Origin of the sequence: Prodigiosinella aquatilis, assembly GCA_030388725.1 — a bacterium.
GTDB classification, from domain to species: domain Bacteria; phylum Pseudomonadota; class Gammaproteobacteria; order Enterobacterales; family Enterobacteriaceae; genus Prodigiosinella; species Prodigiosinella aquatilis.
This window is the reverse complement of sequence record CP128857.1, coordinates 2,361,794-2,419,464: the sequence shown is the minus strand read 5'-3', so window position 1 is coordinate 2,419,464 and position 57,671 is coordinate 2,361,794. Positions and strand designations below refer to the sequence as shown.

Here is a 57,671-nt window from a genome sequence, read left to right as displayed (position 1 = left end):
AGAAGCCAATTAGACGTTGAACAGGAAGTTCATAACATCGCCATCTTTAACGACATATTCCTTGCCTTCGGCGCGCATTTTGCCGGCTTCTTTCGCGCCTTGTTCACCCTTATAAGTAATGAAATCCTCATAAGAAATCGTCTGGGCGCGGATAAAGCCTTTTTCGAAATCAGTATGAATTTTACCGGCTGCCTGCGGAGCCGTCGCACCGACAGGAATGGTCCAGGCGCGAACTTCCTTTACACCAGCCGTGAAATAGGTCTGTAGTTCGAGGAGTTCGTAACCAGCGCGGATAACGCGGTTGAGTCCCGGTTCTTCCAGACCCAGTTCGGCCATAAATTCATCGCGTTCGTCATCATCAAGTTCAGCAATATCAGATTCCACTGCCGCACAGACAGGCACCACGACAGAACCCTCTTTTTCCGCGATCTCACGAACTTGATCAAGATACGGGTTGTTTTCAAACCCATCTTCGTTGACGTTAGCGATGTACATGGTGGGTTTCAGCGTCAGGAAACTCAGATAGCGGATAGCCGCTTTCTCTTCCGTGCTCAGATCCAGCGCTCGTAACATTTTTGCGTTTTCCAGCTGTGGTAAGCATTTTTCCAGTGCTGACAGCTCGACTTTTGCGTCTTTATCGCCACCTTTGGCTTTTTTCTGTACGCGGTGAATCGCACGTTCACACGTATCCAGATCTGACAGCGCCAGCTCGGTGTTAATTGTGTCAATGTCGTCAGCGGGATTCACTTTTCCTGAAACGTGAATGATATTGTCATTTTCGAAGCAGCGGACTACGTGACCAATGGCTTCGGTTTCACGGATATTCGTCAGGAACTGGTTTCCCAGGCCTTCACCTTTTGATGCGCCTTTTACCAACCCGGCGATATCAACGAATTCCATCGTTGTTGGAAGTATTCGTTGAGGCTTTACGATCTCTGCCAGTTTCTCCAGACGCGGATCCGGCATTGGCACTACGCCGGTATTTGGCTCGATGGTACAAAACGGGAAGTTGGCCGCTTCGATACCGGCTTTGGTCAGCGCATTGAACAGTGTGGATTTACCGACGTTAGGCAGCCCAACAATACCGCATTTGAATCCCATGTTTATATCACCTTAAATAACTTATTAATCAGGCCATTAGATTCATTGGCCTGTCAAAATGAAAATATTCCGGCCAATTATACACATAATGATGCTTTAACTCGATCTGCCGTCATCATGCCGTATGACTATAATGACGCTTTAAAGGCGTGCAGACGGTTCATTGCTTTGGTCATGTTTTCTTTCAACAGAATATCCGTGCAGTAGATAGCTTCGTCAATCGCCTGATCAATCAGCGACTGTTCACTGACAGGCGGCTTACCAAGAACAAAACCAACCACTTTATTTTTATCACCCGGATGGCCAATACCGATCCGTAAACGGTGGAAATTGGGATTGTTTCCCAACTTATTGATAATGTCTTTCAAACCGTTATGACCACCATGGCCGCCACCTAGTTTCAGTTTGGCAATCCCTGGCAATAAATCCAGTTCGTCATGGGCGACCAGAATTTCATCTGGTTGAATGCGATAAAACGTTGCCATCGCTGTAACCGCTTTGCCACTCAAGTTCATGAAAGTGGTAGGTACCAATAAGCGGATGTCGTGCCCGGCAAGTGTCAGACGTGAGGTGTAACCGAAGAACTTGCTTTCTTCTTTGAGCGGCTGACGGTGGGATTCTGCCAGACGGTCAACGTACCAGGCGCCAGCGTTATGACGGGTCGCGGCATATTCAGCGCCCGGATTTGCCAGCCCCACAATGAGTTTGATGCTGCTCACAATACAGTTCCAGATTACGCGTTACATGCCGTAACGCAGAGTAAAGTCACTAAAACGGGTGCGTTAGTTTACACGGACAACCTGGCAATCACCAAGTATCGGCGATGTTTGCAAGAGAAAGAAGCGAAGCGCAGGGATAAGCGAGTAACTGAGCATAACCTGCGTGCCTGCAACTTGATAGATGGCAGGTATCGCTTGGTTATTATTGACTTGTGTTTATTGTTTAACATGCGTACGGAATTTGTTTTTTATCTGTGACCTTTCACTCAATGTCAATAGGGATTATGTCTATAATTACAAAGAATAGTAATGGAATGCAGCGACATCCTCATTATTTCCACAGATATTTCTGGAGGTGAAATATGAAACATAAACATTCTGTAGCTGTAGGTAACATATTTATGGGGTTGGGTATGCTACTGATGATCCTGGGGATCGCTTATTCTATCATTGGCCAGTTGCCTAAGTTGGATTTGCCCGGCGCCTCAAATTACGTTGAACTGATAGCTATTTTCGTCGGAGCCATTTTATGGTTGGTGGGGGCTCGTGTCAGTGGCAGGGAGCATGTAGCTGACCGCTATTGGTGGGTAAAGCATTTTGATAAACGTTGCCGCCGGCAAAATCATTAATTATGGTAATAAAATCATGTCGGCTGTGAGGTAATAAAAATCCACAAGACTATAACGGTTTTTTATTATCTCTTTATTTTTAGTCTGTTGGGTTGTTGCTTTTTTCTATTTACAACCTTACAGCCAATTACATCGTTTAATAATTTATTGAAAATAATTATAAAAACAAAAACGCCACCGATAAACTGGTAGCGTTTTTTTCTGCTTATCGTGTTGACTTAATGTTCAAACATGGCAGAAATAGATTCTTCATTACTGATGCGGCGAATCGCTTCCGCCAGCATGCCAGACAACGTCAACATGCGTACATTCGGTAAAGATTTGATTTTGTCAGTCAACGGGATGGTATCGCAGACAATAACTTCATCAATAACCGAACTCTTGATGTTGTCATAGGCATTGCCGGAGAAAATTGGGTGCGTGGCGTAAGCAAATACACGCTTGGCACCGCGTTCTTTCAGAGCTTCGGCTGCTTTGCACAGTGTTCCGCCAGTGTCGATCATGTCGTCAACCAGGATGCAGTCACGACCGGCGACGTCACCGATGATGTGCATTACCTGGGAAACATTAGCGCGGGGACGACGCTTGTCGATGATAGCCATGTCGGTATCGTTCAGCAGTTTGGCGATAGCGCGGGCACGTACCACACCACCAATATCCGGAGAAACCACAATAGGATTATTCAGATCCTGTTGCAGCATATCTTCAAGAAGGATCGGGCTACCGAAAACATTATCCACAGGGACATCAAAGAAACCTTGGATCTGTTCAGCGTGAAGATCAACCGTAAGTACCCGGTCAACACCTACGCTAGAGAGAAAGTCGGCAACCACTTTGGCTGTAATCGGCACACGGGCAGAACGTACACGACGGTCCTGGCGTGCATATCCGAAGTAGGGAATAACCGCAGTGATACGTCCCGCAGAAGCGCGGCGCAGGGCATCGACCATGACAACCAGTTCCATCAGGTTATCATTGGTGGGTGCACAGGTGGACTGGATGATGAATATATCACCACCGCGTACATTTTCGTTAATTTGCACGCTGACTTCACCGTCACTAAAACGACCAACAGCGGCGTCGCCAAGGCTAGTGTACAAACGGTTGGCAATACGTTGTGCTAGTTCCGGGATGGCGTTACCAGCAAAAAGCTTCATATCAGGCACGAGAAGAACCTCAGGCTTGCGTCCAGAGAAATACCATATCGGCGTGAAACCGGGGTGCATGTCACGCAGATACAATATGCATACGGGTGTAGGAATAAAGGCGTTAAAAGACCACTGATGCCGGTGGTTTTTTAGCGACCCTCGAGTTGCCCGGAAAGCGTGCGTTGCAAAGGTGAAATGTTAACACCTTGTGCGACAAAGCCATTCAGCCATCCCGGGGCCCGGTCAAGCACCTGACGAGCAGCAGACTCAGTGTCGAATTCAGCAAACACACAAGCACCAGTGCCAGTCAGGCGCGCCGGGGCGTATTCTAACAGCCATGAAAGTAGCTGTTCAACCTCACGAAAACGTTTTCTTGCAATAGGTTCACAATCATTGACGAAAGTCTGCTTTAACCGTGCCTCCAGCGGACAAACGGGAGAGTCACGTTTTAGGTCAGGATCGTTGAAAATGAGTGGTGTAGGAATATTAATGCCCGGGTGGGCGACCAAATACCATTTTTCCGGTGGTGACGCGGGGGTGAGTTTCTCTCCCACACCTTCAGCAAAAGCGGCATAACCGTGAACAAAGACTGGCACATCTGCTCCCAGCGTCAAGCCAATCTCTGCCAGCGTGGTGCGATTTAATCCACATTGCCATAGATGGTTTAGTGCCACCAGGATAGTGGCGGCATTGGATGAACCGCCACCCAGTCCGCCACCCATAGGCAGCCGTTTTTCAATGGCGATATCGGCTCCCCCCACGGGCAGTCCATGTCGTTGACCGTAACGTTGTAACAGGGTTGCCGCACGGATTATCAGATTTTGCTCGTCCGGTACCCCGATAATTGGGGTGAGGAGTTTAATAATGCTATCCTGACGTGGCGTAATGGTGACAGTGTCACCACAATTCAAAAATTGAAACAACGTTTGTAGATTATGATAGCCATCGGCACGCCGTCCGGTGATGTACAGAAACAAATTTAGCTTGGCAGGGGAAGGCCATTGATTATCCAGTGAATATGTCACTTACTGAACCGTCCAGTTATCCATCTTGAGTTTGATGCGTTGTTCACCCTGTGTCAGTTCCAGACTTTGTGGCAACGGCGGAATGCTGTCTTGCATATACCCCAGATAAGTGACATTCCAGCGTTGATTCCCCTGATGATACGTGAGGTTACGCAGCAGGTAATGATCATCCAGTGAATAATCCTGGGCGTCTCCCGGGATACCGAGCATCCATTGACGCAGGCTGTCGAGTGGAATCGCCATGCCAGTCAGTTGCTGTACCATATATTCCGCATCTTTCCCCACATAGCGCTTACCTTGACTGTCGATAATCTGCACATTTTCAGGTTGAGCTCTCAGTTCCAGCTCGGTGCTACCTAACGGGCTGGTCAGCAGCAGGCGATAGCGTTGGGGTGAGAATTGCTGTAGGAAGAATCGGGCATAAAGTTTCTTCCTATTAGAGATATAGGCAAAGGATCCGCGTGTTTGATATTGGGTCAAATGCTGTACCTTGCTCAGGTGATCCTGCCACTGAGGTGAGGTCGGGCTTTTACCCGGAACGTTGGGTTGAGTAAGGCTACAGGCTGTCAGTAACAGACAGGCCAATGGCAGTAACCGCAGGCAACGGACGGGTTTTATGGTCATATTACTATTGTCCTATAAAGCATGATGGGGTCATAACAATACGTCACGCTAACGGGCTTGGTCCTTAGCGTCAATCATTGTTATTTTACCCGTCAGATATAATTTCGAATAACGAGAGGCATGTAGTGTCGCTTTTCTTGCTTGTCTGCATCAAGTAGAATGCTTAACAGATGAAACCCATACTAACATCGGTATTACTCAGAACTATCCATGACCCTGCTTGCGCTTGGTATTAATCATAAAACTGCACCTGTTTCTCTGCGAGAACGTGTAGCCTTCTCGCCAGATACTCTGGGGCAGGCGTTACATAGCCTGTTACAGCAACCGCTGGTGCAGGGGGGGCGTGCTGCTGTCTACATGTAACCGTACCGAGTTATATCTCAGTGTTGAGGATCGGGAAAACCAGCGTGAACAGTTAATCAACTGGCTATGTGAATACCACAAGCTAGACCGGGATGACGTGCAAGAAAGTGTCTACTGGCATGAAAACAATGCTGCAGTCAGTCATCTGATGCGCGTCGCCAGCGGATTGGACTCCCTGGTGTTGGGTGAGCCACAAATTCTGGGCCAGGTGAAAAAGGCGTTTGCAGAATCACAGCGTGAACACTCTCTTTCTGGTGAACTTGAACGGTTATTTCAAAAATCCTTTACCGTAGCAAAACGAGTACGTACCGAAACGGATATCGGTAGCAGTGCTGTGTCTGTTGCGTTTGCTGCCTGTACACTTGCCCGTCAGATTTTCGAATCACTGGCTGAGGTCAATGTTCTGCTGGTGGGGGCGGGCGAAACTATTGAGCTGGTTGCCCGTCATCTGCGAGAGCATCGGGTAAAACGCATGGTTATTGCCAATCGTACTCGTGAGCGGGCCCAGGCATTGGCTAATGAAGTGGGGGCGGAAGTTATTACACTGGCGGAATTGGGTGAACAGTTGGCGTATGCCAATATCGTAATCACTTCCACGGCCAGTACGCTGCCCATCATTGGCAAAGGTATGATGGAAAGGACATTAAAGGCGCGACGTAACCAACCCATGTTGATGGTGGATATTGCTGTTCCGCGGGATATCGAACCGGAAGTAGGGAAACTGCCTAATATCTATCTTTACAGTGTGGACGACCTGCAAGCGATCATTCAGCATAACCTGGCGCAGCGTAAGGCTGCCGCCGTCCAGGCTGAGTCTATTGTCCAACAGGAAAGTTCAGAGTTTATGGCCTGGCTGCGGGCGCAGTCGGCTGTTGAAACCATTCGTGATTATCGAGCTCAGGCAGATAGCTTACGTGCAGAAATGACAATGAAAGCCATGGTGGCAATCCAACAAGGCGGCGATGTTGAATCCATTGTGCAGGAATTGACATACCGCCTGACAAATCGCCTGATTCATGCTCCTACCAAATCTCTCCAGCAGGCTGCCCGCAATGGCGATCTTGATCGTTTGCAGATTTTGCGTGACAGCCTCGGACTGGATTAGCATTCTTTTCTCTTTATATTCAAACAGGATTTAACATCACGCATGAAGCCTTCTATTGTTGCCAAACTGGAAGCGTTACAAGAGCGCCATGAAGAACTCCAGGCGTTGCTTGGTGAACCTACTGTTACTGCCGATATGGACCGTTTCCGGACGTTATCCCGTGAGTATTCACAACTTACTGATATTACTCGTTGTTTTCAGCGTTGGCAGCAAGCGCAGGACGATGTCGCCACAGCGGAGATGATGCTAGACGATCCGGAAATGCGAGAGATGGCACAGGAAGAACTTAAAGACGCAAAAGTTTCAGGTGAAGTAATGGAGCAAGAGTTGCAAGTTCTGCTCCTGCCCAAGGATCCTGATGATGAACGTGGCTGCTTTCTGGAAATTCGAGCGGGTACTGGTGGTGACGAAGCCGCTCTTTTTGCTGGTGATTTATTCCGCATGTATAGCCGCTACGCTGAGTCATGCCGTTGGAAAGTGGAAATCATGAGCGCCAGTGACGGCGAGCATGGCGGTTATAAAGAAGTAATTGCCAAAGTTATTGGTGAGGGAGCATACGGACAACTGAAGTTTGAGTCCGGTGGACATCGTGTGCAACGGGTCCCGGCCACAGAATCTCAGGGCCGTATTCATACGTCGGCCTGCACTGTGGCGGTCATGCCGGAAGTTCCAGAGGCTGAGTTGCCGGAAATCAGCCCGGCGGATTTACGCATCGATACTTTCCGTTCTTCAGGGGCGGGGGGGGCAGCACGTCAACACGACAGACTCTGCTATCCGTATTACGCATATTCCGACCGGTATCGTGGTGGAATGTCAGGATGAACGTTCACAACATAAAAATAAAGCCAAGGCGTTGTCAGTGTTGGGTGCCCGTATTCGTGCGGCTGAAATGCAAAAACGCCATCAGGAAGAGGCTTCCACACGACGTAATCTGCTGGGGAGCGGCGATCGTTCAGATCGAATTCGGACATATAACTTCCCACAGGGAAGGGTGACCGATCATCGCATCAACTTGACGTTATATCGGTTGGATGAAGCGATGGAAGGCAAGCTGGAAATGCTGATCCAGCCGATTGTGCAGGAATATCAGGCTGACCAGTTGGCTGCGCTTTCAGAGCAAGAGTAATGGATTATCAATGCTGGCTGGCTCAGGCCATCGCACAACTCTCTGGCAGTGAAAGTCCGAAGCGGGATGCAGAGATTTTACTTGGTTTCGTTACTGGCAAACGGCAGACATTTTTACTGGCTTTTGGTGAAACCCAATTGACGGTAGAACAGCACCAGCGGTTGGATATGCTACTGGCGCGGCGGGTAAAAGGTGAACCGATTGCTTATCTGACCGGTGAGAAGGAGTTTTGGTCATTGCCGCTGTCTGTTTCACCAGCCACGCTGATTCCTCGGCCAGATACAGAATGTCTGGTGGAGCAGGCTTTGCGATATCTGCCTGTTACACCGTCATCCATTCTGGATCTTGGTACTGGTACGGGTGCCATTGCGCTGGCTATAGCCAGTGAGCGTCCAGATTGCGATATTATCGGTATTGATATTCAACCAGAAGCTGTTGTGTTAGCCCAACATAATGCTGTGCGTCTGGGGCTGACGAATTGTCGGTTTTTAACCGGGAACTGGTTTTCCCCTCTTACGTCTCAACAATTCACGTTGATTGCCAGCAACCCACCTTATATCGATGCATCGGATCACCATCTCGCTGAGGGTGATGTCCGATTTGAACCTGCCAGTGCATTGGTGGCAACCGAATCGGGCATGGCTGATTTACGTATCATCATCAAGCATTCGGTAAATTTTCTGCAGGAAGATGGATGGTTACTACTGGAGCATGGTTGGCAACAGGGTGAAGCAGTGCGTCAACTTTTACAACAACAAGGTTTTTGTCAGATCGTTACCTGTCGGGATTATGGAGGTAATGAACGGGTTTCGCTTGGTCAATGGACAAAGCCGGGTACCAACGCATTATCATCTGCCATTGTGTAGCGGCATTATTTGCTGGTGGTTACGCATTTTATCTGCTTTCCGTTGGCGAAAGCTGGCTGACGAAAAAACGGTTTGGCATTATTATTGAGATTCCTTTGGCGCTATGGCGCGGAAGGTTACGCCTATACGGATCAACATCCGCTGCTGGCGTTCGTAACTCACCTTGGTGACCTGTTCCCGATTATTCGGGTGCCGCTTATCAAGTTACCTGTGCTGATGGAATACCTATGAGTTCTATTGCTGATTTTGAATTCAACCGTTCACAGTTAAGTGAAGGCATTATTTTAGTTTCTCAGACTATACGTCGTGATTTCCCCACACAGCGTGTGCGACACGATCTACAACAGTTGGTTGATGAAGCCAGGAAAGTCATTCCTGAAAACCTGGATCATGAGCAGCGGCTTGAAAAGCTCATCGTGCTTTTCTTCAAAACCTGGGGCTTTGGTGGCGCTGGTGGAGTGTACTGCCTGTCTGATGTCTTGTGGTTGGATAAAGTGCTTGAGTCTCGCCAGGGGATGCCTGTCTCGTTGGGGGTTGTTTTCCTGCATATTGCTCACCAGTTGGCGCTTCCATTGATGCCGGTCGTTTTTCCCACCCAGTTGATTCTGCGCGCTGATTGGCTGGATGAGGAAATGTGGCTGATCAATCCGTTGAATGGTGACACGCTCAATGAACATGTGCTGGAAGTATGGCTAAAAGGCAACATCGGACCTTCTGCCAAGTTGATAGATGAAGATCTCGACGAAGCAGAAAATATCATGATTGTCAGAAAAATGCTGGATACGCTGAAAGCGGCTCTGATGGAAGAGAAACAAATGGAACTGGCGTTACGCGCCAGCGAAGCTGCATTGCAGTTTGACCCGGAAGACCCTTACGAAATTCGTGATCGCGGATTGATTTATGCTCAGTTGGATTGTGATCACATCGCGATTTCCGATCTGAACTATTTTGTCGAGCAATGCCCGGAAGATCCGGTGAGTGAGATGATCAAGATTCAGATTCATTCTATTGAGCAAAAGCAGATAGTGTTGCATTAATCGCTGTTTTTTGATTTATCCGACATAAAGGTAAGAATATGAATAACAAAGTGGTCAAAATCGGGGATATCCCGGTTGCCAATCATCTCCCCTTTGTCCTGTTTGGTGGCATGAATGTGCTTGAGTCGCGTGACTTGGCAATGCGTATTTGTGAGCATTATGTCACGGTCACACAAAAACTCGGTATTCCCTATGTTTTCAAAGCCTCTTTCGACAAGGCCAATCGTTCATCCATCCATTCTTATCGTGGTCCGGGCCTGGAAGAAGGGATGCGCATTTTTCAGGAACTGAAACAGACTTTTGGTGTGAAAATTATCACCGATATTCATGAGCCACAACAGGCGCAACCCGTTGCTGATGTGGTCGATGTGATTCAATTACCGGCGTTTTTGGCCCGACAAACTGATTTAGTTGAAGCGATGGCGAAAACAGGTGCGGTTATTAATGTGAAAAAACCACAATTTATCAGCCCGGGGCAAATAGGCAATATTGTTGATAAATTCAAAGAAGGGGGTAACGATCAGGTTATTTTGTGTGATCGTGGCACAAATTTCGGCTATGACAATCTGGTCGTCGATATGCTCGGTTTCAACGTGATGAAACAAGTGTCTGATGGTGCGCCAGTTATCTTTGACGTCACTCATGCGCTGCAATGCCGTGATCCGTTTGGTGCAGCGTCGGGTGGACGGCGTGCTCAGGTCGCAGAATTGGCGCGGGCAGGAATGGCGGTGGGGCTGGCAGGCTTGTTTATTGAAGCACATCCTGAACCCAACAGTGCCAAGTGCGACGGTCCCTCAGCATTACCATTGGATAAGCTTGAACCTTTCCTGTATCAGATCAAAGCTATTGATGATCTGGTGAAAAATTTTCCGGAACTGGACACCAGCCATTAATTGAGCACGGATGCGTTCCATAAAAAACCCGCTTCCGGCGGGTTTTTTATGGGGTAAAAATTTATTTATACAGGTCGGCACTGATCGTGTAGCGATTGCCTCTTTCCTGCCACTCTCTGGTGATGTGATAGTACTTAGCCCCTTTCTTTCCCGCTTCCTTAGCAACAGCTTCAGAGATATCAGTCGGAGAAGTAAAATTGTCCCGCAGGGTAATAGAATCAAACGGTGCCATCTGGGCGGCGGTGGCATTGTTCAGCTCCTGAACCTTTTTGCCATTATCCAGGGTGACAGTGTAACGGTTATTGGGTGAGCTTTGCGTCTGAAAGAAATTACCTACTTTATTACTTAAACTGGAGGAAAACGCTACACCAGGAATTTCCACTTTAGAAGCTGCCGCACCGCCTTCCGCTAAAGCAGCTTTGCCAGCATCAGAATCTGCCGGGATAACATCGGGACTCTGAACCCGACGCTTAGGTGCATCTTTTTTATAAATAAACGCCGTAATACTCTGACTATTGCCATCGGAGTTGATATCGACTTGTCGCACAATAAAGAATGAGTATGCGCCTTTTGCTTTTGCCGCGTTGGCTATGCTTTCCTCGATGTCTGGCTGATTAGAAAAAGAGCCATTAACGGTTACGGTATCATAAGGTTCCAGCTTGACGGCTTCATTTTTTGGTAACTCTTTAACACCGTTAAATTCCCGATAAACGACATCGTGGGTGGCCGGAGGCGCATCTTTATGGTACAGATCTACCGTAACAGCCCATCGCCCACCGTTAACTTCCGAAGTGCCCTGAATATAAAACGCGTCAGCCCCATGTTTGTCAGCCTGTTTGGCAGCATCTGCTGCGGCTTGATAGATGGCGTCATAGCGTCCCATGAACGTGATACGCTCAAAGGGTTTTATTGATTGTGCTTTTTCTGGAGTAAGTTCCTGCGCAGCCTGCGCCGAAAACGTTAATATTGAAAAGAGGGTGGATGCAATAACGCTGGTTTTCAGCTTCATAAAAAATCCTTTCTTCTGACGTAATACGGTTAATTCGTACTGGCCACTCTAGGTTCTATGTTGTAGCGGATGATTATGACACGGAACAATCTCCATTGCTTCAGCATTTTAAGCAATATCCTAGAGGGAGTGGCTACGAATAATGGCGATAAATTGGCTGCAATGAAAACGATTAATAATAGTAGTGAATGGTATTTTTTGCATCATAAAGCATATTTATAGACATTAGCATTATTTAACAAGCATGTAACACGTGGTTTTTGTGAATTGGTGCAGAATATTTTTATGTTATTAATGCTAAAAAAGCGTGTAATAAGTGTTATATCTGACCGAAAATTGGGGTTGTCACCCGCCATAACTCCGCTTTTAGCACAAAATGGCTTTACATGTGGATTATTAATCATATTTTCAGTAGGTTATAACTGATTTTGTCGTTATGGCAATGGGGTTGAACAGTGGCGGTAAACTGTTTTTCACGTGGGTGACAATAATCGATAGTCTTCGTTAAAAAATAAGCGAAAGGGATTCAGTATGCGTATTGGTGTACCAAAAGAACGGTTGACCAATGAAGCCCGGGTCGCAGCTACACCGAAAACGGTGGAGCAGCTGCTGAAGTTGGGTTTTGAGGTCGCAATAGAAAGTGGAGCAGGGAAACTTGCCAGTTTTGACGATTCTACTTATGAACAGGCTGGTGCGACCATTCTGGGAAAAGAGGATGTTTGGCAAAGCGATATTATCCTGAAAGTCAATGCGCCGCAGGATGATGAAGTTGAGATAGTCCGTGCAGGCAGCACGATAATCAGCTTTGTCTGGCCGGCTCAGAACCCTGAATTACTGCAAAAGCTGACTGAGCGACAGGTAACGGTATTAGCCATGGATTCAGTGCCGCGTATTTCCCGTGCGCAATCCATGGATGCGCTCAGTTCAATGGCCAATATCGCGGGTTACCGTGCCATTGTGGAAGCTGCACACGAATTTGGCCGCTTCTTTACTGGGCAGATTACCGCGGCCGGTAAAGTGCCTCCGGCAAAAGTCATGATTATTGGTGCCGGTGTGGCGGGTCTGGCGGCAATTGGTGCGGCGGGCAGTCTGGGGGCTATTGTCCGTGCGTTTGATACTCGACCTGAAGTGAAAGAGCAGGTCAAAAGTATGGGGGCCGAGTTCCTTGAGTTGGATTTTGAAGAAGAGGCAGGCAGTGGTGATGGCTATGCCAAAGTCATGTCTGAGGCTTTTATCAATGCCGAGATGGCCCTGTTTGCGGCGCAAGCCAAAGACGTGGATATCATTGTCACCACTGCATTGATCCCCGGGAAGCCAGCACCACGTCTGATCACCAAAGAGATGGTACTGAGCATGAAGCCCGGAAGCGTGGTCGTCGATTTGGCGGCGCAAACAGGTGGTAACTGTGAGCTTACGGTCGCCGATCAGGTTACGCTTACGGAAAATGGCGTCAAAATCATTGGTTACACCGATCTGCCGAGCCGTCTACCAACCCAATCTTCACAGCTCTATGGCACCAATCTGGTGAACCTGCTCAAGTTGTTGTGTAAAGAGAAAAACGGTGAAATAGATATTGATTTTGAAGACACCGTTATCCGCGGTGTTACCGTGGTTAAAAATGGCGAAATTACCTGGCCAGCGCCACCAATTCAAGTCTCAGTCCAACCGCAGCAAGCGAAACCCGATGTGATAACGGAGAAAAAGGAAGTCAAAAAGTCTTCACCGTGGAATAAATTCATTTTCATGGCAGTGGCTATTGCGTTGTTTGGCTGGTTGGCTAATGTGGCTCCCAAAGAATTTCTCTCGCATTTCACCGTGTTTGCACTGGCCTGCGTGGTGGGATACTACGTGGTGTGGAACGTGAGTCATGCTCTGCATACCCCGCTAATGTCGGTCACCAATGCAATATCAGGCATTATTGTGGTGGGTGCATTACTGCAGATTGACCATGGTGGATGGGTATCGTGTTTATCCTTCATTGCCGTATTGATCGCCAGCATTAATATTTTCGGTGGTTTTACCGTCACTCAGCGCATGCTGAAAATGTTCCGCAAGAATTAAGGGGTAGCACATGTCTGGGGGATTAGTTACAGCAGCGTACATCGTCGCTGCCATTCTGTTTATTTGTAGTCTCGCTGGGTTATCCAAGCATGAGACATCCCAGCAGGGAAATATTTTCGGCATTACCGGGATGGCTATCGCCTTACTGGCAACGATTTTGGGACCTCATGCCGGCAATATCGGCTGGATCATCATCGCTATGCTGATTGGTGGCGCGATTGGTGTTTATCTGGCACGTAAGGTGGAAATGACTGAAATGCCGGAACTGGTTGCTATTCTGCACAGTTTCGTGGGTATCGCCGCAGTACTGGTTGGATTCAACAGTTTTCTTGATCACGGAGAAATTACCGATGCAGTAATGGTAAATATCCATTTGACGGAAGTTTTCCTGGGGATCTTTATTGGTGCGGTGACCTTTACCGGTTCAGTGGTAGCTTTTGGTAAACTACGTGGACTTATTTCCTCTAAGCCGTTGATGTTGCCTCATCGTCATAAGATGAATCTGGCGGCGCTGGTCGTTTCTTTCCTGCTGCTCCTGCTATTCGTAAATACTGGCAGTGTTGCATTGCAGTCCATTGCGTTGTTATTGATGACCGCTATTGCGCTGGTCTTTGGTTGGCATCTGGTGGCATCCATTGGTGGTGCTGATATGCCAGTCGTCGTTTCAATGCTGAACTCTTACTCTGGTTGGGCGGCGGCGGCGGCGGGTTTTATGCTGAGCAACGACCTGCTGATTGTCACCGGGGCATTGGTCGGCTCATCGGGTGCGATCCTGTCGTATATCATGTGTAAGGCGATGAATCGTTCTTTCATTAGTGTGATTGCCGGTGGATTCGGGTCTGATGGTTCTTCTACCGGAAGTAGTGAAGAAGTGGGAGAGTATCGTGAAACGTCTGCGGAAGAAGTTGCAGAGTTGCTGAAGAATTCCAGCTCGGTGATTATTACACCGGGGTATGGAATGGCGGTGGCACAGGCTCAATATCCAGTGCATGACATTACCGACAAGCTGCGAGCTCGGGGTGTAAAGGTCCGTTTTGGTATCCACCCGGTTGCTGGACGTTTACCTGGACACATGAACGTGTTGCTGGCCGAAGCCAAGGTTCCGTATGACATCGTGTTGGAAATGGATGAAATCAATGATGATTTTGCTGATACCGATACGGTGCTGGTTATCGGTGCTAATGACACGGTAAACCCGGCGGCACAGGAAGACCCACATAGTCCGATCGCAGGTATGCCGGTGCTGGAAGTGTGGAAAGCACAGAATGTTATCGTCTTTAAACGTTCGATGAATACCGGTTATGCGGGTGTTCAGAATCCACTGTTCTTTAAAGAGAATACTCAAATGCTGTTTGGTGATGCCAAAGCGAGTGTGGAAGCGATTCTGAAAGCACTGTAACGGGTGTATAGGCTATAGCGTTTCCATTGAAGGGTGCACAATCAGGGGAGATTACCCCCCTGATTGTCAATAAACCCAGGTATGAGATCGGAATTTTACTCTGTTTTATCCTCGTTATCGTTTCCCTGAACGATTGGAGAAACGAAATCCTCGGGTTTTATCGCCAGCAAATCGCATTTCAGGTGATCAATAACATGCTCGACAGTGTTACCGATGAAGGCGGCGGACAGTCCTGTACGACCCAGAGAACCCAACACCACCACCCCAGCCTGTAAGTGTTCCGCTAGATCAGGAATGACTTCCTCTGGTAGCCCTTTTTCAACATGGGTTAGTCGTTCATCCAGATTAAATTTCTGACGCAGTGCTTTCATGGCAATCAAATGTTGTCCACGAATGGCATCATTGTAGACACTGGGGTCAAAATCAGGCAGTTCAATGGCAATATTGATGGGGGTTACCGGATAGGCACCAACAAGATGGACTTCTGTTTGGTTCACCTGCTTGGCCAATTCCAATGTTTCGGTAACCAGTTTTACATTAAGTGGGTCGTGATAAGGGTCTTCACTCGCCAGATTGACAGCAACTAAAGCGCGTCCGCCTTCCGGCCAGGGCTGATCTTTTACCATCCATACCGGGCAAGGACATTTACGCAACAGTTGCCAGTCGGTAGGTGTAAAGATAACGGCTTCCAGCCTGTCATGCTGGTGAGCCATTTTGAGCAATAGATCATGCTTCCCGGTAATGACTTCCTGAATGATGGCTTCAAAGGGTTTATTGTGCCAGACCACTTTAATATCAATAGAAACGCCTGCATCAATATAGTGTTTGCATTGTTCTGCAATCCATTCAATACGTTGAGCGATGACGCCCTGTCGCATCTCTGTTCGTTCATCTGGTGAGAGCAGGGTGGTCATTTCGTAAGAAAAGTCGTAAATAGGCAGGAACGCCTTGATACGGCCGCCAAGCCGTTGAATCAGGTAAACAGCGCGACGTAACGCTGGTTGGTCATCTTGATCAGGGTCAATAGCTACCAGTAGGTTCTGATACTTCGCCATAGGGTCCTCCTAACGACTGTCAATCCACAGCCAGTAAATTAAGAGTACCTCAATGAAATCGCTTTGAACAACTGATGATGAGCGCTGGATCAATAATTCAGAAAAATCATTGATCCAGCAATAGGTTAGGCGTTAGTTTTAGCAGCACCCGCCAGCTCGGCCAGTGTCTCATTGTTTTCAATAGTGATATATTTCCCTTTCACCGCTAGCATGCCGCTTTTCTGGAAACGGCCCAGCAACCGACTGATAGTTTCTACTGTCAGTCCCAGATAGTTGCCAATATCGCCACGGGTCATGGTGAGACGAAACTCGCGCGGAGAGAAACCGCGTTGGGCAAAACGACGCGAGAGGTTATAGACAAATGCCGCCAGACGTTCCTCGGCATTTTTCTTTGACAACAACAGTATCATGTCTTGATCGCCTCGGATTTCACCGCTCATCAAGCGCATTATCTGCTGACGCAGATTGGGCATTTTACCGGAAAGGTCATCAAGTGTTTCGAAGGGGATCTCACAAACCATAGACGTTTCCAGAGCCTGCGCAAAACTGGGGTGCAGGGCACTACCAATCGCGTCAAACCCCACCAGATCACCGGCCAAATGAAAGCCGGTGATCTGTTCGTCACCTTGTTCAGTAATTGTATAGCTTTTTATGGTGCCGGAACGAATGGCGTACAGCGACTTCAGTTCATCACCCGCTTTAAACAACGCCTGTCCTTTCTGGATTGGTTTTTTTCGTTCAATGATATTGTCGAGTTGACCCAGCTCGTGCTCGTTCAAGGTAAACGGGATGCAAAGCTGGCTTATGCTGCAATCCTGACAATGAATTGCACAACCACCAGACTGAATGCGTCGAATTATTCGCTTTTCCGGGATCATAGATTTTGCTCAGGCAATAATTGATATTGGTCAATTTTAACAGCTTTTATTGCGCCTGATAAGAGTCCTTATTCCAAGAACAGGTTTATAAATAGTGAGCTAACTAATGTTTTAAGCGACTAATTATCGAAAAGGGATGATGCAAGCTGGTATATCGTTATGTCATTAATTTTATAGCGAAAGATTTTCTGTCGCAGTGAATACCCTTTATTCCGTGGAAATTCGCCCCGCCCCTGAAGGGCGGAGCGAAAATTAGAGGCGAGGTCCTATAAAACTTTCTGCCCTACGATTTGGATAATGTTGAAATATTTTCCGGCCCCTGCCTGCATTATGGGAATCATTTTTTGAGCATGCCAACTGGGAGATTGCAGATATTCATCCCATGCCTGCCGGCATGAGTTCATTTCGCGCAGCATGGTAATCTCTATGCCGGGTTCTTTTCCCCATAAAGCCTTCCACCAGTTACAGGAGTAAAAATACCACTCTGGTGTCCAGAAAGGTTGAACCTCCTCCGGTAACTGGCCTTCTGGGTAGTCTTGTATAAATCCAGGTACGGCAACCGCTATCAGTCCACTTTTTTTTACAAAAGGCAGGAGTTTTGACAGTGTGGCTTCGTTGCCGCCGAAGTACTGATAAGCATCCACACTTATGATCATGTCAAAGTATTCATGAGCAAATGGGATTTCTTTCGTTGCGTCTACTAAGAGAGGAATTATTTTAGATTCAAGCCCCAGCCCTGCGAACCGTTTCGCGTTTTCGGTAGGGGAGATCCATAAATCGGCTGCAAACACTGTCACATCATATTTTTCCGCAAGCAGAATGGACGAAATTCCCGTTCCGCAACCGAGGTCGAGAATACGCATACCCGGAGAAATGGGGAGCATATTTGCCATTTCTTCCATAATGCGCATGGCATTCGGCCCCATCATCGTTTCCAGAAGAAACGATTTGTCATAGTTGTCGGTAAACGGCGTGCTCATAGTCATATTCATGACCTACTCCTTAGCGATTGTCCGGCTGGGCGCGAACGTTGTTTAGCCCGGTGGTGTTGATGCGGTAGGGCTGACCATTGACAGATTTAATCAGCTTTTTAGTTTTGAGTTTTTTGAAGACGGCGAGTGTGCAGTCGCTGAGCAACAGCCCTTCGCGGCTGTAGCATTCAACGGATGTGACGCGGCCCGAAGTATTACGGACGTGCATGATACGTCCACCTTTGGCGAGAACGTGTAAGGTACGTTGTTCCTGACGGGATAAATTCATACTGAAAAACCTGCTAATCATCATGTGCAAAAACGAACTAACACCCACAGGTGTTTGCGTAGGGTTTAAGCGCAGCGATAACCAGTCCGGCCTGAGAAGGTCGGGAAACTGATTATCCGATGATTACATTCTCCAGCATCAAAGCCTCAGTATGAGATGAAAGGTATTTACACTGTCAATAATAACACGCCCCACATAATGTCTCCAGGTAGATACGGACTCTTTTATGGTCTAGGTGTACGCTTCCCTTCAATGGGTTAAATGCTGAGAAATCTTGGGGTTGTGTGACAACGACAACGAATTACACATCTCACAGACACACAGCTCTTTGGTCTCAGGTATATTACTATTTGAATGAGAGAGGATGAATTAATGCAATTTAATTTTCGAATCAAGCGTGTGATCTATGGAATGTTGCTGGCACTACCACTGTATAGCTATGCGGATCAGAATAATGCCGATGTTATTGCCGGTTATACCACTCAAGATTTGGCTGCTGCATTACCCACTTCGGCCGATGGATTAAAACGGCGTAGTATTAGCGTCGACCCCGCTAGTCATGCGGTTGAGGCCGAATATGTTGAATCAGCGACCAAACGTAAAGCGCTGGTTACCCTTTATGCACTACCTATGGACAGCAGCGGTAAAATACCTGAAGCAAAAAGCGAAGGGGAGCCTTATCTGAAAGCTGTGCTTGCCAGTGCCGAGAAAGAAATGATTCGCCAGCGTATCAGACCGGAAAAACGGGAATTGGTGACGGATTCCGGTCTTACGTTTAATTGTCTGGAGACAATGATTAATAATAAGGTGCTGCATTTATTATGCGCGACCACCGTTAAAGGGCGTGTGATGGAGGTTCAGCCGGTGACCGTCGTTGATGATCAAACATTCGATGCAGTTAGTAAAAAGAGTGATGATTTACTTGCGGCGCTGGCCAAGAGTGTGGTGGATTTCAAAAAGTGAGGAATTCATCCTGGCGTAAGTGGACACTTTTATGCCTTCCGGAACGCTTGATGGATTTCATCAAGCGTTCTGTGGGTATTTGATTTCTCGTTGACTCACTGACGTGGTATGACGCATGAAGTGTTATAGATTATTCGGGAAATCAGCGGGTAACTCGTTGGCTGGGCAGTTGATCACACTGTCATCGTTCTCACCGCAGTCACGTATATAGGTGATAGTGGAAAATTCATCAATCACTTCTGTTGGATAAGCCGGGCCTGCCTTGCGGTAAGCCTCCATTTCGGCGATATGATCATTCTGGAAGCACACGGTTTTCTCCGGGTTATTGATAACCCAGCGAGGGAAGAAGATAGTGCCGTGGGAAATCCGCTCACTCAGATTGATGGACAGGCTAACATCCGTTCCAGTAGGCTCGGTCCAGGAAACCTTATAGACATCACTGGCAATACGCACGATATAAACTAACTGATCTTTGACCCAACGGTTACCAACGATACCGCTGTGAATACGGTAGTCTATGGTTTTCGCGTTTTTAATGTAAATCTCATAGTTCCAGCCATTATCGTAGGTATAAATCAGATGCTTACCTACAAACTCACTCAGATCATGCTGATTAAAACTTGGCATCGTTTGCCCTCCGGTTATGATGCAAAAAGTATATATATGAATTAAATTGATTAATAACGCTGTTTTTAATATTGTTTAATTCAAAAATTCGATGAATCAATGTTGACTAAAACCACACTGGAACAATGGGAATTATTGCGCGCCGTGATTGAATATGGCGGTTTTGCTCAGGCAGCCGAAGCATCTAATCGCAGCCAGTCATCCGTGAGCTACCAGATTTCCGTATTGCAGAAACGGATTGGTGTGCCATTGCTAAAACAAGTGGGCAGAAAGGCCGAGCTCACTGCACAAGGGCAATTACTGTTGTCACAGGCATTGCCCTTATTAGCGGCTTTTCGAGATTTGGAATCCCGTGCGGAGGGATTAAAACGAGGAGTGCGTGCCCGGATTGACTTGGTTGTGGACTGTATTTTCCCTAAAAATCATCTATTTGCAGTATTACGAGCATTTCAGCAGCGCCATCCGTTGACGCAAATACACTTGGCCGAAGTGTTGCGTAGCGAAAGTCCGGCACAATTAACTGATAAGGATGCGGATATCTGGTTGATAACACAACCTGCTGACGGGATAACCCGTGGTCGGCTATTAATGGAAATAATGTTTGTCGCCATTGCACACTGCGATCATCCTCTGCATCAGATTTCGGCACCGCTTTCCAATAATGATCTGGCCCGTTATCCACTTATTGAATTTGTTGACCGACGCCAACAAAAGAACAGCCGTCGTATGCCCGTCTCGGCAGAAAATTGGACATTTACTACCGTTGAAGCAGCAATTGAGGCGATTACTCACGGGGTTGGTTATGGCTGGTTACCTGAATCGCGTATCCGCCACTGGTTGGACTGCGGTGAGCTGAAACCGTTGCCGTTGATTCAGGGCGCGCACCGTGCTACGTCGTTGTATTTGGTGGTAAATGAAGAGAAACAGTTTTTTGATCAGGAAGTAAACACCTTGGTACAACTACTGATGGATGAAGTGTCAGATGCAGTGGGTTGACATTCGTGACAATGTCATGAATGTCACTGCGGATAAAGCGTCTTTCGTGAAAAATCACCCTGTATAGCCGTTATCAACTATGGTTTGCAGCGATTTTAGCAGCCGGAAACTCAATGGTTTCAGTTCGATTGCCAGTTCATCAAGCTGGGTTAGATCATGCTGCCTGGCCGCGTGCTCTATCCGTTGCAATAGTGCTACCAACTTATCGCAACCAAAGTTGCTGCTTTCACCTCGTAATTTATGTGCTTCCTGCTGAACTGTTTGTAGTTCACGTTCGTTAATCGCGGTATGAAGCGTTGCGATCGAATCCGGGAACCTTTGGATGAAAATGCCTGACAACTCTTTCATTAATGCTGTATCGCCATAAAAGCGTTGTAATAGCGTCTGCTCATCCATTGTCTCACGTGTGGGATCAGGCAATGGCGTAAGTTTCTGCTCTTGAGTCATCACCCGGTGGATTTCCTGCTGTAGTGCCTTCATGGTGATAGGTTTGGCAAGGTAACCGTCGAAACCGTGTTGCAAACAATACTCCCGGTCTCCCTGCATGGCATGAGCGGTTAGCGCGATGATGATATGGTGCTGTAATGCGGGCTGATGGGATTCCATGTCGCGGATAATCTGTGTGGCTTTTCCGCCATCCATTTCCGGCATTTGCAAGTCCATAAAAATCAGGTCGTAATCAGTCTCATCGAGTTTTTCCAGCACTTCCATGCCGTTGTTGGCAACATCACATTGATGGCCCAGCTTATTCAAAAAATTAACCGCCAGTTTCTGATTTACCAGGTTGTCTTCCGCCAGCAGTATGCGGTAAGCATCCAGGGAGTCTGGTTGGGGCGTTGCCAGTTCCTCTGGCAACGCTGGACAGTGCTTTCCGGTAAACGATTTGACGATAATGTTAAACAGTTCGCTCTGCGCGATAGGTTTACTGAGAACGTAGGACACACCAAGCGCTGTTAATGCGGTCGAATCCATAGCGCGACCCATTGAACTCAGCATGATGAAGGTACTATTGTGGAACGCGGGCATGGCGGAAAGAGTGGTGGCCAGCGATACACCATCCATGTCAGGCATCTGCACGTCGAGCATAATCAATGGAAAATCACTGTTGCTTTCCACCAATGATAGCGCTAATGCGCCACTGCTGACTGTAATGGGGCGGAGTCCCATATTGCGCAGCATATCTTTCATCAGACGCAGGTTAGTTGCATTGTCATCCACCACCAGTACCTGTGTACCGAGAAGTTCGGCGGGAAGTACCAATGATCGGACATCAGTATGGCAGGAAAAGGGAAAAGGTAGGGTAAAGCTAAAGGTACTGCCTTCCCCTGGCACGCTTTCGACTACCAGTTTCCCTTCCATCATTTCCACCAGTCGGGCAGAGATTGTCAGCCCCAGACCGGTTCCGCCGTATTTGCGAGTGGTGGATGCATCGACCTGACTGAATGATTCAAAAATCAGTTTCTGTTTTTCGTCAGGAATACCAATACCGGTATCATGTACCAGAAACAGAAGACGGTCGTTGTGGGGGACCAGACTGATTTTCAGTAAAATTTCGCCATGATGAGTGAATTTCAGCGCATTACTGACTAGATTGTTTAGCACCTGACGTAAACGGAGGTTATCACCCCGTAGCATCTGTGGAACATCTTGCGAGATATCGACCAGCAATTCGATGTTCTTCTCCGTCGCGCCCGGCATAAAAGGGCGGATTATTTCCTGAATAAAAGGGCGTAGCTCAAAATCCTCTTCATTCAGGACAATCTTTCCCGCTTCAACTTTGGAAAAATCGAGAATATCGTCAATGATGTGTAACAGGGAGCGAGCGGAGTTATACACCATGTTGATGTAATCATGCTGCTCATGGGTCAGTTTCGTATCCAGACAAAGTTGTGCCATACCTAAAATACCATTCATCGGCGTGCGAATTTCGTGACTCATGTTTGCCAGAAACAGACTTTTGGCTTCGTTGGCGGCTTGCGCAGCGGCGGCGGACTGACGTGAGAACGCTTCAGCTTCTTTACGATTGGTGATGTCCTGCATGGTACCGATAACTCGTTCTATTTTTCCTTCTATCGTCAAGCTGCTGATCTGTCCGGACAGCAGCATCCAGCGATAGTGACCATCGAAATGCAGAATACGGATTTCACAGTCAAAAATAGGAAGTCGTTGGTTGCTGGCGGCATGTAACAGATTGGTGACGGTTTCCCGGTCATCAGGATGGGTTAGCGCAGCCAGCAGGTTGGAAGAATAATTCCAGGCGATGCGTGGATATCCTAACAGTGCCAAAAAAATATCACTCACCTGCAAGATATCTTCTCTGGCGTTCCAGTCCCATATGCCAATATGAGTGGATTCCGCTATCAGTAAAAAATCCTCATGGAGTTGTTTGCGAGAATTGAGGACTTCGCTGTAGCGGGTAATATCGGTATGCAGACTGACTCTGCCTCCATCCGGAGTATGACTGATCTGAATAAACAACTTGCGGTCAGGTAACTGCCGAACTTCGTAGTGGCTGTCCAGACGACTGCGTTTGGCCAAGGCATCAATTAATGATTGTCTGTTTTCTGTGTCATCTGAAATGTATCCGGCAGAAATGAAACTGGCGACCAGATCATGAAGGGTGATGCCTACTTTCAGCACATCCTTGACTTCCGGATAGAACTCAATGGCTTTTTGGTTAAACGCTATCAGCCGATCATCTGCATCATAAACCAGTATGGCGGCATTCAGATGATCAAGCGCAGGGGCAAGTAGCTCAGTCATAAATCTCCCTAAGACAGATTGTTGGTAGCATCCCTTTAATGACGTAATTACGTAGCACAGTGTTAACCGAAATATGAGCTAATGGTGAAAGTAATTTAATGAGTGTAGTCGTCCATTACGCTTATGGCGCATTATGATCTGAAAGTGTTTGACGAATAAAAAACCCATTTGGTTTGCGTAACCAATGGGGTTCAGGTTCGAACAGATTCGTTCACTCGATGCCCGCGCTACGTTTGGCGGTGAATTCGCAGGGATCAGAATACCGTCATTGCAAGAGCTGATTGAATGTGTATTAGAACTGGATGTTGGATTACAACTGGAGCTGAAACCTACTGCCGGAGATGATATCGAAACCGCAGAAATTTCGCTTAACATACTAAAAACCCTGTGGCCAGCTAATCGTGAACAGTTATTCATTTCCAGCTTCTCGATCCAGGCGATTCACGCCGCGGCGCGTTTGTTGCCGGATGTTCCCCGCGCATTCGCTGTTTCGGTGCCGCCACGAGATCCCCTGGCATTATTGCAGGAAACACACTGCCAGATCTTGCATTGCCAGGCACAACTGATGGATATCGAGGCATAGAAACGGCTGGCTGACAGCGGTATTGAATATGCTGTCGCTGTCATCAATGCTGCCGAGCAGGCACGCGAGTTTCTTAGCAGAGGGGCGCAGACTATTTTGTCGGATATTCCCAATCTACTTGGTTAATTAAGGGGGGGTCTTCATGTCTGAATTACAGCGTCGTTTTGAGACTGCGAACTCGGTGGTTGAAGAGGCTGCACAATTGGCCCGCCAACTATTTGCCAAACGTGAAACCCTTATGCCGGAACAAAGGGCAGTGCATGATTTTGTCTCTGACGCTGACCGACAGATAGGACAGCTTATCTGGGATCGTCTGCGACATGAGTTTCCCAATGATGCCCTGTTGGGCGAAGAAATGGGGGATGACGTGAATGACACATTCTGGGTAATTGATCCGATTGATGGCACCAGCAACTTTTTACGAGGTTTGCCACTGTGGGGAATTTCTCTGGGGTATGTCGAAAATGGTCTGGCGCTGGTAGGAGCCATCGTGTTGCCGATGCTAGGTACAGCACTTTCGGCGGCAGTTGGATGTGGGGTGTGGCGCAATGGTATGCCTTATAAACGGCAGGTGGATTTCCCAGCGGTTCGACTGGTGGGAATGGGGGATAGCGCAGGCTGGCCGATTACCGAAGTCATGCTGATGGATAGTTGCCTGCGGGATGAAGGATGGTCGGTGGCCAGATATCATTGTGCAACCATTGGCCTGAGTTTTGCCGCATTGGGGTTTACCGACGGTTATATCGAAAAGAATACCAGCATCTGGAATGTCGCCGCAGGCACGGTTATCTGCGCGGAAGCCGGGCTGGTGGTGAAGTATCACGGTGCATACATGACGGGCAAAATGAATATTTCTACCGCAGTACCGGCGGTTCAGAAAGTGGTGGAACCATTTTTTTATTCATAAGACTGGCGCTGTATAAGACAGCCCGATGATATCGAAGTGCTTAGCTATATTCATAATATCTTTGGGAAACTGCCCACACACGGTTATCGATGTGCATGAGGTAGGAAAAAGAGGGACTCCGGCATTTCCCCTCGGCATGTCTCACCTGTTCTGCTTGTCTGTTCGTCGCACGGACGGGCTACGGTGAAAGCCGTAATCGTCGTTATGACGAGGGATGAGGTAGATCGGCAGGCAGGGTTGAAGCATGAGGCGCAGCCAACGCAGCCTGAATGCGCATTGGGTTAAAATATTGACGCATCAAGGTGACTTTATGATCATCATTGAATTCATAGCGGATCGCCCAGTCATAACTGTAAGGTACCCGCGTCGATTTTGTAATACCTTGTTCACCACCATAGGTCATTGCCTGGTTATCGCTGAAAAACATTTTGTCGATGCCAACACTGCTGAATTCGACGGTTTGTTCCATCAGTGACCAAAACCGACTGAACCCTTCATGTCCATAGAACACCCCGGCGTAGGGGACATCTAATGGGCCGGAAATATCCCAAATGATATTTTCAGCCATACAGGCCATCGCCATTTGCAGATTCCCCGTGGAATAGGCATGTTGCAGTTTTTCCAGTGTCACCTGATTGTTGGCGAAAACCAGTGACTGACTTTTGACCGGTTTCGACGTTTTATTCGGTGTATATTCAAAGGTAGGTGCACAGTGATACTCGCTATCACCAGGATACGGATTGGCGGTAATTGCCCGGAAATCGTTGCGCAGTGAACACATGGCGATCACGGCAGGCATCAATTTTTGTGGCTTGCCGGTAAGACCGGTTTGCAGGTTTTCCAACAACTCACAGTAGTGGCGGTTAAAGCGAATAATAGCCTTACGAGCTTCACCTTCCGGATAGTCACTGACTTTTGCACCACTGTGGGTTTTCACTGCGCTATGCCATGGGATCTCCAGCGCTTCACCAGTAGGGCCGCTGGCAATGGTATCGTCAAGGGTATAGAGGCGTTCACAGTGAATCTCGTTAAAACGGAAATAGTGGGCGAGTTCGTTATCTTCACTGCGCCAGATAGAATGAGCGGTACCTTCACCCTGATGGCTAATCAACCGTATCGCCTTAACTGCATTTTCCAAATTCAACACCGTAATGACACGATTACCCTGATTATACTGAAACTGCTCCGGGCAGATTTGCCGCTGAGGATCGCCGCAAAATACGGCAGACTCACCAAAAGTAGCGACTGCTGCTCTAAGACGTGATTCGATGTAGATATAAAACTCACCGATGGTCATATCACTACAGACATGGCTGGCGATTACCTCGGGGCGGATATGTTTGGGGTGCTCAATCTGCATCGCTTGCGCGATGGCATGCTGAGAAAAAGCATGTAATTGTATTTCAATGTCATCTATGCCGTAAGGCAAGGGGGCTGGGTAGTCGGGCAAAAAATCAGGGCTATTTACTGTAGGTGTACCACCGATCGCATTGAGAATATTGGCAACCAGAACAAAATGCAGCATCTCTTCAATCACCACCGAGCGAATAACGTCCGGTACTCGATTGTCTATGTGTTCATCCAGGCTGTAAAGCATGGTTAGGTAAGGAGGGATGGTGGCATGTTCCAAGACCATTGCCTTTTGCAGCAATGTTCTGATATCTGCCAGTTCCTGAGCCAAATCTTTATGACTGGTCAGTTTGACGTAACCGTACTCTCTGAACATGACTTCCGACTGTTTTTGTGCGGTTTGCTCATGTAGATTCATGGTGATAATCCCGTCCTGGTTAGATTTCAGCGGTCACGATTCTGGCCGTGACAAATCGTCTGCTGTCATGATGAGCGTACCGGCTATAAATATCATGAAATCATAGTCGCATCACGTTCCATGCTGGTTTTTCGTTCGATATCGTGTGCTATGACACACTCTCTATTTATGTGGTCCAGCATTATTTGGTTTCCGGTTTAATCTGTGTCAGTAATTGGCTTAAGCGTTCACGCTGAGCAGGGCTGACATCTTTTCCGGCGGAATAGCCCGCATTCTGAATAATTATCTCGTTGAGGCCTATCAGCCAATCATAAATATAGGACGCTGTATTGTTGGTCGGTGTGACTGACAGTTTTGTCAGTCGGCGTGAGGCTTTGAAATTGACTGCCGGTTGCTCTGGTTTGGCGAAAATCTTATGCCCCCGGTTAATGCGGCTGTCAGGGCGATCGGTTTCTTTGATCTGATGGAAACCCAACCAGGCCACAAAATCGCCTAATACAGTCAGCACCCGTGAAACCTGGCGATCAGCCTTATTCTCACGATTAATACCCAACTGTTCGGAATCAATCAGCATGGTGCGAAGATTTTCTTCGATATTCAGCCGAATACTGGCAGTAATAAGTTCTTCAACCAGCATCTCTATGGTCGGTTTGGCGATGCCGAGCAGTTCTATCATGGCCGCATTTTCTGGCATGCTACGCAAATAATTGATCCAGAAACGGTAGACGTTACGGGCAAACTCGGCTTCATAGCCATGATTTTCCAGTGGTTCAGGCTCCAGAGGAATCAGTGCTTCATCGTTTTCTACGTCCGGTTCTTCGCTAAACAGATCGATATCCACACCTACGCCAAAAGGCTCAAAACTTGCCAATGGTGTGACAATGTCACTACTTTTTTGATGATGGATATAATTGTGTTGCTGCACTTGCTGTTGCAAGTACAGCCGACGTAAATCATCACGAGACGGAAGCAACCGCTCCAGTAATTCGCCGTGTACGCCGGTACGGGTTTGCAGCGATTTGAGCATGGTTTCGGCGATATGCTGTTTTTTTATCGGGTCATCAGCGCCTGTCGGTTGATACCAGCAGCCCAGCAGGTTATCCGCCAGATCACGTTGCAATTCACTCAGTTGTTCATCGATACGACCTAATTTTACTTCTCGGTGTACCTCTGCATTCAGCCAGGTGGTCATGCGATTGACACCTCGTTTGTCCATCGCCAGCATCGTTCCCCAGGCATCACCAGGACTCCCCACATAGCGCTGCACTGCTTCATCATTATTTTGTCCATGTGTAAAGCGACGATCAAATTTGGTGACAGCCCATATCAGGCCGGGTTTACGGCGGCTACGAGTCTGGGTATTTTCCCCCTGAGTGTGCCGCACCCAATAATCCAGTGCTTTTGCCACGGGTTTGACATCTGATTTATTACCGGCGGCAGTACATACCATCAGCAGGTTCATCTCTTGATTATCGGTATAACGCTCAAGTAGATAGGAGCGTTTGGCCCGTAACAGCATGTGCGCCAGAGGATGAGGTTGGATGTGGACGGATAGGTTAGGTTCATCGTCCTCATTTTTTGCTTCATTCGAGGTGATGACTTCTTGACTAAATCCCGGAAAATCCAGCAAGTCAACTTGTTCAAATAAGGCTTCCCGGGGCGGTGACTGCAAGGGAATCTGTAATTCGGTGGTTAACATGACCAACTCGGCCAATGACAGCTCGACGGATTTTGCTGCACGACCATTGACTATCGGGCGTACCTGCACACTGAAATCGGAAGGGCTGTTAAGCTTATCCAGCATGGCGGTGTTAAGAATGCCATTGTCGGGCTGTAGGTTTTCATCTACCAGAATGCTGATCGGCGCCAGCACTTTATGTGAGCCGGAAAGATGCTGAATTGCATAAGCAAAATGGCGATGAATAGTGGAAAGATCGCTGAGTTCTCCCCATAGAATGGAGAACAGGCTGGCACGGTCATCAATACTAAGATAGGGTGCTAAATCGACCGCCAGCGGCCAGAATTTACTTTCCAGTTGTTTTTGCCGTTTTGCATCGTGTCGCACCATATAGTCCCATAGCGCGACCACGTCATCACCGCTCATACCTGCAACGGGTTCTGGCTGGCGATGCATGACGAACATCTTCAGATGTTCATCAATATGCTGTTCATCGAGCTCGTAAAACGTGGTGTGCTGATTGAAATCATGCAGAAAGACATTGGCAATGATTTTGGCGATATCCGTCTCATTCAACAGAAATAACTGAACCGGATTGGGGGTATTTTTACCTTCCACCTGTCGGGTGAAACGGGTGACAAACGCATTAGGGCGATTATCCGGATTAAGGTGTTTCTGATAGTCCAGCGTTAATCCTCCCACCGAGGTTTCCAACTGGTTATTTTCACCGGATGCCAGTGAGGTCATGAGATAGGATTTTCCGGCTTGCGCGAGTCCAAAAAAGCCGATGGCAATTTCTTTTGGTGAAGATTCGGCAAGACCACGCGTTTTGTTGCGGCTGCGGCGCAACTTGACGATCAGACGGTCCGCTTCCATATCCAGTCGCGGTACATGGCGACGGTTTTCCTCCACCCAATCTATCGCCTGATCGACACCTTGTAATACTGCCTGTAACTGGCGGCTGAGGCGAGTTGATAGCTGCTTGGGTGTTAAAGGTTTCATTTTCTGAATACGCTCCCGCTATCGATCCAATAATGTGTCATGCCGGGTCCAGTACTGGATAATGTGTTCAATCTGAGCCTCAAATGTTGTAGCGGGACAGGATGTCCATTGCCCAGGATGGCTTCTGCTATTTGAAAATATTCAGGCGTATCATGATTTTCACCTTTTACGACCTCCAGTCTGACGCGCAATACGCTGTCGCCAGCGACTTTACGCGCCAGTTCCGCATCAACAATATATAGCATATAGAGCGGGGAGGCTGGCCAGCGTTCATTGTCCAGTTGGCGAAAGCCAAGGCACAGTGAACCTCGTACCTCGAAACTGCCCTGAGCGTCGAGCGTAAAGTCGCTCTGGTCCAGATCAATGTCGCTGTAGTAAACATTATCTGTAGTCAGGGCATTGTTGCTATCCAACATTCCGAGGTAACGGATGGTGGAATAGGGTTGAAAGTCGCCGGCTTTGAAATAGAAACCGGGTAAACGTAAATCCAATGCTAACAGGCATAGCATGGCGCCTACTGCTGCTGTAGATTTCGGGTTTTCAATTCGTCCGCGTTTGTTGAATGGATACCAGTCACTGGTGTGATAGCCATCCAGTGATAGCATACGATTGATCGGTAGTGGTTGTAGATGACGGAACAGCGCTTGAATGCCCGGAAAGCGAGAAGGTCGACCCGTTAGCAATAAAACATCACAGGAATACAGCGAAACCACCTCGGACATTAACCGCAAATGCTGAGTGATACTCATCCGATTAGACAGAAATTCGCCATGCAACTTGCTTAATCGCACAATCAGCGGTACCCGCAGGATATCAAACGCAGCTCCTTCCTCGGGGAGTTCGCGCTGTACTTCGTTATTAACGTAATCCAGAACCTTTTTGGTCGGAACCTGAGATAAACAGTCGGCAAAAAGAGTATCAATCTCGGCATTGAGATCCAGAGGATCAAAACGTTCATAAGCGTCAAGAATGGCCTGTCCGATCGGAATGAAAATCTGCAATGTCACCTGCTGGCGCAATGTCAGTTGCCCATCCATCCGACCTTCACTGCCAAATAGACGTGTCATCAACCCGTCTGTGTTGGTCATCCCCGCCTTTTTGAGTGCGGCCTGTAGTGCTGGCAGAATGTACAGCTGGATCACATCCAGCAGAATATCGTCGCCAGCGACTTTGAAACCTTCACGAAACAACAGGCGTGGAATGATCTTGACGTTACTGCCAACGCCATCGTCCAGCCAATATTGGGTTATGGCCAGATCTGTCGTGCCACCACCAATATCAATGGAAGCGATGCGCAACGTTTTCCCCGGCTGCTCATCTTCAGTCAGCTCTTTGTCCGGGCGAGCCATACTGGCAAAAAACGCTTCCGCTCGTCCGCCGAAATTGACTTGCGCCTCATTATAGAGGTACACCATCTGTCCGCAGGTGGCTTCATCCCACTCCATTTGCACATCAGGGACTGGTACCTGGCTTCGGCGTTTATCTTCCGGTGTTTTGAAATCATCATCGGCGGGATGCCATCCGATGGCTTTCCATACCAGACCAATTGCTTCATTCATTCTGCGGCGAAAAATTTCACGCTCCGGTTTTGGCATGGCGGAGGGTAAGGTCAGAATGATATTACGCAATTGGCGTGGAGCGGTGGTGTGGATCATTTTTGAGCGTTGTGTTGCGCTATTTATTTGCATCAACGCTTGCGCCAGCAGTTCAGACAACATGAACGTCATCAGTGAACTGCGGCTGTAGTGCGGCGCAAACACTGGCAATCGGTCATCAAGTGGTAAATCGAATAAGGGCTGACCTTCGTCATTGACCAGCATTGTCAATGGCATAGTGGTCGCCAGCGGCTCTTGCATACTGGTTTCCATTACCTGACTGAAACGCCAGCCTGGAACATAAGGCTCTTCATCCCACAAATAACGTCGCGGGCTTGAGATGCCGCTTGATCCTTCGGTTCCCTGCCGTTGCAACGCCAGACGAATGGCCTCTCGGCCTACGCGGATAATGGAGGGCCAGACAAAAGCATCATCACGGCCACTTTCAAAGGAAAAATCCGGTTTGCCAAATTTGGCCGGAGAGAACTCGGCCCGGCTGTTAAACAGTTCGTTATATAAGTAGTGTGGCTGGCTGAGATCACGTATTTGCAATTCATAAGTTTGTTTCAGGCCATTGCTTTCATCGGCATGATCTTCCACCAGAATGCCGGCCGTATGAGAGTTACCAACATCCAGAATCAGGTCGACATTGACAGCGGGCTCCTGCAATGTGCTGGCATTAATTCGGATTTCCGGCATATTGAGCTGACTACCCAGAATATCCAGTAGATTGAGATAGTGTGCCTGATATTCAAACTCCCGCAGAGCAAGCTTGATATCACGAACGCTGCGATTTTCCAGCAACGTCGCCTGCTGAGTAAAGACTTCGCGCAGCCAACCGTCCACCCAGGTGAGATCCAGAAACTCATCCAGTTCGTCACTATGGTATGCCAGGGTAAAGCTGCACCCGCTCTTGATGTCGTTTTCATTGGGGGCCAGTGATTCATATTCATGGCCTTCCGGATACACTTTCGTATCAAAAACTACACAGATGCGGTAGGCATTACCTTCATCATCGGGTTCATCCAGTGCTAAAATCTGTACTCTGGCCCAGTTATCCGGCCCGCCCATAAAAGTACGCGGCGGGTTGAAACGAAAAAAAGGCAGTGGTAACCAGACTTTATTTAGCAAAGTCAGTGACTGTTTCAGCGTAAAACTGGATTCGGGTTTTGCCACTTCAGGTAACATGCCCATGTTACCCGGAAGAATATATTTGCCGTTATTCTCATTGTAGATCAGTCGCAATAATGGCCCGTTACTGCTTTTACGCACGAAACGATTAGCCATACCCGCGTCTCCGTCTGACTTTAATGCAAAGTCCAGAAACTGAATCCCGCTGTTTTGAATCAGCGTAATGCGCTGTTTATAATCGGTGATTGTTGCCAGCATTATTATTTACTCTCACGCTTGATCGTTACCGGTAAGATAGTATCAGCATCGTAATGGGCGTTGCATTCGGCGACATCAGTCAATGCTTGCCGGGCACAAATAATTTCCGGTATCCGATATCTGGAACCATCGCTACAGTGGGCTTTATACCGACTGTTAATCACCAGATTACCGGATCGATGTAATCCGGCTGAAACGTCGGCCTGGCAGGTAATTCCTTCGTTATAAGTGAACCGCACTTTGCCTTTACCATTTTTGATCTGGTACTTCAGTACTGGCGGCGTGCCGGTAAGCGGATTCTTAACATTAACGGTCGCGCTCCACTTACCACTCAGGAAGCTGACTGACCCTATTTTTACGTCGGCTGCCGACATCATCAGCAGGTCTTTGGTTTTATCTATCGTGGCTGGCGTTTCCGGTGCTTTCTTAACCGGTGTGGGAGGGACATATAAAATGGCCTGGTCAACAGGCACGGATATTACTGGTAGCGCCTGAAGGGTTTCCTGCGGTTTTGTTACTGTGATTTCTGATGTACCCAGTACCCGCTTTTCCGGTTTGATAGTGGCAACGACTGAAGTCTCACTCTCTGGTGTTTCAAACACGCAACCTCGAATCTGCATCACCAACGTGACCAGCAACGCCGCACCAGGGGCAAGCCACCAAAACCTGAGCCACGGATTGCTGGTTGCCAACGTGGCCATCGACGGAGTAGGTTCTCCAGGTAACGAGGCAGGTGAAGGTGTGGGGGGGTGACACTACTATCGGCGTGGACGTGGGTTCATTATCAACCGGTGAGTCTACTGAGATGGGCGTCGGTTCTGGAGTAATTTTTTCTTCTATTATTACTTCTGGTATCTCCGGCGGTTCAACCGGACGGAGACATGCCAACGCATCCAAACGTGACTTTTTACCAAGATTGACGAATCCCCAGAATGTCAGTACCGGCTTGTCATCAACCAGATAAACATGATTAGGGCCTGGAAATTGGATGGCCTTGGCCAGCAGGACACCAAACAGTTTCTGCGCCGGTTTGTCTGAAATTTGTGCCCTCTGGCTGATCTCAGCAACAATCTTCTGATATTGCTCAAGCAGTTGCAGTGCGGTATCTCGTTGTTCGTCGCTGGCCGCTACCCAGGATGTGACATTGCCATTAATAGGCGAATACCAATTGATGCGTTCACCGTTCTCATTGGGTTGGGGGATGGCCAGGCAGTCGGCAATGTGCTGTTGTTTACGAAGACGCAATGTTTCCCGTAGCTGAAGCGCTGAAGTATAAACCGGCTGACCGTTCTCACCCAACGCAAGAAAATCGTCTAAATTTCCACTGCGTAAAAATATTTTTGTCACGCCAAAGGGACCTTTTGTTATAAACAGCCAAGGCAGAGAAGTTGTGTGTAATCTGCAATTATAGATAGTCTAATTCTGATGATAGAGAATCAATGCGCTGAAGAAGTGACAAAACTGACAAATATTCGCGTCATTAGCACACGAATACATCAGTATTACGCTAATCGTGAGCGATAGAATGCCAAAAAAAATAGATGAGAGCCCGTTTAGGTAAAGAATGTCGGATTAACATCGACTTCATTTATGGTTTTCATCATACAGATGGCGCTGTGCCATAATGTGGTGGATGTTGGTTTCCAGCCAGTCGGCCAATCCGGCAATTCGTTCCTGTATTTCTTCTCCTAACGGCGTCAGCGAATATTCAACATGCGGTGGCACAACGGGGTAGGCGATACGTTTGATGAAGCCATCCTCCTCCATATAGCGCAGCGTCTGTGACAGCATCCTTTCGCTGACACCGCCAATTTTCCGGCGTAGTTCGCTGAATCTCAGTGTTTCATCTTTTAGCGCAATGAAGATCAATACGCCCCAGCGGCTGGTGATGCGTTTAAGAATGTCTCTGGAAGGGCAATTGACATTCAGTAACTCTCCACGCTGCATCTTTTCTGAGAGTGAATCGAAAACAGGTTGATTTTTCTTCAAACTAACATTCCTGTAAGTACTTACTTAAAGTTAGTTTAAGCTATATGCTTTATTTCAGACAACTTTTTTGTCATCCCCTCATCATGATCTACGCTTGATGTTGAAACTTTTTAAAAAGGAGTTCGTTATGATAACGATCACAGGTGCGACAGGGCAGCTTGGCCATTTGGTTATCAATATACTGCTGAAAACTATTCCACCAGATCAAATTATTGCTGCGGTGCGTAATCCTGATAAAGCCAGTGAGTTGGCTGCACAAGGTGTTATTGTTCGTCTGGCGGACTATAACCGGCCTGAAACGCTGGAAGCAGCATTTGTCGGTGCGGATAAATTATTATTGATCTCATCCAGCGAAGTTGGACAGCGGGAAAAACAACACAAAGCGGTTATTCAGGCGGCGAAAAAAGCGGGGGTTGGCTTGATTGCCTATACAAGCCTACTGCATGCTGATACGTCCCCGTTGGGACTGGGTGTTGAGCATCGTGCCACTGAAGCGGCTCTGAAGGATTCCGGTATTCCTTATGTATTGTTGCGCAATGGCTGGTATACCGAAAACTATGCCGCCAGCACCGCGTCGGCATTAGCCCACGGTGCTTTTATTGGTGCGGCAGGAGAAGGACGTATTGCTTCTGCTCCGCGGAAAGATTACGCCGAAGCGGCTACCGTTGTTTTACAGCTTGATGATCAGGCGGGGAAAGTCTACGAACTGGCAGGGGATGGTAGCTATTCTTTGGCTGAGTTTGCTGCTGAAATCAGCAAGCAGAGCGGAAAAAACGTCAGCTATGTGAATCTTTCCGAATCCGACTTTGCCAAAGCGTTGAAAGATGCAGGGCTTCCGGCAGGATTGGCTGAGATGCTCGCTGATTCCGATGCCGGTGCAGAGAAAGGCGCTCTTTTTGATGACAGTCATACGTTGAGACATTTGATTGGTCGCACAACAACCCCCTACGCCGATGTTATTAAAGCAACACTGGCAACGCTTTAAACGGCGGCACAATACCGTGCTGGACAAACCTGACTGCAGTTAGTTTGCTATTCTTTATTTCCTTATCCCTGCGTTCGCAGGGATTTTTCTGTTCACTGACATAATTCTACGATTCATTAAAGTAACCTTTAGATAATGCGCTTTTCTTGAATATCGAAGGTGTCCATTGTGGTACTCATGGGTTTAAAAGCGAATCCGGTATCATGGTTTAGGGCACATAGATGATTTCAAAGTATGATTCTTTATTGTTGATGGGAATCATGCCCCCATCGACGTAATAAATTTGTAGATCATAGCGATAAACGATCTTCTCACTGGGGTTGAGGATCAGCTCCAGCGCCGAAATCTTGACCTCTACAGTGTGACTGGGGTGATCTTTGTTCAATTCAATGGTTTGGTTGTCAATGTTGACCAGTATCCGCTTGATAGGGCGTGGTCCTGCTGGATCATAAGCACCACTGTCGCTTCTGAACTCAAGGGTTTTGTTAATCTCCACCGGCGCGGATTGCTTGATAAAATCGCGTACCTTGTCCCGGTATTTTTCATTCAGGGAAAGCATGACTGGGATATTTTCCGGGTTAAAGCCGAGAAGTTGAACCTCGAGGTAACCTTTAAGTAACAGATTCTGTGCTGAGTGATCAAATAGTGCATCCCAGATGAGAGCGAACTGCTGGGAAGGTAACGCGAATGAGTCCACAATGCCGCTTTGCAAATTGATCAGTGCATTTTTCTCCTCTGTTTTACCTGCCGGTAATGATAACTGCAGGGTTAATGTTTCAGCATTGGCGAAAGGAACCAGTTTGCCGTCCTTTTCCATTTGCGTGAACTGTTGCGTGGCAGAAGTAATCCTTGCCTGATTTACCTTGGGCGACAAAAAGTAGTCAAATGTTACTTGAACATCACTCAGAGAGGTTGCGTGTTCTGGAGCATAAAAAGAAATAGATATCATCGGCTTATCGGCATCGTCGATGTCGGTTGCCAACAAAAACGTGTCCGGCAGATAGTAGAGATAATTTTTACGTACGTAGTCTTGATAATAGTTGTACCACACCTCGTTAAATTCCATTGGTGTAAGAATTAGCTGCAAGCGCGGCTGCGGTGGCTCAATACCCTGGTAAATATAGGGATAATAGTTTTCTGCAAAATAGAAGATTTTGGGTATGGTAATCGTATTGGATATGCCATGATCGGTGACGATCGCAACCACTAATGTGGTTTGCGCATCGTAATCGGATAAGGCTCGCAATAGCGCATCACGTTGATCCAGTTGGGTGAGATTTAATTGCGCCAGGTAATGGTTATCTACTGTAGTCAGTTGCACCTTGTCGAAAATCATTTCATCAACAGAGCCAAGCGTCGTGAAGCTCAGAACGACATAGGGAATCTGTGCCACATGTTGGTCCAACATAAAGTTCAATGTCATCGTCCAACTGGTGCCTGTGGTACTGGTTGCTATCTGGTAGCGAGTTTCCCCCGAAACGACCTCAGTACATACCTCCGCGACGAGATCGTTTGATCGGGCTGTCATCGCGGCCTTCTTGCTGCGCAACGGTGTTGGACTGGTGGGGAACTGTTGTTTGGCATTGGCCAGAATGACTTTATTCAGTGTAACTAGATTAGTGAGAAACGTATTCATAAGTATCCTCAGTGCGATGGGTATGGGCCAGATATCGGAATTGATTCAAACAGGATGAAGTCCAGAGGAACTGTCCGTCATGTCGGCGGTAGAGAGGGCTTTCCATCCATTCCGAGGGTGACTGCCAACGACTCAACACCTCAATCATCGGAGTTAGTTGCGATATGCCACGCGACTGGGCGTAGTGCAAGGTTGTCAGCCATTCATGTGGGTGTGCGTAGTAAGGCGTCAACACGTTTATTCTGTCGTACTGATTACTACTCCAGTACAGTGCCTTACTCAGCATTTGCTTGATCCGTGTATAAGCAGGTATTACCGCACCGCGTTCAGTGACTAGTACATGTAGTAAAATCAGTACGTTGGTATTTACACAGCAATCCAATTGGTTGATGTCATTGTCATCTTTCATCCAGGTATGAAATGTTTGGCACTCTGCCCATTGATGCTGTACCGCTGCCAGTCGGGGATCGACTTTTTTCACCTGATAGCTATTCATCTGGGCTAACGTTTGCTCAACAGTGGACAGAGCGATGCGCCCAAACGTGTATAACAGCTCGGTAATGATCGCCGTATCATCAATATCTGCGTCGATACGTTCATTCGCCATCCATTTGGGATGGGCGTCGACAGGCCAAAAAGTGAAATGGAAAGGGCGGATTTCACATGCCATTAGAAAGTCGAGGGCTTTCTCAATATATGGGGCGGTTTGCCGAGTGTATTCCAGTGTTCGTAATACTTGCGCCGTGACAAATGCGTTTTCATCTTGGTGCCAGCGCCCGTCTGGTGTCCTGACGTGAGCCAGAAAAGCCCCGCTGGGGCGCTGTTGTTCAAGTAACTCCGCTAGGCAAGGTATTGAAGCGCACCGTGATGACGTGATCTTCTGGACTGGCATATCGACAAACCGATCATTTTGCGGACTGAAAGTACAACTGATGCCGTGATTTCCCTGCCGGTCAATAGAAAAACCCATCACATTGAACTGCAAAGGAATTTTCGCATCCACTACGCACTGGAGTAATGGCATAGCCTGCTTGTCCTGCATCAATAGGGCGTTGACTCCGGGAAACACTCGTGAATTATTGCCAAAAAAACGAGGTGCCATAGTGAACAGCGTGAAACTTTCCAAGTGCTGGTCTTGACTGTAGACCAGGCTAAAACCGTAAGTAGTGTGAGGAAATTCATTTGGTTGCAAGGTTTGCTGTAAGGCCCTATTTAGCAATGGGACCAGTGTAGGGAAGAGTGACTCGCAGCCTAAAACGTGCATGACTGACGCAATGTCGGACAGCGTTAACACGGCACTGTGCCATTGATAGTAATACTCACACGATGCGGAAAAGTGTTCCGGGTAATAACCTATCATGAGTAACGACAATCCAGCCTGTTCGAGCATTGCGGCCGGATAACCACTCCTTGTCGGCCAGTCCGCTATAGTGGGTATCTCGGAATACACTTTAGTTTTGACGCCGTCTGACGTGTATTTTCTCCCCAGCCAAGAACCAAATCGCAGTTGATGTGCATTACGGGACTGCAGGTGACGCACTGGCCCGAATGCCGCTTCAATAGACTCGCTGGATGTGACGGCAGCAATCTGTAGATAGTGTGTAGAAAAAGCATCTATCGTTCTGTCTTCTTCGTAGCGTGATAAAAATGGATCCAAGGTACAGGAGAGTGACAGTGGTTTTGCCGACGAGGTAGTGAACTCGATCGGGCTGCCATTATAGGCTAAGAGGCTGGTGGTAAAGGCTGTAGACAAATCTCCGGATGTCATACGCGCCAGCGTGAAACGGTTAACGTCGGGAAGTAACGTTGTCCGCAGGTGCGGTGCTGACTGACACAAGGTGTCGACCAGGGCGTTCCATGCCGCTGGTAATACTGCATGGTGGCTAACCATTGACTGTTTCCTACGCCAATGTCGAGATGACAATCGCTGGTGGGTTATCAATACCCTTGACTGTACGGGTATCGCCGCCTATCAGGAAGTAGGTAATGGTATAACTGACCGTCCAGGGTTTTTCCGTCAGGCAGCGATATTTAAAGCTTTGTGATCCACGTTTATCTTCGTTAAAGGTGTATTTCTTGGATTTTTTTCGTTGATTGTCATCGATATAGCTCAGCTCAATGAGCACTTGGTTATATTTATCCCAAGGGAATCCCCGATCGAGCATCATCTCGATTTCATTAAAGGTCAGCTCCGCTCCAGGATCCAGATTCAACAAGGTAGAGGCCGATCTCGATTTCGGTTGGTAGTTGCTGCTGCCTTCCCAGCCGGAAGTGGCCGCAGACTTGAAGGCAAATTCGCTTTGAATATCAAAAAGGGCATCCACATCACTGCTTCGGGCAATAGTCTTACTCCATTTGCCGTCATCGGCGATAAACGGTTCGGCCGTATAGACGTTGTTATTGTAGCTAATCTTAAAGCTTGCCGCCTTAATGCCGTACTCTTCAAAGCCGTCAGGGCCTAGGACAGTAAGGTCGATTTTCTGGAAGAAAGGATCATTGACGTTAACTTCAATAAAGTAGGGCGGAGCTTTTTTGGCATGCAAAATATCGCTGCCGATAAAGTTCTGCGGAACCGCCATTTGGCTAATGGCTTTTGATGAAGTGTAATTGAAGTTCAACGCTTTGGTTTCTTCAATTCTCACCAGTTTTATCTCCAGTGAAGCGCAGGGAAAGAGACCACCTTTGCCGCCTTCCTCTCCTTCTTTAACCGTGGAAAGCAGAGATTCCAGAATGGAGTCGCTGGCCGATTTTGCTTGGGTATTACTGTCATCGTTAGGCTTGAGTGTCGCATTAAAAAAGCTCTTCAGAATCTCTTCCTTAACAAATTGTAGCGCCCACTCTTTTTCCTTTGCAGCTTCTTCACTTGGCATGCTTTCGGTGACTTTAATCACCAGATCCTGATTCTGTTCCAGCTTTTTAATCACACTGTCAAAACCAAGCCAGAAGCTGGCCGGTGTTTCCACCGGAATTGGGATGTTGGCACCAAATTTGAGATCGAATTCTTTGTAGATACTTTCAAACTTGGCGGTGACATCAACCTTCAATGCGGGTGTGATCCCGGTAAAACTGAGGTTATAGGCCACTGCGGCTGGTGCTTTTGCCTGATTAAAAGCCGCCTCCAGTATTACTGCTTGTTCTTGTGTCAACTTGGCGCTGAAGATAGCGTTGTTGCTGGCAAAGAGGCTGGGACATTGTGCGCTGATCAACTGGCCGTTGGCATTGTGAACATCCATAACAAAAAAGTTCACTGTACCTTTGTCATATTGCACTTGTGCTTTGCGTGCATTTTTCGGCTCAACTTTCAGTTGCCGTAGGTATTCATTGAAGGCGCTATTGAGTTTCTCTTCTTCAATGGCGGTATTAACTGCAAAATTGATGTATCCCCCTTGCTGATCACTTCCGTCACCGGTGTACTTAATCAGTGAAAAATCTGGCTCTCCCTCTTTCAGTGCGATATGGATGTCGCCGGGCAAATACCAGAACTGATTGTCATCTGAATCATCAGCGAAAAAAGTGATGTTTTTGACGGTCGCGGTTCTTTCTCTAAGTAATAACATAATGCTTCCTTAATCGAGGTTGGCGATATCGATGCTGTCTTGAACGGTAGACGTTTGTATATTTAGAGGTTTTCCCTCTCCTTTCCCGATGCGGTAGGTAAACCAGATGTCAAGGTTAATGGTACGCAGCGCGGAATCTATTTGGTCGGCGCTAAAGATCTGAGGGTTTACACCAGATTCGGTAAACAGGAACGTTTGCTGAAGAGAGGCATTCCCATCCGTGGGCAGGTAGGGGTAGCTGGCAAATACCACTGCTTTATCTATCTCTTGCCAATCCATGCTGGCGGAAAGCGTCAACACGCGTTGGTGATATAACGATGAAAAGAGAAAAACATCCTGGCTGGTCACTTCGCTCAGTTGGGCAGAGATATGTGGTGAGTTGTCGGCTTTGCTGTAATTTTTGATTACTTCGAACTGATACAAGTCAGGATTCGGCAGCATGACCGGGTAGTTGTTCTTTGGCGATGCCTTAGTGACTTGGAATATTCGTGAGATGCTGCTGTCTGGTAGTTGGATGTGGCGGCAGTAAATGGTCACCAGAACAGACTGGTACCACTGCCAGTTAAAGTGGCTTGCCGCTTCTATGACAAAATCATAGCGGGCATATACTGACTCAACATCTAAATAAACCTCGGTTAATGTGGTGTTCATACGGTCGGACTGAACCGAGGTCACGCTGCCAATAGCCTGATTGAAATAGACGGTGAAGTCGTACTCCACAGGCCACAGCATTTTTCCGGTTTGGCTGTCCGTTATGCTTGGTACTTTGAAGATTTTGGGCTGTGTGTCATCATGATCGAAGACTATTTGTTGGCGCTTTTCACCGCCGTAGCGAAATGAAACCACTACCAATTGAACATTGCTATCCAGAGTTGAAGAAAGTAGATGGGCTGTGATTATACGGTCGGCGAAAAAGTCATCCTGCAGATCACATTTCGTCACCACGCGATCGACCTGGTAGTCGCTGCCTTCTACCAGTTCGGCAAATAGCGCCTGAGGGTAAAGTGAACGTTTTACCGCGGTAGTTTCTGTCAATTTAGCGCTTAAGCGGCGCTGATCAATATCCTCAATAGAAATTCGTTGTAAATAGAAACCGAACTTAGGTTGAGGTTGCTGTGGAGCGGTGGCAAAAACTGGCGTAAAAAATTCGCTGGTGAGGATCTGGGTCAACTCATCACCAGCCTGTTTGATATGGCTGTCGGGATCAGTTTCTTTGACCTTGATCGTCACTATCTTTTTACTGATTAACTTCGAAGAAATCTTCTCAATATCAAGAGAAAAAACCAGAAAGTTGAACCCAAACGATTCTTTTAGATAGTGGTACACCTGATCCCAACTCGCCTCCAGTTCAAACGTGGAGGGGGGAAGTTGCAACAGATAGTCAATCTTGTAGCTGATGGCGATCGGCGTGGACGCGGGCGTGCTCATCAGCTTCGCCAACAGGGCGATATCATTGACTGAGGTTAATTTTCCCAATAGGTAGCAGTCTTGCTGGCTATTTAACGCTGTTTTACTGGTCTGGCCGGGAATCATCGCGGGAACATCCAATGTCGCGCTACAGGCAATAGCCTGCAGTGGCAATAATATCGCTTCACGTGGGATATCCGGGCTGGCATTGGCCGCTGCCTGTGCGGCTTCAGGGCTACTGGCCAGTTGAGTTCGTAATGACAGCGTCGCATAGTAAACATCGTTCGGCTGGCTACTATTTCTGAAGATCTGTAACTGTACGGCGGGTTGATTGCTGGCAGTAACCACAATACTTGGCGCTGCGGCACAGTAATAGAAAATGGGTCTATCCGGATCAGCACGGATAAAACAGATGTTTTGCGCAACAATTTGGCTGTACATAGCTGCAATCCATGTGAATGAAAAAGGAAGCAGGGCAATACTAACTAAACCTTGTTGCCCTGCGTTATTTCAGTCTATTAACACGGAACCACAATGATGTTTCCAGCCACCTTGCCAGTGATTACCTTCGGATCGCTTCCATCGGATAAATACACCATGGCGGTGTAGTCACTTTGCGGAGCGTTGTCAGCTTCTTGTGGCATCAGATTAAAGTTTAGGATCTTTATAATTGTCGGAGTGGTAAATTCGGTCAGTACGATATTTTGCGTTTGCTTAAAATTGTGGTTTGGATAGTTCACCACCATTTCAAAGGTGATCAGCTGAATATCCTTTCTTTTCTGTTGGAAAATAATGGTGTAATCCTGCGAACGTGGCAAGGCATTCGCTATTTGAATCTGGTTGGCCCTTGTTAAGCCATATCCTGGCATTTGTGGGTCAGTGTTTGCTCCAGCCGGGATATAGGTCAGATTGTTGCCGTCCTCGGTATAGTATGTGGCGGTATAAAAAACCGGGTTATCCACCTTGATGCCGATGGGGTAAATAAAAGAGGGGATTTTATCGTTTGATGCAGCGGTAACGATCTGGCTGTCGATTTTGGGCTCAATTCCGTGGCTCGAATCAGAATATTGCGTTTTCACTACCACCTGCTTGAAGGTTTTCCATCCTATCGGGTCGATCAGTGTAGAGATGTCGGCATAAACGATACCGCATTGGGCAACGTTAATAGTTTCAACCAGATTGTCGGTGACCAGAATCTCTCCCGAACGATAAGGTTTGGCATGCATACCGGAAAAGTTGACTATATAAGAATAACTGTAGCTGCGGCCTAACTCTGGTTTTATAAACCATTTATCTGTTTTTTTCGGTTGGCTATTCGTTGGATCAAACACCAGTGTGTTGACATTATCTTTGTCATATTTGGCGGTGACGACAATTGTTGCGACGTTATATTTTGCCAGATCGTGGGTAACATAGAATTCAGGTTGCAGGTATTGATAGAAAGGATCATTAAGATCGTACTCTTTGAAATACTCACTCAACTGGGCTTCACCCACAATAGATTTAATCGATGGCAGTTGGGTTTGAGGCGCAATAGCAAAGGAAACGACTGAGTTTTCTTCATAGATACGGGTAAAACTTTGAGTGTCTTTCAGGCTTTCTTTGAATTTATCGAAACCGCCGGTGTCATTCAGCAAATCAAGGCTCATGTCGAGCCCCGTCTGGCTACTTAAAATCTGCTCAATCTGTTTTTGTCCCCAGGCGCTTAGACCCTCTTTCCATTTAAGGTATTGGTCCTGACTCATCCCCATTTCAGCAGCGGTCAATCCGGTAAATACATCAATGGTGATAGCCCCTTTTTCGATATATTCGCGCTCAATCTTTTTCTCATCAGCCGACCAGGTATGCCGGTCAATGGTCTGCGTCACTGCTTTGGTTTTTTCGCTATCGTAGCTTACGGTGACTTTTGCCGCTGGTAGGGAAGCATCCAGGTTGAAATTAAAGCGAATGCCGACACTGGCATTCTGGTCAGTGCCTTTCAGCACTTTTTCAAACAGGGTTGCACCTTCACCGGTCAATGACAGACTGAATACGGTATTGTTATCCCCCAGACCTGAAGGTGACAACGAGGTTGGGATTTGGCGATAGAACGCTTTGTTGTCATCCAAAATCAGTGACGCCTGACTGGCGGTATATCTGGGTTGCAGGAGTTTGATTTTCTTTGCATCTTCCGGCATCAACTGCCCCAGGAACTGGTCATCGCCTTTGCTGCTATCATACAAAGCGACATACGTACTGGCTTGCTCATCATTCAGGCTGGCATTTCTTTGTGCAGTAGTCATTGCATCCTTTTTGGCCTGATCAGCGGGATCTGCTTTATAGGCTTGTTCCGCCTTGACGTACGTGACGATCAGCTTTGACTTCGCGGCCAGTTGGGTCGAAATACCGCCAAACAACTGAACGCAGATCTTGTCTTTTATCTCATCTGTCGGCTGCGGCAACATAACGGTGAATTGAGCGTATCCACCTTGTTGTTCATTGCTGCGATACTTATAGAACATAAAGCTCGGCCTGCCATCCAGTGACACGAATACCGGTATTTCAGGCACAACGTAATAAATATTTTTGTCAATGCTGTCACCGTAACAGGTATAGGCATATTCCCTGATGCCGAGATAATTAACGGGAATTTTGACTGATTGCTGCAAAGCGGTGGTTAACATAGGGCGTTCCTCTTGTGTATGTTACTTGTTGTATTGCAGTGTGATGGGGCTGACGGCAGCCTGTTGCGAGCCGGAGTCATAGTGTTTGGAGAAAAAGGATGACGTTTCTCCTTGCCAGCGATATTCAATCCGGCTGTCCAGCGCATCTGAATGGGCATTAATCCACCAGTTTGCTTGCCATGCCTTCTGTGCGGGAAAAGAAAAATGAAAGGTCTGTTTTCTCGCATGGCCAGCAGGAACATACTCTGCATTGCCTGAAATCGATTTAAAGTAAGAACTCAGATGGCTGGCTTCAAACAACACGCTGTAATAACCAAGATCTTGTGGGGAAAGTGTGATCGCGTCTTGCCACAGCAGTTTTTTTTCATAAGTGGAGTAGTCAGAGAAGCCTACTTTTAGAGTGATCTCGATGACTTCCGATTCCGCCGTTAAGGTGACGGGAGGGAAATCGGGCCACGTCATGCTCACTTTTTCATCTGCCCAACTCAGTTCCATAGACAGAACTTTGAAGTCCTTGGCCTCAAAACCCAGTTTAATAATACACTCATGATGTTCTACCGGTTTGTCGGGGCGTTTAGGTTCGGGTAACGGTGACGAATCAAAAGTGACAATGCTGCTGAAAGGGAACCGGCTGAGCAGGGAGGCAATATCCAATGCGTGCTCTAGCCTGTATTGTTGTGGCACGCTGTTGCTGTAGCTGACGTCATAGCTCACCTCGGTGGGAAGTTCGTCCAGCGATGATACGTTGCGCAAAGTAGCGCTGACGAGACTTGCCGCCAGATTTATCAAAGCGTTTTTCACTTGTTCTTGGGTCTGTGCCGAGGGCGTATTCTCTACCTGTTGGTGTAACACAATAATGCCGGCATCAATTTGCTGGTTTAACAGGCGAGTGATAGCCGCAGGCTCACGGGCCTGTTCCGTAAAGGCCAGAGTCAAAAACGCGATCCAGTCTGTTTCAAGTTTTGCGTTGACGCGACTACTAACGCTAAATTGGCTTTGTGTTATCAGATAGACCTGATTTTCGCCTCCCTGAATGGCACCGACCAATTGGGTGGCTTCATCATGAGTGAGCGGCATTTTTGACTGGTCAAACGCAACATCATAAGACGCACTGACTGGCTGGTGAATAAAACGTAGAAATAGTGCCTGTTGGATATCCTCTTGTACCAGGCTGATTTGCCCCGGTTCAGGGACGAAATTTTGTCTGATATAGTCTTCCAGTGCCGTTTCATCCACAGGGAGAGCGGGGGCGATAAAGGTAGCTAGCCCGCCGCCGGGACTGGTAATTAAATGCAGGGCGCTGACATCGCTACCCGAACTATCAACCACCACTTCCGGGATAGAACGACCGTAGGAAAATTGATCTGGTTGCGCCGTTTGGTCGTGAAACGCAAAGGCTTTATCAAGCATGAAAAAGTCTTGCAGAGTTTGTTCTGGATTCAAAAATTCAGTCTTCATTTCTCACCTTTGATATCAATCGTTTGATCGCCGGTAACATATTCCGACCAGGGGCCTGTGCGGGTTTTGTAACGAAAAGAGCAGGCAAAAATCGACGTGACGTTCCACTTGTATTCGAAGACGTTTTGTTGATGTGTAAAGGTGTGATCCGTAGTACCGATTTCGTTTTGTGCCTGAAATATCAGGGACTCACTGAGGCAATTGGCAGGCAGGTGGACGGTGATCCGCGCCTGTTGCGCACCAAACTGCGGGAAACTGTATGCACCAAGCGTTGTGGATTGGGTAATAGGCGTTTGCAACTTAACGGTCCCGGTGCCAGATAATTCACATGCGGTGATGCTAGCGTAGGTATTTTCGCCGATGATGGGGCAACTGAAATCAGGGGCTGACTGAGTTAGTTCCAGACTCTGTAACCAATCTGCCGAATGGTAGATCCCCTCAATCTTGCTTTGCAGAGCGAAGTCTGGGTCAACATTGATCGATAGAAATTTGCAAGGCAAAGCGGAGTAATCCAGAACACATGTATTGCCGCTGCATTGTTTCAGCTCGCCGACAATTGCACGGTAAGTTCCTTGTTGCGGGTAGTTAACACAAATTTGGTATTGGAATACTGGTTCTCCTTGTGAGTCGTTATTTTGGAACAGAAAGGTCAAACGACTTTTATCCTCACTGAGTGACTGTGTTTGTGTCTGTGCGAGAGGATAAAGGTTTCCGGCCGAAAGGATTACCTGAATATCAATCGAGATATTTTTTTAAGCCCTAATGGAAACGTGTAAAAGATCTCGATATTTAGTCGACCCGCAGGCAATGGCGGAGCGGTGGTGCGATGGATTATAGTCTCGGGATATACCTTGGCAATTTGCTGCGCGGCTGTAAAAGGATCCAATAAAAAGCAAAGCGGGCGCTGACCCAGTACCACTGTATTCAAGTCGAAAATCACCCGGCTGTTGTGTGCTGGTACGGTCAGGCAAATTAACGCTGTATTACTGCTGGCGGGACCGGTATAGGCTGAACCGAGCAGGTTGTATAACCGGTCAAGAAAGGCCTGGCTGAAGAGCAGCGTTTCAGCAGGATCGGTCAGTGGGAATAGCGGGCTAATGGTCAACAGCAATTGGCCGAGATGTTGATACACATATTGTGTTAACTGGGCATAGTCAAATATGATACGACCGTCGGGAAGTGATTGAGTGTTTTTAACTTTCTCGGCTAATTCAAGGATCAGCAGACGGGGATCAAATTCGACGGAATACGCCAACCGCGGAGAGACGCCTTCGACAAATCCATCCAACCGGGCATTAAAACCAATGGTGTCATCCAGTAGGGTCTTTTCAATCAGTTGAGTACCCGCTGAGTCCAGTAAAATAAGAAACTGGATACATTGTGCTGAATACCATGTTGCGTCATAACTTTCCTCGGCCAAATCACTATGGTATTCAATCGGTACATCAAAACCCAATGCTCCTGGCACAATGGGCAGAACGCGTATCGCTTGGTCAGGATGTTGTTGTTTGAAATGTGCCAGGTCTTCTTTACTGGCGAACTGAAATTCTGTGGTGAAATTCAGTCTCCCGTAGATACTTTCGGTACTGTAACTGCGAATAATATCCAAAGAGAACGCCAGAGGATGGGTTGCAAGTATACAGACTGCGTCAGGGTATAAATAATAAGCGTTATTTTGCAGATAAAGAGCGGCAAAACGTTGGCCACCACTGGTTATTATCTGTTGAAAGTCTGGATACCCCTGGTACATGATATTATTTACCCACAGAGTCGATATAGTTTTGATAATCCTGATGCCATTCAGCTGGCAGTCGGCTCAACACATTGACGGGGCGTCGATAATATTCATCTTCATAAGCCGATTGCATCAGGCTATCGCCCACTGATACGCCATTTGCATATAAGGTGTTATTGCCATAAAGGCCATCATCGGTGGGGTCATCAACAGATAACTGCAGGTTATATACTGCTATTTCACCTTCCTTTTGTTTAATTGACTCAATATGGCATTTTCCATCTTGAGTGATAAGCTCGCTGGATAGGCTTAATTCGCGCGCGAGGACCACACCGAATGAGGTGCAAACAGGGTGCCCCAGGCTACAGATCAGTTTTTTCTTTTTATGTTTAGTTCGTTGTAATGTAATTTCAGCATATTGGTGTTCTTTCCCAGTAACAACATCTTCTACTCTGAGAATTTTTCCATTTTGTGAACGAACGAATTCACCAGCAATAATATTGTCAATGGTTTTTTCATTACCATCTTGCATAGTAATCCGTGTATCTTTGCCAAGGCAACCGTAAACAATGCGCATCGGTTTTATCTTTTTTGTGTTCAAAAAGCGCTGTTCCGGTTCGATACTTTTGGGGGCGTTAGTGATAAAACTGACAACGCTTTTTCCCTCTACATTGAGGTTGACTCTAAATACGTAGTAGACCTCTTCACCTGACTCAAAATCGACTTTTTTGAACTGCAACCAATCCAGATCCCACGACAGAGTATTCCCGCTGATACGAGTATTCGGGCTATTGAAAATAGGGTTGTCGCTGACCGGTGTAATGGGATCGCCACCTGCACGCTTACGAATAAGATAGATTGAATTATTGGCCGATACCGGTTTGCCGCCACTGAGGTCAATGTTACCAAAATAAGAGATATTACCTTTGATCGGGACACTGACTACGTTGTTGTAATTATGTCGATAATCGCAGTCGGTTTCATTACGGGTTAAGCAAATTTTTATTTCACTGTTATGGTTGATATCCGTGGGGGAATCATTAGTAATCTCTTTAGGATAACTTTGGGTGACGAGGATTTCCGCACCGAAAACTGTAGTATGACCAATGGTTTGGGCGAAAGTATAAATAACGACAACCATATAGTCAGAAGTCTTCAAACTTTTTGAGAACGTGCCATTGGCCTGGACCACACAGTCTGCCGTGTAGACATATGTCTTGCTGTACTGCACTGTACCAACGTTATTGGCCTCCCCGTCAAAAATACCCAGTGTTTGGGTCACATTGGTTGCTGATACCGGCAAGGATCCAATGGCGCTGGTGAGGTACGCGTATCCGTCTTTAGAATCCAGCCCGACAATACTATAGACCGGGTAGGCAGAACTGTTGCTAGCCAGGCTCAGCGAACCATTGTTACGTTTAAGACTCTTTTCCTTAGACCAGCACTGCGTAAACTGTGGATAGTTATTTTTTGTAATGCCCGCCAGTTTTAATTGAATGTCATAAAATCTGACTAATAGAGGATCATTTGGCTGAATAATAAATATACCCATGTTGGCGTATTTGCTAACAACTTGTTTAATGACATCTTTTTCTTCTGAAGAATAGCTTTGTGTATTCATAATATGAGTACTCTATCAATTTAAACATGAAAATCCGCAAGCTATCGCGCAGCCAAGGGAATAATGTTATTTCATTCACATATCGCTTTATAATGCATGAAAATTATATGTCTAATAAGCTTTTATATTTATACGCGTATGGAGTATGAGTATAAAGTACGAAATAGTATGATTATTAAGAACCAACCCTTTATGTTGAAAAATAGCAATACAAGTTAAAAAAATCAACCAACACCTAAAAATAAATATTCCCATATATAACAATTAAATGGTCAATAAAATTACAATACTAAAAATAAAGTTAGCATTGGCGTTTAATCTCTTTAAAAGCAATGTAATAACAGATTTTTCCACCAAAGTTAGTTCTAGATAAAATAGAAACAAATGTTATAAAAGCATATGTAATTATTAGTTACTTAATCGGTTATATTAGAAATAATTAGCTTATTAAGTAAATTTTAAGTATTCTAATATATTAGAAATAGTATAAATAATTTCATACTCTCCAATGTTTTGATAAGTATTGCACGTTTACAGGCCTGCATAATACGCAGACTTGGGAAACAGAGTAAACAACTGGTTAATCCCGCGCAAATGCACCTAAATCAGGCTCACTTCCGGAAACTGATGCAAATTTCTTTACACCCTTCGTCAATTAATTGCGATGTAGAGGATAAACGGAATAATGAGGTGTCTGGTAATTTAAGTGATATTTCTCTATAAAAATCAATTATAAGTCTCTGGCAGGGTAGTAAGAAAAATAGAATTGTAATGGAATCAAAGTATTAATAAGTCTGTTTAATAAAACTCGGGTAGTATTTACGGGATGATTTTGGCTTAGTAAGATAGGAATATATAGTCGGAAATATTACACATGCTCATTAAAAATGATGTCACTAAATTAAATTCCCACCATAAATTAGTTACAACATACTTATTGCTTGCTTATAATAGACCACCCATCTGCAAGTCATGTGAAAATACCGCCAAAAGGCGGTATTCATTAAAACGCCTAACAGGAATAAAAGGAATTATAAGCCCCGTTTTTCCATCAGCAGGGCCAGATCAACCAGACGGTTTGAAAAGCCCCATTCGTTATCATACCAGGCAAGAATTTTGACCAGCTTACCACCGATGACTAGCGTAGAAAGTCCGTCAATAATGGATGAGCGCGGGTCTCCGCGGTAGTCGCTCGATACCAGTGGTTCTTCGCTGTAGCCCAAAATGCCTTTGAGCGGGCCGGATTCAGCGGCGTTACGGAACGCAGCATTAATTTCTTCAATTGTCACTTCACGTTTCAGATTTACGGTCAAATCGACGATGGAAACCACCGGAACGGGAACCCGCAGCGAATAGCCGGTCATGCGGCCATCCAGTTCCGGGATGACTTTACCTATCGCTTTCGCCGCACCGCTGGAATAAGGAACAATCGAAACCGCGGCGGCACGCGCACCACGTAAATTCTTTTCAGGTTGATCGTGCAACACCTGACTGTTGGTATAGGCATGAGTGGTGTTCATCAACCCGTGCTCAATCCCAAAAGTTTGATGTAGAACCTGGACAGCCGGAGCCAAACCATTTGTTGTGCAACTGCCATTGCTGACCACTTTGTGTTTGGCCGGATCGTACTGGCTGTCATTCACACCCATGACGATAGTGATATCGTCGTTCTTAGCCGGTGCGGAAATAATGACGCGTTTCGCGCCACCTTTGATGATATGCACTTCAGCTTTGGCTTTTTCGGTGAAGAAACCGGTAGCTTCAATCACGATATCCACACCAACGCTACTCCATGGAATCGCTGCTGGATCTCTTTCGGAGAAAACCCGGATGGCTTTGCCATCGACCAGCAACTGGCCTTCACCCGCTTCGACATTAGCTTTTAACGTGCCGGATAATGAATCGTATTTCAGGAGATGGGCAAGGGTCTTACTGTCGGTGAGATCATTAATTGCAACCACCTGGAAATCGTTACGACCCAGCGCGGCGCGCAAGACATTTCGGCCAATCCGGCCGAATCCATTGATACCTACTTTGACCATGATAAATACCCCTTTGTTATCTTACTTGCATTTAATGTAGAGCGAAAGGAGATTGGCGTAAATGACAATAAAGGATCAATTTACGCCATCATGCGAGAGCAAAAGCGGTCTCTGTATTCTGTTGGTGTGAGCTGCAAATTTCTTTCGAAAACACGTCGCAGATTGAGGCCATTGCCAAAACCAGTAGTGAAGGCGATGTGCTCGATGTTTTGTTTCGTTTGTTCAAGCCGTTGTCTGGCGGCACTCAGACGAACTTCTTCAACATATTTAGCCGGGGTAATTCCGATTTCACGAGTGAACACGCGGGTGAAATTACGCGGGCTCATGGCGACGCGTTCCGCCAGATTTTCGACAGATAAGTCATCAGCAAGATTTTCAGAAATCCAGGACTGAAGATCACGAATCGGCCCTTCACTGGCCTGATTCAAAAGATAGCGGCTGAATTGAGACTGTCCTCCAGGGCGGCGGAGGAACATCACTAGATCCTGTGCCACATCGCGAGCCAGATTGAACCCATAGTCGTCCTCAACCAGAGCGAGAGTAAGGTCAAAACCAGAGCTGACGCCGCCTGACGTCCAAACATTCCCATCCTGAACATAGATCGGACCACGTTCGACCGTGACCTGAGGAAACTCGGCTTGCAGAGTATCAAGCAGTCGCCAATGCGTGGTGGCATGACGTCCGTCAAGCAGACCGGTTTTAGCCAAAAGCATTGCACCGCTACAAATGGAAACCACACGCCGGGTGTGGGGTGACGCACGTTGAATCCAATCAACGACGCTGGTGCCTTCTTCTTCGGTCAGGCCTTTGCCGGTAATCATGATGGTATCACGCGGAAGTTCAGGGTTGAGATCGCAAAGCCGGTGGTCGGCCAGCAGGTTCAAGCCTGATGCACCGTGAACTACATGATGCGGTTGCGTGGTGGCAACTGTCACCTGATAGGCCGAATTTGGCACCAGGCAATTCGCCTGCATAAGGATGTCGGCGATACCCGCCGCTTCGAACAACAAGCCCCCATCCGGGACGATAATCAGAAATGTAAGCATGGCATTAAAAATACAATTTGTATTAAAAATGTCAAGTTATGGATGTCTATGATAGACCGAATAGACAGAGAGCAGGGTACTGATGTAGGTATTCGCACTTTTAGTAACCGAGATCAGCGTAAAACGCCATTTAATATATGACCCTCGGTAACGATAACGGTATCTTGTCAGTGTCCGAAATTACGGACTTACTTTTGCTTAATTTAACCCTGGTAATTCCATGACTTCACTACTCAAACATTCGTCACGATTAGGCATGTTGATCATACTGATGATTTTGGCAGGCTGCTCCAGCAAACCTCATTATAAGAAATATGACCCGCACGCCTATGATGATGAGATTAAGGAAGCTGCTGACAATTATAAAGTTGATCAAAAACTCATTAAGGCGATCATCCAGGTCGAATCCAATTTTAATCCGGAAGCGGTAAGTCCTTCAAATGCAATCGGTTTGATGCAACTTAAAGCGTCCACCAGTGGCTGTGATGCGTACCGTTACAAAGGTAAACGAGGCTGTCCTGATGACGACGATTTACTGGACCCGGAAACCAATATTGACCTGGGAACGGCGTATATCAGCTCGTTGCAACATCAGCAACTAAATTGGATCAACAATCCGGTCACGCGACGTTACGCAACCGAAGTGGCCTACGTCAACGGTGCGGGTGCATTGTTGCGGACTTTCTCAAGTAATCGGCAAGCTGCTATTCGGATGATTAATCAACTGACACCGGCAGCTTTTAGCTGGCATGTCCGTCAACATCATCCAGCACCTCAGGCACCGAGATATATGGCGAAAGTTGAGAAGGCCTATGCCGGTTTATAGTCGTTAACGTGTTAAATCGACGGCTGCGCTACGTGAATTCTAAGATTTCATCATGCAATGCAGCAGAATTCACGTAGCGCGATCACATAGAAAGACGAAAAATACGCAGCGAAAGGAGATAGTTGAATGATAACTAATTTGCTCACCAATTTTCCTGAAGCAGCTCTTGGAAGAGAGGCTGAAACTTTCGAAGTATTACTCACGCAGCCAAATATTCGAATCGAGAGAATTATTTCAACCGGACAATCAAGTCCACCAGGGTTCTGGTATTGTCAGCCGCAAAACGAGTGGGTAACGGTGTTACAAGGTTCTGCCGGTTTACGATTTGAGAAGGAATCTGATATGCGGGTAATGAAAACAGGTGACTTCGTGAATATTCCGGCGTTGTGCAGGCATCGTGTTGAATGGACAGATCCCAAGGAACCAACGATTTGGTTAGCCATTTATTATAGTCTAGATGCTTCCAGATGAGGCAGGAGAGTCATAATAGTTGTCTGGTGTGTCACTATGGATTGTATTTAACTTCTACGGAATTTGATGAGGTTCACGTCTATTTTTCTTTAAATATTATACTCTTATCATTCGCGAAGTGAATTTTAGTTCATGAGATGTCAATTTTAGTTTGTTTTTAAGACAAAATGACCATTTAAAGTTCACGAATTTAAATTTTTATTAATTGATAAAAATGAGATATATCTCACTAAAAACATCTCTTTATCTATTATAAAAGAAGGGGGGATTATCTTCGTGTGAGTATTATTGATAGCTGTATTCACCATGATGAACTAGTTAAGTGGTGCAACCAGCCTTCACCAGTATGCAGGTACATGATGTCCCCGCCCATTTTTGGTTAGGACCGGATTCATAAAAATCATATTTCAGCACATTTTCTGAGATAGGGAGACCATGGTCACGGTAGCTCACCGGTCTGAAATCAGGCCAGATTTAGGTATTTATCTGATTGTTCTATTGAAGTTTCTCAGGATTTTTGTAACATTCAAAGTTCGAACATTTTATCAGAGACAATATTTTTGAGGACGTTAGCGTGGTTACAGACTAAGTGTATTATATTCGCTGCAAGTATGATGTTTTTGCTTTACAGCAGTATAACTGTTGTCCTGAACGAAATATTTTGATAGAGATGTCAACATTGTCAGGCCTGCCTTATGAACAGATTTTATTTGGATGTGATATAAATTCCTTCTGTAGGGATTGTGATATATTAAATAAATGGATACATGATGAACATTCAAGAAATAAAAAAAGAAATATATGAGTTAATACAACTTGGCGATTTAACAGATAATTCATTTAGAAAACTCTTTGTCAATAAAAATGTTATCATTGGGAAAGAATGTGAACTCTGGGATTTCAAAGAGAGTTTTGATGGTAGCAAAGAAGCATATCTAAAGTTACTGAAGGCAGTAGCTAGTTTTTATAATTCCTATGGCGGATATATTTTTTATGGGGTAAAAGAATTAATTAAAGATACAAGCATGAAGGTTATAGGCGTGAATCAAAACATGATGGACAATCAAAAGTTACGAGGTCAGTTCGATAAGTTCTTTGGAAGAAGAATTGATTTAACATACTTTGATATTGAATATGAAGTCGATGATGGTAAACTCAATGTAGGTATTCTACATATACCTAAACGAGGTGTGCAGGATTCTCCGTTAACCCCTATATCTGATGGGGTTGGCTCAGGTAATGTACGAATATTATCTAAAGATTTTATATTCATAAGACGAGATGACCAATGTAAATCAGCTATTTCCTTAGATGACTTTAAATTTGTTAGTGGGGAAAGAGTACCAGATTATGGTATCATCCAAACAATAGTTAGAAAAAAAATAATTGAACATAATCTTCCAGATAAAAATCAAATATGCCCCATATTTATAGGGAGAATGGAAATAATTCAGGAACTATGGTCATGGTTATCAAATGATCTTCAATATACTAAAGTAATTGCAGCCGATGGCGGTAAAGGAAAAACATCAGTTGCATATGAGTTTTGTAGACTAATAGTTGAGTCTGGATCTGAGTTATTCGATCAGATAATTTGGCTAACAGCAAAATCAAAGCAATTCAAGGCAATATATAACAACTATATTGACACCCCTGAAATTCATTATTCTGATGTTGAAACATTACTATCAGAAATCTGCCTGAGAACAGGCTCACTTCCGGATGAAATAGCAGAGCTAAATTACTTACAACTTCAGCGACTGGCAAAAGAAAATCTTCAGATATATCGATATTTGATCATCGTAGATGATGTAGACTCAAATGAACCTGATGAGCAACGTCGTATTATGGAAATAGCTAGAGTAGTATCAAACTCTAGTTCTAGAGTGTTATTAACTACTAGAGTTAATAACATGTACTCTTCAGACTCTGCAATTATCCTCCCTGGGCTATCGGGTGAAGAGTATAAAAGATTAGTTCAAGAGCATTGCAGAAACCTTCACCTACAGCAATTTAATGAAAAAAACACATATAAACTTCAAGAAGTTTCTGAGGGTTCTCCATTATTTACAGAGTCAATTCTAAGGCTTTGCAAGCTTGGTTTATCATTAGATGATGCGATAAATGAATGGAAAGGCAAGAGCGGAGATGCAGTGCGTGTTGCAGCCCTTAGAAAGGAAGTAAAAGAACTCTCCCAAGAAGCAATTAAAATTCTTATTACAATTAGTGTTGTTGGCACATGTTCTAGAACCGAGTTAAGACAATATACAGATCTTGAAAATCATGATCTTGAACGAGCCATGGAAGATCTTGGTAATTTATTCTTAATTAAATCAATCAGCTTTATTGAATCGGAACCCAGATTTGAAACCTCATCTTCCATATCAAAATTAGTTATATCAATCAGTGATGAGATATTGCCTAATGCTGAAGAGTTTATTACACAAATAAATGAAATTTCTGTTGGGTTAAGCGACAACGCTAAGCTAAGATCAAATAATAGCGAAGTCGGTAAAGTAATTAGACAATGTAATTCTCTTATAAAAGAACAAAGATTTGATGAAGCCAGGAAAATAATCAAAGACATGTTAAAAAAACCCAGATTCAAAGAGAATTCGGATATTTATTTTATGGCTGCAAAAATACAATATGAAGATAATGAAGCAAAACCAGAATCTGTTAGAAAATTATTTGTAGAAGCATATGTCAAAGGTCAAAAAAAACCATTTTTCTTTGAAATGTGGTATCAAACTGAAATGAAATTTGGCACTGCTAACTCAAGATATGACGTCTGCACCAATGCTTTAAAAAATATTAACAATAATGATTACCAGTGGTGTGAGAGATACGTACATGCATGCCATGAACTAGCAAGAAATGCGAAAACCGACACTGTTGAATTAAAATATCTTGTCATGGGTTATGAATATGTAAATAACTTAATTAAAAATTCAAAACCACCTAAAAAAACAGAATTTATAAATCTAAGCAGAATATTGGTAGATAAGATATGGGAATTATCCATAAGCATTGGGAAATATGAAGTATCAGTTGTCATAATTATGAATGCAATTGATTTTGGCGACATTAGAAGCTCTACGTTTAGAAAGTTACTTGATTCTGCCAATATGATGTTATCAAGAACATCTATAAATACCGAAGAGAAAAAACACAAAAATGCATTAATAAATTCAATCCAGAAGGCTGTGCAATTTCTCCAGGAGTGTAATCCACCCAGGACGGATTTAGCAGAGAAACTGCATATAGCTTATGGCTTGCTTATCGAGTCTATAACGGAATAGTGTGCCAGAAACGAACGTTAATAGGACTGGGTCTTAGTAGAGCCACATTAGCAGCATTATTCGTTTTGAAAAAATTCTTTTGCGGAATAACGTGAAAAGAAATTATTGATAGAAGCAGAATGAATTAAGCTATATAAATGCGGATTGCTTATAGTGAACTAATGGGGCATCCGCAGTTCTTTATCAGAAAAGGGGTTAGAAGATCTTCATAGAAAAGATTTAGCAAGGTGTTTATTCATGAGTGTGATTCATAGATATCGTTTCAATTTTCTCAGCTCAAGTTCAATCTTATAATTCTGTTCCTGTATATGCTCTTCATTGCGTAGATAGTTTGCGTGTACGGCATCAGAGAGGGCATCAATTG

41 protein-coding genes and 5 pseudogenes are annotated in these 57,671 nt (G+C 46.2%); 16 read left to right on the top strand and 30 right to left on the bottom strand.

Translation table 11 applies throughout. The annotated features are described in order from the left end of the window. Positions 1-9: 9 nt before the first annotated feature. Both ychF and pth read right to left on the bottom strand, forming a co-directional pair. Positions 10-1,101 (bottom strand): redox-regulated ATPase YchF, encoded by a 1,092-nt coding sequence (gene ychF, locus PCO85_11290; protein WJV55914.1) that lies wholly within the window; start codon positions 1,099-1,101, stop codon positions 10-12. 128 nt (positions 1,102-1,229) lie between these two features. Further along, positions 1,230-1,820, bottom strand: a complete 591-nt coding sequence (gene pth, locus PCO85_11285) for an aminoacyl-tRNA hydrolase (protein ID WJV55913.1) — start codon at positions 1,818-1,820, stop codon at positions 1,230-1,232. 362 nt (positions 1,821-2,182) lie between these two features. Here pth and ychH point away from each other — a divergent pair, with 362 nt between their 5' ends. Continuing rightward, positions 2,183-2,449: a stress-induced protein YchH gene (ychH, locus tag PCO85_11280; GenBank protein WJV55912.1), complete on the top strand. Its 267-nt coding sequence runs from the start codon at positions 2,183-2,185 to the stop codon at positions 2,447-2,449. Between the two features lie 218 nt (positions 2,450-2,667). Here ychH and prs read toward each other — a convergent pair whose 3' ends face one another. The 3 genes from prs to lolB form a co-directional block, all read right to left on the bottom strand. Beyond that, complete coding sequence (gene prs, locus PCO85_11275) at positions 2,668-3,615, bottom strand: ribose-phosphate diphosphokinase (GenBank protein WJV55911.1); 948 nt, start codon at positions 3,613-3,615, stop codon at positions 2,668-2,670. Positions 3,616-3,746: 131 nt separating this feature from the next. Next, complete coding sequence (gene ispE / locus PCO85_11270) at positions 3,747-4,610, bottom strand: 4-(cytidine 5'-diphospho)-2-C-methyl-D-erythritol kinase (protein ID WJV56062.1); 864 nt, start codon at positions 4,608-4,610, stop codon at positions 3,747-3,749. Positions 4,611-4,622: 12 nt separating this feature from the next. Further along, positions 4,623-5,246, bottom strand: coding sequence for a lipoprotein insertase outer membrane protein LolB (gene lolB / locus PCO85_11265; protein WJV55910.1), 624 nt, complete (start codon positions 5,244-5,246; stop codon positions 4,623-4,625). 210 nt (positions 5,247-5,456) lie between these two features. On the opposite strand from lolB, the pseudogene hemA reads away from it, so the two are divergent. The 5 genes and pseudogenes from hemA to kdsA all read left to right on the top strand — a co-directional run bounded on the left by hemA (position 5,457) and on the right by kdsA (position 10,636). Further along, positions 5,457-6,714, top strand: a pseudogene (gene hemA / locus PCO85_11260) (glutamyl-tRNA reductase). Positions 6,715-6,756: 42 nt separating this feature from the next. After that, a pseudogene (prfA, locus tag PCO85_11255) lies at positions 6,757-7,840 on the top strand (peptide chain release factor 1). Beyond that, positions 7,840-8,706 carry a peptide chain release factor N(5)-glutamine methyltransferase gene (gene prmC / locus PCO85_11250; protein ID WJV55909.1) on the top strand — a complete coding sequence of 289 codons (867 nt, stop codon included), beginning with the start codon at positions 7,840-7,842 and terminating at the stop codon, positions 8,704-8,706. The pseudogene prfA and the gene prmC overlap by 1 nt, the downstream one beginning before the upstream one ends. A 227-nt stretch (positions 8,707-8,933) precedes the next feature. Beyond that, a complete protein-coding gene (sirB1, locus tag PCO85_11245) occupies positions 8,934-9,743 on the top strand; it encodes an invasion regulator SirB1 (protein ID WJV55908.1) in 810 nt (269 codons plus the stop codon). Between the two features lie 38 nt (positions 9,744-9,781). After that, positions 9,782-10,636 (top strand): 3-deoxy-8-phosphooctulonate synthase, encoded by an 855-nt coding sequence (gene kdsA, locus PCO85_11240; GenBank protein ID WJV55907.1) that lies wholly within the window; start codon positions 9,782-9,784, stop codon positions 10,634-10,636. A 61-nt stretch (positions 10,637-10,697) separates the two neighbouring features. On the opposite strand, the gene ydgH is transcribed toward kdsA, so the two are convergent. After that, positions 10,698-11,645, bottom strand: a complete 948-nt coding sequence (ydgH, locus tag PCO85_11235; protein ID WJV55906.1) for a DUF1471 family protein YdgH — start codon at positions 11,643-11,645, stop codon at positions 10,698-10,700. A gap of 531 nt (positions 11,646-12,176) precedes the next feature. Here ydgH and pntA point away from each other — a divergent pair. Together pntA and pntB are read left to right on the top strand one after the other, a co-directional pair. Then, positions 12,177-13,706: a Re/Si-specific NAD(P)(+) transhydrogenase subunit alpha gene (gene pntA, locus PCO85_11230; protein WJV55905.1), complete on the top strand. Its 1,530-nt coding sequence runs from the start codon at positions 12,177-12,179 to the stop codon at positions 13,704-13,706. Positions 13,707-13,716: 10 nt separating this feature from the next. Further along, entirely contained in the window at positions 13,717-15,105 is a 1,389-nt protein-coding gene (pntB, locus tag PCO85_11225; protein ID WJV55904.1) for a Re/Si-specific NAD(P)(+) transhydrogenase subunit beta, read from the top strand. A gap of 95 nt (positions 15,106-15,200) precedes the next feature. Here the strand turns inward: pntB and uspE are convergent, their stop codons facing one another. The 4 genes from uspE to PCO85_11205 form a co-directional block, all read right to left on the bottom strand. Next, positions 15,201-16,160, bottom strand: coding sequence for a universal stress protein UspE (gene uspE / locus PCO85_11220; protein WJV55903.1), 960 nt, complete (start codon positions 16,158-16,160; stop codon positions 15,201-15,203). Positions 16,161-16,285: 125 nt separating this feature from the next. Beyond that, entirely contained in the window at positions 16,286-17,038 is a 753-nt protein-coding gene (gene fnr / locus PCO85_11215; GenBank protein ID WJV55902.1) for a fumarate/nitrate reduction transcriptional regulator Fnr, read from the bottom strand. Between the two features lie 266 nt (positions 17,039-17,304). Next, positions 17,305-18,030 carry a methyltransferase domain-containing protein gene (locus PCO85_11210; GenBank protein WJV55901.1) on the bottom strand — a complete coding sequence of 242 codons (726 nt, stop codon included), beginning with the start codon at positions 18,028-18,030 and terminating at the stop codon, positions 17,305-17,307. 10 nt (positions 18,031-18,040) lie between these two features. Further along, the gene (locus PCO85_11205; protein ID WJV55900.1) at positions 18,041-18,298 is read right to left on the bottom strand and encodes a YjhX family toxin; all 258 of its coding nucleotides are present in this window, start codon (positions 18,296-18,298) and stop codon (positions 18,041-18,043) included. Between the two features lie 372 nt (positions 18,299-18,670). Between PCO85_11205 and PCO85_11200 the strand changes: the two genes are divergently transcribed. Then, complete coding sequence (locus PCO85_11200) at positions 18,671-19,261, top strand: hypothetical protein (GenBank protein ID WJV55899.1); 591 nt, start codon at positions 18,671-18,673, stop codon at positions 19,259-19,261. A gap of 123 nt (positions 19,262-19,384) precedes the next feature. Here PCO85_11200 and PCO85_11195 read toward each other — a convergent pair whose 3' ends face one another. Beyond that, positions 19,385-19,888 (bottom strand): phenolic acid decarboxylase, encoded by a 504-nt coding sequence (locus tag PCO85_11195; GenBank protein ID WJV55898.1) that lies wholly within the window; start codon positions 19,886-19,888, stop codon positions 19,385-19,387. A gap of 99 nt (positions 19,889-19,987) precedes the next feature. Between PCO85_11195 and PCO85_11190 the strand changes: the two genes are divergently transcribed. Next, entirely contained in the window at positions 19,988-20,884 is an 897-nt protein-coding gene (locus PCO85_11190) for a LysR family transcriptional regulator (GenBank protein ID WJV55897.1), read from the top strand. Between the two features lie 54 nt (positions 20,885-20,938). Here PCO85_11190 and PCO85_11185 read toward each other — a convergent pair whose 3' ends face one another. After that, positions 20,939-23,647 (bottom strand): response regulator, encoded by a 2,709-nt coding sequence (locus tag PCO85_11185; protein ID WJV55896.1) that lies wholly within the window; start codon positions 23,645-23,647, stop codon positions 20,939-20,941. A gap of 184 nt (positions 23,648-23,831) precedes the next feature. Here PCO85_11185 and PCO85_11180 point away from each other — a divergent pair, with 184 nt between their 5' ends. After that, positions 23,832-24,230: a hypothetical protein gene (locus PCO85_11180; protein WJV55895.1), complete on the top strand. Its 399-nt coding sequence runs from the start codon at positions 23,832-23,834 to the stop codon at positions 24,228-24,230. 142 nt (positions 24,231-24,372) lie between these two features. Then, positions 24,373-25,137 (top strand): inositol monophosphatase family protein, encoded by a 765-nt coding sequence (locus tag PCO85_11175; GenBank protein WJV55894.1) that lies wholly within the window; start codon positions 24,373-24,375, stop codon positions 25,135-25,137. A gap of 202 nt (positions 25,138-25,339) precedes the next feature. Here the strand turns inward: PCO85_11175 and PCO85_11170 are convergent, their stop codons facing one another. From PCO85_11170 to PCO85_11150, 5 genes and pseudogenes are all read right to left on the bottom strand, one after another. Further along, positions 25,340-26,905 (bottom strand): ferritin-like domain-containing protein, encoded by a 1,566-nt coding sequence (locus tag PCO85_11170; GenBank protein WJV55893.1) that lies wholly within the window; start codon positions 26,903-26,905, stop codon positions 25,340-25,342. A gap of 181 nt (positions 26,906-27,086) precedes the next feature. Further along, positions 27,087-29,585 (bottom strand): virulence factor SrfC family protein, encoded by a 2,499-nt coding sequence (locus PCO85_11165; GenBank protein WJV55892.1) that lies wholly within the window; start codon positions 29,583-29,585, stop codon positions 27,087-27,089. Further along, positions 29,582-32,569 carry a virulence factor SrfB gene (locus tag PCO85_11160; protein WJV55891.1) on the bottom strand — a complete coding sequence of 996 codons (2,988 nt, stop codon included), beginning with the start codon at positions 32,567-32,569 and terminating at the stop codon, positions 29,582-29,584. The genes PCO85_11165 and PCO85_11160 overlap by 4 nt, the downstream gene beginning before the upstream one ends. A 2-nt stretch (positions 32,570-32,571) precedes the next feature. After that, positions 32,572-33,916 (bottom strand): annotated as a pseudogene (locus PCO85_11155) (SrfA family protein). A 237-nt stretch (positions 33,917-34,153) separates the two neighbouring features. Next, positions 34,154-34,516, bottom strand: a complete 363-nt coding sequence (locus PCO85_11150; GenBank protein ID WJV56061.1) for a helix-turn-helix domain-containing protein — start codon at positions 34,514-34,516, stop codon at positions 34,154-34,156. A 169-nt stretch (positions 34,517-34,685) separates the two neighbouring features. On the opposite strand from PCO85_11150, the gene PCO85_11145 reads away from it, so the two are divergent. Beyond that, the gene (locus PCO85_11145; protein ID WJV55890.1) at positions 34,686-35,543 is read left to right on the top strand and encodes an SDR family oxidoreductase; all 858 of its coding nucleotides are present in this window, start codon (positions 34,686-34,688) and stop codon (positions 35,541-35,543) included. A 208-nt stretch (positions 35,544-35,751) separates the two neighbouring features. Here PCO85_11145 and PCO85_11140 read toward each other — a convergent pair whose 3' ends face one another. The 11 genes from PCO85_11140 to PCO85_11090 form a co-directional block, all read right to left on the bottom strand. After that, on the bottom strand, positions 35,752-37,179 hold the full coding sequence (locus tag PCO85_11140) for a hypothetical protein (GenBank protein ID WJV55889.1): 1,428 nt from the start codon (positions 37,177-37,179) through the stop codon (positions 35,752-35,754). Continuing rightward, positions 37,160-39,070, bottom strand: a complete 1,911-nt coding sequence (locus tag PCO85_11135; protein WJV55888.1) for a hypothetical protein — start codon at positions 39,068-39,070, stop codon at positions 37,160-37,162. Before PCO85_11135 ends, PCO85_11140 begins: the two co-directional genes overlap by 20 nt. A 10-nt stretch (positions 39,071-39,080) precedes the next feature. Next, positions 39,081-40,736, bottom strand: coding sequence for a hypothetical protein (locus PCO85_11130; GenBank protein WJV55887.1), 1,656 nt, complete (start codon positions 40,734-40,736; stop codon positions 39,081-39,083). 9 nt (positions 40,737-40,745) lie between these two features. Continuing rightward, positions 40,746-42,584, bottom strand: coding sequence for a hypothetical protein (locus tag PCO85_11125; GenBank protein ID WJV55886.1), 1,839 nt, complete (start codon positions 42,582-42,584; stop codon positions 40,746-40,748). Positions 42,585-42,661: 77 nt separating this feature from the next. Continuing rightward, a complete protein-coding gene (locus tag PCO85_11120; protein WJV55885.1) occupies positions 42,662-44,806 on the bottom strand; it encodes a hypothetical protein in 2,145 nt (714 codons plus the stop codon). Between the two features lie 21 nt (positions 44,807-44,827). Beyond that, entirely contained in the window at positions 44,828-46,264 is a 1,437-nt protein-coding gene (locus PCO85_11115; protein WJV55884.1) for a hypothetical protein, read from the bottom strand. Next, on the bottom strand, positions 46,261-46,917 hold the full coding sequence (locus tag PCO85_11110; protein WJV55883.1) for a hypothetical protein: 657 nt from the start codon (positions 46,915-46,917) through the stop codon (positions 46,261-46,263). Before PCO85_11110 ends, PCO85_11115 begins: the two co-directional genes overlap by 4 nt. A 71-nt stretch (positions 46,918-46,988) precedes the next feature. Then, entirely contained in the window at positions 46,989-47,873 is an 885-nt protein-coding gene (locus tag PCO85_11105; protein ID WJV55882.1) for a hypothetical protein, read from the bottom strand. A gap of 145 nt (positions 47,874-48,018) precedes the next feature. After that, entirely contained in the window at positions 48,019-49,620 is a 1,602-nt protein-coding gene (locus PCO85_11100; GenBank protein WJV55881.1) for a hypothetical protein, read from the bottom strand. A 1,031-nt stretch (positions 49,621-50,651) separates the two neighbouring features. Beyond that, on the bottom strand, positions 50,652-51,662 hold the full coding sequence (gap, locus tag PCO85_11095) for a type I glyceraldehyde-3-phosphate dehydrogenase (GenBank protein WJV55880.1): 1,011 nt from the start codon (positions 51,660-51,662) through the stop codon (positions 50,652-50,654). A gap of 80 nt (positions 51,663-51,742) precedes the next feature. After that, positions 51,743-52,708, bottom strand: coding sequence for a helix-turn-helix domain-containing protein (locus PCO85_11090; protein ID WJV55879.1), 966 nt, complete (start codon positions 52,706-52,708; stop codon positions 51,743-51,745). Positions 52,709-52,928: 220 nt separating this feature from the next. Here PCO85_11090 and PCO85_11085 point away from each other — a divergent pair, with 220 nt between their 5' ends. Further along, positions 52,929-53,534, top strand: a complete 606-nt coding sequence (locus PCO85_11085; protein WJV55878.1) for a transglycosylase SLT domain-containing protein — start codon at positions 52,929-52,931, stop codon at positions 53,532-53,534. 126 nt (positions 53,535-53,660) lie between these two features. After that, positions 53,661-54,005: a cupin domain-containing protein gene (locus PCO85_11080; protein WJV55877.1), complete on the top strand. Its 345-nt coding sequence runs from the start codon at positions 53,661-53,663 to the stop codon at positions 54,003-54,005. 325 nt (positions 54,006-54,330) lie between these two features. Here the strand turns inward: PCO85_11080 and PCO85_11075 are convergent. After that, positions 54,331-54,467 (bottom strand): annotated as a pseudogene (locus PCO85_11075) (IS3 family transposase). 305 nt (positions 54,468-54,772) lie between these two features. On the opposite strand from PCO85_11075, the gene PCO85_11070 reads away from it, so the two are divergent. Continuing rightward, positions 54,773-57,307: a putative DNA binding domain-containing protein gene (locus PCO85_11070; GenBank protein WJV55876.1), complete on the top strand. Its 2,535-nt coding sequence runs from the start codon at positions 54,773-54,775 to the stop codon at positions 57,305-57,307. 248 nt (positions 57,308-57,555) lie between these two features. On the opposite strand, the pseudogene PCO85_11065 reads toward PCO85_11070, so the two are convergent. Beyond that, positions 57,556-57,657, bottom strand: a pseudogene (locus PCO85_11065) (IS481 family transposase). Positions 57,658-57,671 lie beyond the last annotated feature (14 nt).

Excerpts from the sequence above, each read along its gene's own strand:
- gap (WJV55880.1), bottom strand. The coding sequence starts at position 51,662 with ATGGTCAAAGTAGGTATCAATGGATTCGGCCGGATTGGCCGAAATGTC.
- ychF (WJV55914.1), bottom strand. The coding sequence starts at position 1,101 with ATGGGATTCAAATGCGGTATTGTTGGGCTGCCTAACGTCGGTAAATCC.
- PCO85_11200 (WJV55899.1), top strand. The coding sequence starts at position 18,671 with ATGCAATTTAATTTTCGAATCAAGCGTGTGATCTATGGAATGTTGCTG.
- uspE (WJV55903.1), bottom strand. The coding sequence starts at position 16,160 with ATGGCGAAGTATCAGAACCTACTGGTAGCTATTGACCCTGATCAAGAT.
- PCO85_11085 (WJV55878.1), top strand. The coding sequence starts at position 52,929 with ATGACTTCACTACTCAAACATTCGTCACGATTAGGCATGTTGATCATA.
- PCO85_11190 (WJV55897.1), top strand. The coding sequence starts at position 19,988 with ATGTTGACTAAAACCACACTGGAACAATGGGAATTATTGCGCGCCGTG.
- fnr (WJV55902.1), bottom strand. The coding sequence starts at position 17,038 with ATGATCCCGGAAAAGCGAATAATTCGACGCATTCAGTCTGGTGGTTGT.
- ydgH (WJV55906.1), bottom strand. The coding sequence starts at position 11,645 with ATGAAGCTGAAAACCAGCGTTATTGCATCCACCCTCTTTTCAATATTA.
- PCO85_11160 (WJV55891.1), bottom strand. The coding sequence starts at position 32,569 with ATGCTGGCAACAATCACCGATTATAAACAGCGCATTACGCTGATTCAA.
- PCO85_11165 (WJV55892.1), bottom strand. The coding sequence starts at position 29,585 with ATGAAACCTTTAACACCCAAGCAGCTATCAACTCGCCTCAGCCGCCAG.
- sirB1 (WJV55908.1), top strand. The coding sequence starts at position 8,934 with ATGAGTTCTATTGCTGATTTTGAATTCAACCGTTCACAGTTAAGTGAA.
- PCO85_11115 (WJV55884.1), bottom strand. The coding sequence starts at position 46,264 with ATGAAGACTGAATTTTTGAATCCAGAACAAACTCTGCAAGACTTTTTC.
- PCO85_11120 (WJV55885.1), bottom strand. The coding sequence starts at position 44,806 with ATGTTAACCACCGCTTTGCAGCAATCAGTCAAAATTCCCGTTAATTAT.
- pntB (WJV55904.1), top strand. The coding sequence starts at position 13,717 with ATGTCTGGGGGATTAGTTACAGCAGCGTACATCGTCGCTGCCATTCTG.
- PCO85_11090 (WJV55879.1), bottom strand. The coding sequence starts at position 52,708 with ATGCTTACATTTCTGATTATCGTCCCGGATGGGGGCTTGTTGTTCGAA.
- PCO85_11140 (WJV55889.1), bottom strand. The coding sequence starts at position 37,179 with ATGAATACGTTTCTCACTAATCTAGTTACACTGAATAAAGTCATTCTG.
- PCO85_11130 (WJV55887.1), bottom strand. The coding sequence starts at position 40,736 with ATGTTATTACTTAGAGAAAGAACCGCGACCGTCAAAAACATCACTTTT.
- PCO85_11135 (WJV55888.1), bottom strand. The coding sequence starts at position 39,070 with ATGGTTAGCCACCATGCAGTATTACCAGCGGCATGGAACGCCCTGGTC.
- PCO85_11210 (WJV55901.1), bottom strand. The coding sequence starts at position 18,030 with ATGAATATGACTATGAGCACGCCGTTTACCGACAACTATGACAAATCG.
- PCO85_11195 (WJV55898.1), bottom strand. The coding sequence starts at position 19,888 with ATGCCAAGTTTTAATCAGCATGATCTGAGTGAGTTTGTAGGTAAGCAT.
- PCO85_11175 (WJV55894.1), top strand. The coding sequence starts at position 24,373 with ATGTCTGAATTACAGCGTCGTTTTGAGACTGCGAACTCGGTGGTTGAA.
- kdsA (WJV55907.1), top strand. The coding sequence starts at position 9,782 with ATGAATAACAAAGTGGTCAAAATCGGGGATATCCCGGTTGCCAATCAT.
- prmC (WJV55909.1), top strand. The coding sequence starts at position 7,840 with ATGGATTATCAATGCTGGCTGGCTCAGGCCATCGCACAACTCTCTGGC.
- PCO85_11070 (WJV55876.1), top strand. The coding sequence starts at position 54,773 with ATGATGAACATTCAAGAAATAAAAAAAGAAATATATGAGTTAATACAA.
- PCO85_11080 (WJV55877.1), top strand. The coding sequence starts at position 53,661 with ATGATAACTAATTTGCTCACCAATTTTCCTGAAGCAGCTCTTGGAAGA.
- PCO85_11150 (WJV56061.1), bottom strand. The coding sequence starts at position 34,516 with ATGCAGCGTGGAGAGTTACTGAATGTCAATTGCCCTTCCAGAGACATT.
- PCO85_11185 (WJV55896.1), bottom strand. The coding sequence starts at position 23,647 with ATGACTGAGCTACTTGCCCCTGCGCTTGATCATCTGAATGCCGCCATA.
- PCO85_11145 (WJV55890.1), top strand. The coding sequence starts at position 34,686 with ATGATAACGATCACAGGTGCGACAGGGCAGCTTGGCCATTTGGTTATC.
- lolB (WJV55910.1), bottom strand. The coding sequence starts at position 5,246 with ATGACCATAAAACCCGTCCGTTGCCTGCGGTTACTGCCATTGGCCTGT.
- PCO85_11125 (WJV55886.1), bottom strand. The coding sequence starts at position 42,584 with ATGTACAGCCAAATTGTTGCGCAAAACATCTGTTTTATCCGTGCTGAT.
- PCO85_11170 (WJV55893.1), bottom strand. The coding sequence starts at position 26,905 with ATGAATCTACATGAGCAAACCGCACAAAAACAGTCGGAAGTCATGTTC.
- PCO85_11100 (WJV55881.1), bottom strand. The coding sequence starts at position 49,620 with ATGAATACACAAAGCTATTCTTCAGAAGAAAAAGATGTCATTAAACAA.
- ychH (WJV55912.1), top strand. The coding sequence starts at position 2,183 with ATGAAACATAAACATTCTGTAGCTGTAGGTAACATATTTATGGGGTTG.
- pntA (WJV55905.1), top strand. The coding sequence starts at position 12,177 with ATGCGTATTGGTGTACCAAAAGAACGGTTGACCAATGAAGCCCGGGTC.
- PCO85_11180 (WJV55895.1), top strand. The coding sequence starts at position 23,832 with ATGGGGTTCAGGTTCGAACAGATTCGTTCACTCGATGCCCGCGCTACG.
- PCO85_11205 (WJV55900.1), bottom strand. The coding sequence starts at position 18,298 with ATGAATTTATCCCGTCAGGAACAACGTACCTTACACGTTCTCGCCAAA.